Here is a 53,354-nt window from a genome sequence, read left to right as displayed (position 1 = left end):
TGTGGTCGAGTCGGGTCGGGTGGTGGCCGTCCGGCGCATCGATCAGGGGTTCGTGGTGGAGTGTGAGGACGGTGCGGTGGTGGCGGCCCAGCGTTTGCTGGTCACCACCGGGCTGGTGGACGAGCTTCCCGACATTTCGGGGCTGGCCGAGCACTGGGGCAGCGGGGTGCTGCACTGCCCCTACTGCCACGGTTGGGAGGTGCGCGACCAGCCGTTGGCGGTGGTGGCCAGCGGGCCCGTGGCCGTGCACGCGAGTTTGTTGTGGCGGCAGTGGAGTGATCAGGTGACGTTGTTCGCCCACCCCGGCACCGGGCTGGGTGAGGTGGAGCGGCAGAAGTTGGCCGCGCGCGGCATCACCGTCATCGACAGCCCGGTCCGGGCCGTGGAGTCGGGACCGGGCGGGGTGAGCGGGGTGCGCACCCAGGACGGTGCGGTGGTGGCGGTGAACGCGGTCGTGGTGCCCACGCTCATGCGTTCACGCTCTGAGCTGCTGGTCGACCTGGGTTTGGAGGTGAGCGAGCAGTGGATGGGCGAGCACCTGATGGGCACCTATGTGGAGTCCGACCCCATGGGTGCCACCGCGGTGCCGGGGGTGTGGGTGGCGGGTAACGTCACCTCGGTGAGTGAGCAGGTGATCGGTGCGGCCGCGGCGGGCAACAAGGCGGGGGCGATGATCAACGCCGACTTGGTCATGGCCGAGGCGGAGCAGGCTCTGGCCCGAGCCGGGCAGGACGAGCAGGTCGTGCAGGTCGAGCCTGTGTGGTGAAGGGGCGCGGACGCTGGGTTTGCCTTGAGGGGATTGGGCTGCGGTAGGGGCCCAATCCGTGAACGGGCGGGGAATGAGGGGGTACAGGGCGTGGGTAGCTCTGTGCCCCCTTTGGTGTTCACCGGTGGGGGCGGGGCGCCCGGGCCACCCGCACGTGGCCTGGGCGCCCCCGGGGAGAAGGTGCGGTGGAAGTTCGGTGGCTGGGGATCAGGGCGTGCCGGTCACACGGTTGTCCTGGTTGTCCTGGAGGAGGGTGGACTCGTTCATCAGAGCGCGGGAAGTCGAACGGTTCAGTGCCACGGTGGTTTTGCCGGGCGAGGTCGGGCAGCGCAGTGCCAGGGCGTGTCGGATCCGAAGGGGGCGGCGGGCCGGGGCCTGAGGGGCCGTGGGGCGGGGGGAGAGGGTCATGGGGGTCACTTCCGTGCGGGGAGGGGACGGGGGTGATGCTAACGAGTCGTGGATAACGCAGCGTGAACACCAGGGGGCGTTGTCCCTGCCAGGGGTTGATAAGCCCGCCCCTGTCGCGGGCCCGGGGTGTGGGCGATGGGAAACCCGGTGCGCCCGGTGGGGCCCGGCACTAGGGTTGGCGGTTCCCCTCCTTCCCCCTTTACCCCCCCCGGGAGTCTTTGTCATGAGCAGTGCCCGAGAGTTCGCCCAGATCCTCCCGTTGCAGGACCTGGTGGGGCGCGCCCTGCAACGGGAGGTCACCGTGAGCGGGCTGGAGCGGTTGCGCGGCGGTACCAAGAAGGGTGTGTACCGGTTGGAGCTGGAGGAGGGTTCCTCGGTGATCGCTTATGTGTGGGGTGCGGCGGAGAACTTCTGGCCCCAGGACATGTGCAGCTCCCCCGACCCCGATGGTGACCCCTTCGCCCATGCCGACGGAGTGGATCTGTTCGTGGGCGCCTCCCAGGTCCTGGAGTTGGTGGGGGTACGCAGCCCGCGGGTGTACCTGGTGGAGCGCGACCACCCTGAGCTCAACGCTGACGTGGCCGTCGTCGAGGACGTGCGCGGCCCGACCTTGGAGGAGCACATCGCTCACGGTGACCCCGCCCTGGTGGTGCGGGTGTTGGGGCGGTTGGGTGAAGCGCTCACCGCCATGGCTGTGCCGGTGCAGATGGGGGTGGGCAAGGTGTCGCGGCCTTTGCTGCACGATCGTTCGTGCGAAAGTGTGGTGCTGGATCGGGCCCTGGTTGATCTGGCGGAGGGTGCGCGGCGGCGCCCCGAGCTGGCCCGGGTCGCACCCCGGTTGGAGCGGCGGCTGGGTGAGTTCTTTGACCGGGTGGAGCCGCGCTCCGAGCACGGGGTGATCCACGGGGAGCTGGGCCCGGACCACGTGCTGGTGGACGAGGACGAGAACCCGGTGCTCATCGACATCGAAGGGTTGATGTACTTCGACGCGGAGTGGGAGCACACCTTCCTGAGGTTGCGTTTCGGTGACCTGTACGAGTGCCTGGAGCGGCCCGGCCTGGACCCGGCCCGCATGGACCTGTACATGCTGGCCCACCACCTGTCGTTGGTGGCCGCACCGCTGCGTCTGCTGGAGGGCGACTACCCCGACCGGCAGGAGATGCTCGACATCGTCGAACACCACCTGGGCCGGGCCCTGGCTCACGCCTAGGCAAGTCCTCAGAGGGTGGCTGTGGTCGGGGCGGGCCGCGACCACAGCCTTTGGCATCAGGCGGGTGGGCGCAGGCCCAGGACCGCACAGGTGTCGGTGTCCGGGCAGGTCACCCAGGACGCCCTCAGACCTGCTCGGGTGAAGGAGTCCATGGCCGGGCCCACCTGGTCGGGGTGGGCCTGGACCAGCAGGTGGGCGCCGGGCGCGAGCCAGGCGCGGGCCCGGGAGGCGATGCGGCGCACCACGTCCAGGCCGTCGGTGCCGCCGTCCAAGGACCGGTGGGGCTCGTGTTCGCGCACCTCACAGGGGAGCAGGGCGATCTGCTTGGTGGGTACGTAGGGGGCGTTGACCACCAGCACGTCCACCTGCCCCAGCAGGGCCCGGGGCAGGGGGTGGAACAGGTCGCCGTGGTGGACCTGTCCGCCCAGGTGGGTGATGTTGCGGCGGGCGCAGCGCACACTGGCCGCGTCGATGTCGGCGGCGTGCAGGCGCACCCCTTCCCGGCGGGTGGCGAGTACGGCGCCCAGGGCCGCGGTGCCACAGCACAGGTCAACGACCAGGGCGCCGGGGCGGGTGCGGGCCAGGGCCTGGAGTTCGAGAGGGGTGCCGCTGGTGCGCTGGTCCACCATGCGCGTCAGGTCCTGGGGGGTGCGTGCGCTGGTGGTGATCATGCCCGCTTCCTGTTCGGCGAACACGCATCCGGCCTGGCGCAGGCGGGTGATGAGGGTAGTGGGGCACAGCGCGGTGGTGTGTGGTGACAAGGGAGCCTATGGGCCGCGCCTTCTTCTGCGAGCGGCCCGCCGACTGGAGGCCACAGACCCTGAGCTGGCGCGTTCCTCCTTGGTGAGCGCTCTGGAGACGGCACTGGTGACCGGTCGGCCCGCCGGGGTGATGGGGCAGGTCCTCGAAGCCGCGCACACGGCCCCCTCGAACCGGGCCCCCGACCTTCTGGACGCGCTGAGCCTGCTCGCCTGCGGGCGTTACCGGGAGGGCGTGCCGATGGTTCGCCGTGTGCTCACCGGTGAGGCCGCCGCGTGGGCCCACCATCCGGGGTTGGCCAGCCTTGTCTCCGCAGACCTGTGGGACCACAGCGTGCACACCAGCATCACCGAGTGGATGACGCGCACCGCACGACAGAGCGGATCGCTGACCCTGAGCAGGCTCGCTCTCGCCCAGACGGCCATCTCCGCGGTGCTCACCGGCGACTTGCGGCGGGCTGCCGCGGCCATCACCGAGGAGGAGGCGATCGCCGACGCCCTCGCGGACGCACCGAAGATGTACCCGCGCGTTCATCTGGCCGCGATGCGCGGCCGCGGCGAGGAGGCGTTCCCACTCCTGGATGAGGTGCAGCGCCGAGGCCGGGGACAGCTCCTGGCCAACATGCACTGGGCCAGGGCTGTGCTCAACAACGGGCTCGGAGACTACTCGCGGGCGCTGGATGCGGCCGTGCGCGGGACGCAGGAGGCAGGCCTGTTCCTGCCCGGGATCATTCTCCCCGAACTGGTGGAGGCCGCGGCCCGCTGCGGGCGCGAGGGTCTGGCCGCTGACGCACTGGAGTCTCTGGCCGAGCGGACCGATCCGGTGGAGACCAGCTGGGCACAGGGTGTTCTGGCAAGCGCCCGGGCTCTGGTCACCGAGGCGGAAGCCGACCACCGCAAGGGCATCGAAGAGCTGGAACGCAGCCCCTGCGCACCTGGGCTGGCCAGGTCACACCTGCGCTACGGGGAATGGTTGCGCCGCCGCAACCGCCGCCGCGACGCACGCGAGCAACTGCGCACCGCACATCGGATGCTCTCCGATCTGGGGATGGAGGCCTTCGCCCACCGGGCGGCCAACGAGTTGCGAGCGACCGGCGAGGTGGTGGGTGAGCGCTCCGGGCGGCCCCTGGACCGTCTGACCATGCAGGAGATCCACGTGGCTCGGTGCGTGGCGGCGGGGGAGACCTCCAAAGAGGTCGCCGCACGGCTGTTCCTGAGCCCGCGGACCATCGACGCCCACCTGCGCAGGATCTTCAGCAAGCTCGACATCACCTCCCGCAGGCAGCTCAAGGACCTGCCTGGACTCGGCCAACCGCGGGAAACGGTCGATTAGGCGACGATCACCGACGCGAACGAACCCGCCCACGCAGCAGCATGTCGGTGACAGCCACCTACTACTCCTACGTGGGGGAGACCTTGACCAGCATGACCAAGTCGACGCGACGACGATGGTGGTGGGCCCTGTGGGGTCTTCTGGCCACATCCGCGGTCGGTATCGCCGTCTACTCGGCGCAGACCTATCTGGTCGGCGGCGTGGAACGCAACCAGATTCCGCTCAACGACCTGTTCGCCTCGCACTATGTGACCATCGCGGTGCACGCGGTCCCCAGCTCGCTGGCGCTGCTCATCGGCCCGTTCCAGTTCCTCACCCGGATTCGTGTCCGCTACCCGAAGGCGCACCGGGTCTCCGGGCAGATCTACATGGTCTCCGTTGTTCTGGGTTCGATCGCTGCCCTGTTCGCCGCGACCTACTCGGTCAGTGGGTTCTCGGTACAGGTGGCCTTCTACATCCTCACCGCAGCCTGGCTTTACACCCTCTACCAGGCCTACACCACCATTCGCCGCGGTGAAGTCCAACTGCACCGCATCTGGATGATCCGCAACTACGCGCTCACCTTCGCCGCGGTGAGCCTGCGGATCTATCTGATGACCGGCCTGGCACTCCAGGAGGGGTTCTTCCCCTCCCTGAGCTTCGCCGACATCTACCACGCGAGCGCTTGGGCCTCGTTCTTGGTGAACGTGCTCGTGGCGGAGTACTTCATCGTCCAGCGCACTCTGAAACCGCTGGCCAGGCGTCAGCAGGCTCAGGGACACACCAGCCGAGCGGCCTCCGGGGCTGCGGTTCGACCGGCCGGGCAGGGTGCGCTGACTGTTTGGTGAGTTGTGCGCCGACGCCGAGGGCGTCCAGGTGCGCTGCCTGCTCACCTTCTCGGTGGTCGGCGGCAACCACGTGGTCGCCGCCGACCACGGCGAGCGCGCCCGCGCCGAGGTTAGGGAACTCACCCGACGCTGGCTGTTGCGCTGACCGCACCCCGAGGCCGCGGGAAATGTCGGCGGTGAACGTTAAGCTCCCGCGCATGCGAGGCGACGATGTGCGGGCGGCGGCCGATACGGCCCTGGAGTTCCTGGAGGCCCGGCTGGGGCGTGACTGGTCGGTGGCGGTTCCCGGGATGGATTTCACCGTGGCCTCGGTGCTGGCCCACGCCTCCCAGGGCCCGTTGTGGTATTCCCTGGATCTGGTCGGCGGCACCGCAGATGGGGCCGCCTTCGAGGTCGGGGTGCGCGCGGAGGCCGAGCCCCGCGCGCTGCTGTCTTCCTTGAACAGTGCGGCACGGTTGTGCGCGATCAGTGTGGACGCCCATCCGTCGAGTGCGCGCGGGTTCCATCCGATGGGCGCGGCCGACCCCTCGGGGTTCGCGGCGATGGCGTGCGCGGAGATCTTGGTGCATACCCATGACGCGGCTACCGGTTGGGGTGAGGATTTCCAGCCGGGTCGGGAGCTGGCTCGCCGGGTGTTGGCTCGGCTCTTTCCCTGGCAGGAACCCGGCGGGGACGCGTGGCGGAGTCTGTTGTGGGTGCACGGCCGGGTGGAGTTGGCGGGGGCGAGGGGCGGGCGGGGGTGGCGTTGGCATACCGCCCCGTTGAGTGAGTGGGACGCAAGGGCGCCCTCTGCTGGGTGAAGGCGCCCGGTGGTTCTGGTGGGTGGAGCGGGTGCGTACTAGGTTTTGGTGATGGATCGAGCAACCGAGGTACATCAGACACCCCCCTCTTCGGATGCGGTACGGGTGAACGACTATGACAGCTTCGCCGAGGACTACGCGGCCCTCAACGAAAGCGGCATTCGGAACGCCTACTACGAGCGGCCCGCGATGCTGTCCTTGGCTGGAGAGGTGTTCGGGCGGCGGATCCTGGACGCGGGTTGCGGGGCGGGCCCGCTGGTGGCGGCTCTGGGCGAGCGCGGCGCCCGGGTCAGCGGTATCGACGCCAGTGCTTCGATGGTGGCGTTGGCCAGGCGGCGCCTGGGCGATGAGGCGGATCTGCGGGTGGGTGATCTGGCCGATCCCCTGCCCTTCGCCGATGGTGCGTTCGACGACGTGGTTGCTTCCCTGGTGCTGCACTACCTGCGGGACTGGGGGCCCACGCTGGCCGAGATGCGGCGGGTGCTGCGTCCAGGCGGCAGGCTGATCGCTTCGGTGAACCACCCGATCGTGGACTACGCGCTCCAGGATCCGCGGCCCGACTACTTCGCGACCACCAGCTACCGGGACGAGTTCTCCTTCGGTGGGCGGCCGATGGCGATGAAGTTCTGGCGCAGGCCCCTGCACGCGATGACCGATGCCTTCACCGCCGCGGGTTTTCAGCTGCGTGTGATCAGTGAGCCCCAGCCCGACCCGGCTGCCCGGGAGTTGTTCCCCGAGGACTTCCAGGAGTTCTCGACCAAGATCGGGTTCCTCTTCTTCGTCCTGGAGGCACCGCACACCCCGTAGTAGCGCAGGCGCGGGAGGCAGCAGGCGGGTACACCACCGGACAGTACAGCCGGGGGTGTACCCGTCTCGTTTGTGTGGGGCTCTGACCTGGTCTCAATAACGTTGGCGGGCCGCTGCGGGGGCAGAGAGGGGCTTGGGGCACCCCTGAGGGGCTGACTTCCTAGAACGTTGAGTTATCGGAAGTTAGGATTTCCGGCCCCGCGGGCATTCGTTTCGTCATGAAAACCCCGTAACGTTACTTAATAACGTAACCAACGAAACGTTATTCAGAGGGGTGCTCCGACATCCAGCCCCCTTCAGGGAGCCGACACCAGCCGGGGAAGCAGCCCCTGGTCGACATTGGCGCCCGTGATGAGCGTGGCCAGCCCCGCCGCGCCCGCCGGCTCGGGCACCACCCCCAGCGTGACCAACGCGGTGCGCATCGCCTGGAGTATCTGGGCATCGCAAACCTCCACCATCTGATCCACCAGCACCCGCATCCGCGCCACCGAAGCCGGGATCGGGTCACTGATCGCGATCCCCTCGGCGAAGGTGTGCGCGCCCTCGGTGCCCACAGGGCGCCCCAACCGCCAACTGGTGGCCATACTCGGCGCGCCCTGCGCGCACACCCCCACGATGTGCGTAGCGGGGGAGTGCTCCTTCAACCAACGCCCCACCCCCGTGATCAGCGCCCCGTCCCCCACCGGCAGCACCACCGCATCGATCGGCCCCGCCTTCAGCAGATCCACACCGATGGTGCCCGCACCCTCGGCGATCCGGGCATCCTGGCCGTCCTCGACCAAGACCGCCTCCGGGTGCGCTGCGGCGAACGCGCGGGCGGCCCCGTCCACATCCGGGCCCTGGATCTCGTGCACCCGCGCGCCCAGCGAACGCATACGCGTGAGTTTGACCTGGCTGATCCCCGCCGGAACGAACACCTCCGCCTTCAGCCCGCGGCGGGTGGCCGCATAGCCCACCGCCTGGCCGAAGTTTCCGGTGGAGGTACACACCATCCGGGTGCCCGGTGCCAGTTCCCGAGCCAACAGGTCCACGCCCCGGCCCTTGAAACTGCGCAGCGGGTTAAGGGTCTCCACCTTGACCAGCACCCGCCGCCCCAGCGCGGCGCACAGCTGCTCGTCCACATACTGCGGGGAGTTCAGGAAGACCGGGTCGATCACTTGCGCGGCCCGGGCGATCCGCTCCAGGTCCAGATCCAGTGTGTGCATGCCACAGACCTTTCGTTCACAGAAGGGGTGCGTTCTTCGCGGCGCGGGTTCGGGGCAGCGCGAGTGTGCACGACGATGCGGGGTGAGGTGGCCAGAACCCCTGGTTCAGCGAGGTGACCGCTCCTTCAACGGCAGGACGGCGGGTGGTGGTCGCGATTGAAAAATTTGCGGCCGCGGCGCAACATTGTTGCGTGCCCTTTTCTCCTGACCCCATCGACCACCACCTGCTGGGGCTGCTCCAGCAGGACGCCGGGCGTACCCTGCGCGATCTCGGCGAGCAGGTGGGGCTCTCGCCCAGCGCGGTCCAGCGCCGCATCCGCGCCTACCGCCGGGCCGGGGTGATCACCAGGCAGGTCGCGGTGGTGGACCCGGCCGCGCTGGGGGCCACCACCCTGGCCGCGGTGTTGGTGACCCTGGAGCGGGAGTCAGCCGAACACCACGCCCGGTTCCGCGCCCGGATGCTCGCCGAGCCGCGGGTACAGCAGTGCTATGACCTGGCCGGGCAGTGGGACTACCTGGTCATGCTCATCACCGAGAACCTGGGGGCCTGTCGTGCGTTGTCGGACCGGTTGTTCATGAACGACACCAACGTGCGCCGCTACGACACCCTGCCGGTACTGGACCCGGTCAAGGTCGGCTTGAGCGTCCCCCTGCCCGACCCCGAGGCTGATGTCGACACCGGCCCCGACGGCGGCTCTGGGCCCGGCCGCTGAGGCGGCTCCGCCGAAAAACCATTGGCGCGGGCGCGAGGCGCCCCTCTAGGTTGACGGGGCCGCCTACGAGAGGATTCGCGCGCACATGACGCCCCCCGCTCTTTAGATCTGACTTTTCGCGCATTGGTCGCCGACGTCGCCGTCGGCTCTGTTTCCCATGCTTTTCGTCAGTTCTTAAGAGAGTCATGTCTACGCGATCTCATTTCGTGCTGCCCTGGGCCGTGCGTCGCACGCGCCTGCCCCTGCTCGCCCTGCCGTGTGTGGACTGTCCCGAGGATCGGGCCACCACGGGTGCGGGCAGGTTCCGTGTCAACGCCAACGGCAAACTTCTCGACGTGTGGCTGCTGGTCAACTGTGTGGGTTGTGACCGCACCAGCAGACTCACCGTCCACCACCGGATCCCGGTCCGCTCCCTGCCCGCCCCTCTCCTGGACGGGTACACGAAGAACTGCGCCGACCTGGTCGCAGGCGTCCTGCTCGACCCCGCACTCGCCAGGCGCCACCGCTTCGCGCTCGACTGGCAGGGGTGCTGGGAACTCCACACTCCCGGGATCGAGGAGGACCCCTGGCCCTTGGAGGTGCGGGTGACCTTCGAGGAGCCCGTGCCGGTGCGCCCCGAACAGCTCATCGCCCACGGCCTGGGGATCAGCCGCAGTGAGGTGCTGCGCAGGGTCAAGATCGACATCCCGCTCAAGCGCAGGACGATGAGGGACTTCTCCTTCGTCGTGGTGTGATCACTCCTTGCGGGGTTCGAACCTCCCAGCGGGGTTCGGAGCCCGCAAGGGCTGTACACGGGGCGGGTTTCGTGGCATCCTCAAAATTGGGCGACTGACCAATGCATGTGCCCAGGGCAATCGCCCAAAGAATCTTGGAGGGGGACACAGATGGGAACCGAACGAAGCCGACAGGTGCGTGAGCGCCTGCTCGCGGCAGCTGGCGAGCTCATCGTCGAACGGGGCTGGTCGGCGGTGAGCACCCGGGTGCTGGCCGAGCGGGCCGGGGTGGGTGCCGGGCTGGTGCACTACCACTTTCCCTCCCTGAACGCCCTGCTCAACGAGGCCTCCCTGGGGGTGATGGCGTCCGTGGCCGAACAGACCCTGGCCCAGTTGGAAGGAACCGCACCCCAGGAGGGGTTGGACCTGGTTCTGGCGGCGCTGGACGCCTACCCGGGCGATGACCCCACCTCCACGCTGTTCGTCGAGGCCTACCTCGCGGCCGGGCGCGACGCCGAGTTGCGCCGCGGTATCACCGATGTGCTGGAGCGTTTCCGCGGCCCGCTGGCCGACTGGTTGCGCGCCGGCGGGATCGATGACCCCGAGTCCACGGCCCGGGTACTGGCTTCAGCGGTGGACGGCGTCATGTTGCACCGCACCCTGGACCCCGGCCTGGACGGGGCGGCCGTCGCCTCTGTGCTGCGGCGCCTGCTGACCCCCGCTCACCCCACCGCGAAGGAACGAGAATGAGCACCACGAACACACCCCCAGGGACCGCTCGGGCGGTCATCGTCGGGGCCGGGATCGCCGGTCTGGCCCTGGCCCAACGTCTGGACCAGCACGGATGGCAGGTTCTCGTGCTCGAGCGGGCGCCGGGACCGCGCCCGCAGGGTTACATGATCGACTTCTTCGGGCCCGGCTACGACGCCGCTGCGGCGATGGGGCTCCTGCCCCGGCTGCGTGAGCTGGGCCACCGCTTCCCCGAGGCCGCCCTGGTGGACGGGCACGGCCGCCAGCGCGCCGCGATCAAGTTCGAGGGCTATGCCCGTGCCCTGGGCGGGGAGTTGATCTCGATCATGCGCCCGGACCTGGAGCGGGCTCTGCGTGAGTCGTTGCCGGCTCGGGTGGAGGTGCGCTACTCCAGCGCCCCGGAGCAGATCACCGAACACGGGAGCGGGGTGCGGGTGCGGTTGGGCGATGGTCAGGTGGTGGAGGCCGACCTGTTGGTGGGGGCTGATGGCATCCACTCCACCGTGCGGGGAATGGTCTTCGGCGAGGAGGAGCGGTACCTGCGTCACCTGGGGTTTCACACGGGTGCGTTCACCTTCCACGACGTGCGGGTGCACGCCGCGACCCAGGGCCGTTTCCAGCTCACCGACAGCCTGGGCGCGCAGATGGGGTTGTACGCGTTGGAGGGGGATCGGGTGGCGGCCTTCGCCGTGCACCGCACTGATGACACCACGCTGCCCGAGGATCCGCGGGTGGTGTTGCGCCGGGCTTACGCCGGGCTGGGCTGGCTGGTGCCCCGGGCCTTGGAGCTGTGCCCCGAACCCGATCAGGTCTACTACGACCACGTCGCCCAGGTGGAGATGGAGCGGTGGAGCCGTGGGCGCACGGTGCTGATAGGTGACGCCTGCCAGGCGGTGTCGCTTCTGGCTGGCCAGGGCGCGTCGATGGGGATGGGCGGCGCCTACGTTCTGGGCGAGGAGTTGGCTCGTGCGGGCACCCTGGCCGAGGGGTTGGAGCGCTACGAACAGCGTTGGCGGCCGGTGGTGGAGGAGCGCCAGCGAGCGGCTCGCACCGGGACCTCCTGGTTCTTGCCCAGTACTCCGGGCCGGTTGCGGTTGCGGCGGTTGTTCCTGCGTCTGTCGGCGTTGCCGGGGGTGGAGCGGTGGATGGCGACCTCGCTGTCGGGCAAACCCTCCCGGGTGGTCAAGGACCTGTCGCCGCTGACAGGCACGAAGGACTGAGCGGGAAGGGCCGAGCTCCGCCCTCGTGGCGGAGCTCGGCGGGCCCGGGTCAGCGGTCCGTCAGGGCGAACACGCCCCAGCCCGGGTAGGGGCGTTCGTTCGATCCAGGTGGTGCCCACACAGGCAGCGAGGCAGACCGGTTCGGGTGCCAGGTAGCCGGAGGCCTCACCATGAATGAACTCCACCCGCTCGCGCAAGCCGAGTTCCTCGGCGCGGGCGCGGGCTTTGGCCACGAAGATGCTACTCAGGTCCATCCGGTGCCGGTGAGCTAGTGCTCGCGGGCCCAGGTGCACAGCATCTCTCCCTAACCGCAGGCCAGGTCCAGTGCGCGGGTGCCCGGCGCCAAGTGCAGGGCACGGCCGAGCGCGGCCAGTTTCTTCGGGCTCAGCGGGTTGTGAATGCGGTGGTCGCCCTCGCGGATGGTGAAGGGGCGCGGCAGGTCGGTGTCCATGGGCACCGTTGTATCCGACAGTGCCCGGCTGTGGTTGTGGGCGTGCGGGTTCTAGTTTCCGAAGGGGCGTTCGCTCACCGGTGGGGTGACGGGGTGCTCGCCGTTGAGCCAGGTCTGGGTGGTGGCGTTGAGGTCGTGCGGGTAGCCGGGTTCGAAGTCGGCCAGGGCGTCGATGTGTTCGATGGCTTGGGGTGGCAGGGTCACCTGGAGTGCGCCCAGGTTGTCCTGGAGTTGTTCGGTGCGGCTGGCGCCGAGGATGGGGTGGATGCGCGGGGAGCGGTGCAGGGCCCAGGCGATCGCGACCTGCGCGGGGGTGGCGTTCACTTCCTGGGCGATGTGGGTGAGGGTGCGGGCGGCGCGGTGTTGGTGTTCGGTCAGGGTGGTGGGGTCCACGCGCCCGGTTGTGGTGGGGGTGGTGGTGTCGGTGTAGCGGCCGGAGAGGATCCCTGCGGCCAAGCCGTTGTAGGTGGTCAGGCTCAGCCCCAGGGTGCGGGCCATGGGTAGGAGTTCGCGTTCGATGTCGCGTTGGAGCGGGTTGTAGGGCACCTGGAGGGCGATGAAGGGGGTCCAGCCGTGCTGGTGGGCCAGGGTGTTGGCTTGGGCGATGACCCAGGCGGGCAGGTTGGAGGCGCCCAGGTAGAGGACCTTGCCGGAGCGGACGGCGTCGTCCAGGGCGCGCATGGTTTCTTCGATGGGGGTGTACTCGTCCCAGGTGTGCACCCACAGAAGGTCGATGCGGTCGGTGCGTAGGCGGCGCAGGCTCTGTTCGAGGGTGTGGGTGAGGTTGCGGCGGTGGCTGCCTCCGGAGTTGGCATCGTTCGCATCACTGGGCAGGGTGAACTTGGTGGAGAGCACGAAGCGGTCGCGGCGGCCTTTGAGGAGTTCGCCCAGGACTTCTTCGCTGTCTCCGTAGGCGGAGGCGGTGTCGATGAGGTTGCCGCCCGCGTCCTGGTAGAGGTCGACCATGCGGCGGGCCTGGTCGGGGTTGGCGAAGGTCATGGCGCCCAGGAGGAGTTGGGAGACGCGGAGGCCGGAGGGGCCCAGGAGTTGGTGGCGCATCAGTGTTTTCCCTTCGGAGTGTGGGTGTGTGGCATGGGGTTCAGTGTGTGTCCGGGGGGTGGTGGGGAGGAAGGCCGCGGTGAGGCTGGCCCTGACAGGGCCAGGATCGGGTGGGGGCCCGGCTCGTAGACTCGGGGTCATGGATCAGAGCGGAATGGGTGCGTTCCTGCGTGAGTGCCGTGAGTCGACTCCGCCTGGGCGGGTGGGGTTGCCGGTGGGGACGCGCCGTCGCACCCCGGGGTTGCGTCGGGCGGAGCTGGCCACGCTGTCGGGTGTGAGCGTGGACTACCTGACCCGGTTGGAGCAGGGGCGTGATCGCAACCCGTCTCCGCAGGTGTTGGTGGCGTTGGCCGACGCGTTGGGGTTGTCGGTGGGTGAGCGGGTGCGGTTGCGCAACCTGTCCAAGGTGGCGTCGGGTGCGGGTGCGCTGTGCCCGGGCGGGTTGCCTCCTGAGCGGGAGGTGCGGGCCGCCACACGGGCTCTGTTGGAGCGGTTGGAGCCCGCTCCGGCGGCGCTGTTCAACCGGTTGGGTGAGACGCTCGCGCACACGAAGGGCTATGAGCGTCTGATGGGGCCGTTGGGGTTGTTGGATGTGGAGGATGACCAGCCTGCGAACCGGGTGTGGTTCGTTTTCGCTGATGAGCGGGCCCGGTCGGTCTATCCGGACTGGGAGGGGGTGGCCGATGCGCGGTTGGCGGAGCTGCGTGCGGAGGCGGCCCCGCAGGACCCGCACCTGGCGCACCTGGTGGAGGAGTTGGCGATCGTGGGCGGTGCGCCCTTCACCGAGCGGATGGCGGGCCCGGAGTCGGCGCCGCCGGTGAGCGGGGTGGAGCGGCTGGCCCACCCTGAGGTGGGTGAGTTGCGTCTTTCCTATGAGCGGTGGGACACCCAGGGCCAGTACCTGGTGGTGTACCTGCCCGCGGACCAGGCGTCGGAGGTGGCGTTGGGCCGGCTGACCCGCACTGGGTTGCGTGCGGTGGGCGGTGAGCACTGACCCAGGGGTGCGCACAGGTGTGTCCGGCCGGTGTGGGGTGACCTGAAAGTCGTTGGGGTGGGCTGTCTAGGCTGGGGCCCGTGGAATCGCGTCCAGGAGGAGGGTGGCCATGGCCGCCGTCGTGGAGTCGGTCAGCAGCAGTGGTGAGCACACGTTCAGCAAACCCGTCCGAGGCAGTATCCGCCTGTTGGCCGGATTGGGGGTGGAAGGGGACGCGCACCTGGGCACGACGGTCAAGCACCGCTCCCGGGTGGCTGTGGACCCGACCCAGCCGAACCTGCGCCAGGTGCATCTGATGCACGCCGAACTCCTGGAGGAGGTGGCCCTGGCCGGGTTCGCGGTCGCGCCGGGGCAGATGGGGGAGAACATCACCACCCGTGGGGTTGATCTGTTGGGGCTCTCCCGGGGCACGGTGCTCGGTTTTGGGCAGGCGCGGGTGGAGATCACCGGGCTGCGCAACCCGTGCGCGCAGATCGACGGGTTCTCCCAGGGGCTGCTCAAGCAGATGGTGTACCGGGACGAGCAGGGTGAGCTGGTGCGCCGGGCCGGGGTGATGGGTGTGGTGTTGGCGGGCGGGGTGGTCGAGCCGGGGATGGCAGTGACGGTGGCCGAGCCGACGGGGGCGCACGTATCCCTGGAACGGGTCTGACCAGCCCGCCTTGTGTCGCCGAGGCTGTTGCGCCCCCGGCTCTAACCGGCTCTGTTTCGAGCCCGGACCCGTTCTGGGCCCGGGCTCGTTTCAGGTGCAGGCCTGCTCCGAACCGGAGCGGGGGTGGGTGTCCCGTTCAGGGGCGGGGGGCCTTGGCGCCGTGGGTGGTGGTGTACTCCTTGGCCAGCCAGGGCGCCAGGTCTTCGACGAGTTCGTGCAGGTGGTCGGGGTCGGTGGTGGGGTGCTGGGCGGTGCGGGCCGCCGTGCGCATCTGGTCGTGGCGGTCGGGGTAATAGTGGCCGAAGACGTCCGCGGCCAGGTCCAGGTCGCTGGTCCATCCGCCCCAGGAGGGCATGACCAGGGTGAAGCCGGTGCGTACTAGGCGGCGCGAAACGCCGCGGCTCAGGGTGCGGTGGTCGGTGTCGGTGGTGGCCTGGGCGATGCGGGTGCGCCAGCGGGGCAGGGTCAGGTGCAGGTCGCCGTTGGTCTCGCGGGCCAACAGGGTGGTGGGCCGGTAGTTGGGGAGCTGCTGGGCCAGGTCGGGGCCGATGAGCGGGGTGCACAGGCAGGCGAGGAAGAACCCGGCGTCGTGCAGTTCCAGGTCGCTGGTCAGGTTGGGTACCGAGTCCAGGAGGATGCCGCCGCCCTCGACCTGGTCGAAGGCGGTGTCGATCTCTTCTTGGAGGGTGCGAGCCCGGGCGTGGTCGTGTTCGTCTGGGGTGGTGTGCAGGACCACCAGTGCGTCCAGGTCCGAGACACCGGGGGTGGCGGTGCCGCGGGGGATGCTGCCGTACAGGTAGGCGCTGTGCATGCGCTCTTCGAAGGTCTCGCCCAGGCGGGTGCGCAGGGCGTCGACCATGGGGGTGAAGGCGGTGGGGACCAGGGTCAATGAGCCTTCGCGGGTGATGGTGCCGTCGGGGTAGAGGCCCTGGGTTGGGGGCAGGGGCGGTGTCGACGGTCTCATGGGGGTGGCTCCGGTTCGCAATGGGGTCGGGGCGTTGGGGCTCAGGTGATCGGGTGCCGGGCCCACAGGTTGGGTTCGACCTGGTGTGCCTGGTCGGCGACTGTTTGGCGCAGGGCCCGGGCCATGCGGGTGCTGATTCCGGTGCCCTGGTGGTGGGCGGAGGCCGCGGTGTACAGGGCCGAGGTGATGGCGTCGTCGCCGTTCAGCAGGGCGAGCTGGTAGTCGCCGAACTCCTCGGCTGGCTCGTCCCCGTGTTTCTCGGCGATGGCGTCGTGGAACATCAGCTCGGGGCCGGGGTTGAGTTCGGGGCGCTCTAGGACCTCGGTCAGGTCTGGGCGCTGGGTCAGGGTCACGATCTGCATGGGGGCATGCTCGCAGGGTCCCGAAGCGGTGGGCAAGCGGATTTGTGCTGTTCAGGGCGTTTGCTCGGGTGTGCGGTAGTGCTGGCACCACTGCTGGTGGTGGGTGGGAGTGGACCTGCAAGAGGGTGTCTGCGTCATCGTGGCAGGGGCGGTGGCGTCTCTAGCGTGGAATTCATCAGAAAGCCTGTTGTCTGCGCAGCTTCGGGGAGAGTCATGGTCACGGCGGGCCCATCCACCAACTCGGTCACTGATCCGCTCCGCTACGGGCGCGCTCTGGGGTACGGCGTTCGTCTGCTGGCCTGTGACGGGACCGAGGACGGTCGGATCGTGGAGGAGTTGGGGGACGCGGCCACCGCGGATCACATCGTGGTGCTGGTGCCGGGTAACGACAACTACCTGGGTAACTACTTCAACCAGAAGCGGGCCACGCGGCCGCGCGCCAACGCCCAGACGCTGTTGGAGACGATGGGTGAGGTGGCGCCGGGTGAGCGGGTGGCGGTGGTGGTGTGGGTGGGGTATCGGACCCCGCGCGGGTTCGGTGAGGCGGTCTCGCGCCGTCCGGCGTTGGAGGGGGCCCAGGATCTGGTCCGGCTGACCCGGTTCCTGCCCGGTTCGGCGCGGGTGACGTTGGTGGGGCACAGCTACGGCACGGTGGTGTGTGGTCTGGCCCTGGGGCGGGGGCGGGTCAGTGACTGTGTGGCGTTGGGCAGCCCTGGCATGGGGGCGCGTTCGCGCCAGGAGTTGGGGTTTTCGGGGAATCTGTGGGCGGCGCTGGGGCCCAAGGACTGGATCCGGTTCTTTCCGCGGGGGCATGTGGGCGAGATCGGGCACGGGCCTTCGCCGATGCGTCCCGGGTACGGGGCGCGGGTCTTCGAGACCGGTGACATTCCGGGGCACTGCTCCTATTACCGGCAGGGCAGTGAGTCGGTGCGCAACATCGCGCGGATCGCGTTGGGGCGTTATGAGGAGGTCACACCGGTGGTTGTTCCGGCTCCGCGGCGGCCGAGCGGTGAGTTCACCAGGGAGGCGGTGGTCTCGTGAGCGGCGAACCTGTGATCGTGGCCGAGGGGTTGCGCAAGCTCTATCCGGGCGGCAAGGTCGCCTTGGACGGGGTGGATCTGCTGGTGGAGCCGGGGACGGTGCACGGGTTGCTGGGCCCCAACGGGGCGGGCAAGACCACCTCGGTGCGGGTGCTGGCCACCCTGTTGGGGTTCGACGGGGGGCGGGCCCGGGTGGCGGGGGCGGATGTGGCCACCCAGGCACGGTTGGTGCGGTCCCGGATCGGGTTCGTGGGCCAGTACGCGGCGGTGGACGAGATCCTGAGCGGGCGGCGCAACCTGGAGATGTTCGGTCGCCTGTACCACCTGGGGCGGCGCCGCTCCAGGGAGCGGGCCGTGGAGTTGCTGGAGCGTTTCGACCTGACGGGGGCCGCTGACCGGTCGGTGCGCACCTACTCGGGTGGGATGCGCCGCCGGTTGGATCTGGCGGCCGGGTTGGTGCTGGATCCGCGGGTGTTGTTCCTGGACGAGCCCACCACCGGGTTGGATCCGCGCAGCCGCGCCGAGGTGTGGCGGGCGGTGCGTGAGCTGGTGGCGGCGGGCACCACGGTGTTGTTGACCACCCAGTACCTGGAGGAGGCCGATCGGTTGGCAGACCGGGTCTCGGTGGTGGATGCGGGGCGGGTGATCGCCGAGGGAAGCCCGGAGGAGTTGAAGGAGCGGGTGGGCGGTGGCCTGGTGGAGGTCGTGGTTGCCCGGGCCGAGGAGCTGTCGGTGGCCGCGGGGGTGCTGGGCCGGGTGTCGGGGGCGCGGCCGGAGGTGGATGTGGACGCGTTGGGTGTGCGGGTGTCGATGGGTGGGCGCGGTGCGGCGCTGACCAGGGTGGTGCGGGCTCTGGACGAGGCGGGTCTGGACGTGGAGGACATTGCGTTGCGGCGTCCCACTCTTGATGATGTGTTCCTGAGCCTGACCGGTGAGCAGGACGCGGGTCGGGAGGGCAGCGGGCAGGCGGGGCCGGTGCTGGGGGTGCCCGGTCAACGGGCTGGTGAGCAGCCGGTTGCCGTTCAGGCGGGCCAGGGGAGTTCGCCCCCAGTGGACGAAGAGGCAGGGCTGCGGGGTTGGGATTACCGGGGTGCGAAACGTCGCGGGGCGCGGGGGGAGCGGTCATGACCATCACACCGACCAAACCGGTGCCGGGCGGGCAGGAGATACCCGAGCTGGCTGTCTTTGAACGCGAGCCCCGGGGGCTGCGTGCCTGGGTGCACCGTGCGGGGTGGGCGGTGGCCGATTCGGGGGTGGTGGCGCGCCGTTACCTGGCGCATCTGGTGTACAAGCCTGATGAGGTCATCGGCACGCTGATGATCCCGGTGCTGGCGGTGCTGCTGTTCGGGTTCGTCTTCGGGGAGGCGATGGGCGCGGCCATGGGGGTGGGTGGTGAGGACTACCGTGACTTCCTGATGCCGGGGCTGTTTGCGCTGACGATGGCGTTCGGGATCGGGAACACGACGATTGCGGTGGTCACGGATGTGGGCCGCGGTGTGGTGGACCGGTTCCGGACGCTGCCGATGGCGCCCTCGGCGCTGTTGGTGGGACGCAGTATGGCTGATGTGGTCTCGGCCGTGGTGGACCTGGTGGTCCTGGTGGGGATGGGGTTGCTGATCGGGTGGCAGTGGCACAACGGGCCGTTGGCGGCGTTGGCCGCGCTGGGGTTGCTGTTGCTGTTGAGGTTGGCGTTCACCTGGGTCGGGATCTACCTGGGGTTGCTGGTGCGCAGCCCTGAGGCGGCGATGAAGCTCTTCTCGCTGGTGTTCCCGCTGGCGATGGTGGCTGAGACGTTCGTGCCCACCGAGGTGATCCCGGGCTGGTTGGCGCCGGTAGCCGAGTGGAACCCGCTGTCGGCGACGGTGTTGGCCTGCCGTGATTTGTTTGGTAACACCACGGTGGTGGGTGAGTCGTGGGTGGCGCAGAACGCGTTGTTGATGGCGGTGGTGTGGCCGCTGGTGTTGTTGGCGGTGTTTATTCCGCTGGCGCTGCGCCGCTACCGCAAGCTGAGCAGCTGAGCAGCTGGGCTGGCGCTCTTCCCGGCGGGCCAGGCGTGTTTCGGTCTCGGTGACGGTCCGGGCCAGTTCGGCGCGGTGCGAGCACAACAGGCCGGTGGGGTCGTCGTGGCGCAGCATGCGCACCGGGACTCCGGCGTGTTTGGCGAACGCTGCGATGGTCGACATGGTGCTGTCCGGTACAGGGGCTGACACGGTGTCCGGGGGCCGGACCGCTGGGTGTGTCATCGGGTGCGGGCCAGGTACTGGGCGAAGGTGGTGCGGCCCACGGCCTGGTCGGGGGTCAGGTGGGCGCCGGAGCGGTAGGCGGCGAAGACGGCACCAGGCAGGCGCAGCGGGAGCAGGCGACGCGAGGTGCGGGTGGTGTCCAGGTAGGTGCGGGCCAGGTCATGGAAAGACTCCACCTGGGGTCCGCCCAGGTCGGGGACGCGTCCGGCGGGTTCTTCCAGGGCCAGGCGGACCAGGCGCAGAGCGACCTCGGTGGGGTCGATGGGCTGGATGTCGATGTCGGGGTAGGGCATCACGGGCAGGCGGGCGGCCCGGGTACAGATGTCCTCGATGAGGGGGTGGAACTGGGTGGTGCGCAGGACGGTCACGCCCAGGCCGGAGGCGAGCAGGGCTTCCTCGACGGTGTGTTTGGTGCGGTAGTAGCCCAGGGGGATCCGGTCGCAGCCCACGATGGAGATGTAGACCAGGTGGGTGAGGCCGGTGGTGCGGGCGGCGCGGATGAGGTGGGTGGCGGCCTGGATGTCGCCGCCGGTGGGGCTGGTGGCGCAGTGCACGACGGTGTGGACGCCGGTCAGTGCCTGGGTGAGTCCTTGCCCGGTGCGCAGGTCGACGGCGTGGGCGGTGTCGGCCAGGGTTGCGGGGTGGCGGCTCAGGGTGTGGACCGGGTGGTCGGTGCGGCGTAGTTGTTCCACGACGGGGATGCCCAGGGTTCCGGTGGCTCCGGTGACCAGGATCGTGTTCACGTCCCCCACCTCCGCGGCCGCGGTTGACGCTGGCCGTTGCTGGCGTTTGTCGGGCTTTGGTGGTCCAAGCTAGCACCGCCACCGGGTGGTTTTGGGGACTTTTAGTGGGGTTTCGTGGTGTGTCATCGCAGAGTGGTGGGGTGTGGGGCCCGGGCGGGGGTCCAGCTTCCGGGGCTCCTGGGGCGGTGCGGCGTGGTGGTACCCGGAAGGTGTGGGGTGATGGGGCGACTTGCCCGGTTAGAGTGCTGGGCAGCGTCAGCGCAGTGAGCGCCGACACAGAGGTACCGCGAAACACAGGGGTACCGAAACACAGTGGTGAGGAGCGTGCCCATGTCCGGGGTCGTCGAGGAGCTGTTGGCCGCGATCGGGACGCAACAGGTGGTCACCGATCCCGCGGTGGTACAGGGCTACTCCCATGACGAGGCCGAGTGGGCACCCTACGGGGCTCCGGCCGCGGTGGTGCGCCCCCGCCACACCGCCGACGTCGCCGCGGTGGTGCGGATCTGCGCCGAGCTCGGGGTCGCGGTGGTCGGGCGCGGGGCCGGGACGGGCCTGTCGGGTGCGGCCAACGCCGGTCAGGGCTGGGTGGTGGTCTCCTTCGAACGGATGAACCGGGTGCTGGAGGTGGACACCGTCCAGCAGACCGTCACCGTCCAGCCGGGCGTAGTCAACAACGACCTGCGCGAGAGGGTCGCCCAGGACGGCCTGTGGTACCCGCCCGACCCCGCTTCGGCGCCGTGGTCGACGATCGGCGGGAACGTGGCCACCAACGCCGGCGGGCTGTGCTGCGTCAAGTACGGCGTCACCCGGAACTACGTGCTGGGCATGGAGGCCGTGGTGGGCACCGGTGAGGTCGTGCGGCTGGGAAAGACCACTGCCAAGGGGGTGACCGGGTACGACCTGGCCGGGCTGATGGTGGGCTCGGAGGGCACGTTGGGTCTGGTCACCGAGGTGACGTTGCGCCTGGTGCCGCTGCGCCGGGGTGTGGAACACACCGTGGTGGGCTACTTCGACTCCCTGGCCGACGCCGGGCATGCGGTCGCCGCGGTCTCGGCGGCGGGCATCGTGCCCTCGGCACTGGAACTCATCGACCGGTTCTGCCTGCAGGCCGTGGACGAGTGGAAGAACATGGGCCTGTCCGCCGAGGGCGAGGTACTTCTGCTGGCCCGCAGTGACCTGCCCGGGGCGTCGGGGCAGGAGGAGGCCGACCGCATCCTGGAGTGCTTCGAGCAGGAGAAGGCGGTCTATGCTGTGCGCTCCACCGACGCAGAGGAGGCCGAGGCGCTCTTCCAGGCGCGACGGCTGGCCTATCCGGCGCTGGAGCGGTTGGGGCCGCTGCTGACCGAGGACGTGTGCGTGCCCAAGGCGCAGGTGCCGCACATGCTGGAGGCGATCGAGGCGGCCGCAGAGCGCTTCGACACCAAGATCGGCAACATCGCCCATGCGGGCGACGGCAACCTGCATCCCCTGTTCATCGTCCCGGCCGGGGACGAGGAGGCCAAGAACCGGGCCAAGCAGGCGTTCGAGGTGATCGTGGACCAGGCCCTGGCGGTGGGCGGGACGGTCACCGGCGAGCACGGGGTCGGGCTGTTGAAGATGCGCGGTGCCGCTGACGAACTGGGGCCGCAGGTATTGGCGATGCACCGGGCGGTCAAGGGCGCACTGGACCCCAGGGGCATCTTCAACCCGGGCAAGGTCTTCGCCTTGGAGGAGAGCCAGCCGGGTTAGCGGGTGTACTCGGCGTACTCGTTCAGGCGGGCGGCGGCGGTGAGCATGGCCCGTGAGCGCCGGGTGAGTTCGGCGCCGCGCTGGGCCAGAGCGGCGCGCAGGGCCTCGCTGCCGCCGCTGCGTCGGAGTTCGTGGATGACCGGAGGGATGTCGGGGAGCGGGTAGCGGACCTGGCGCAGCAGGTGCACCATCCGGGCCTCGCGCAGGTCGGCCGGGGTGTACAGGCGGTATCCGGTGGGGTGTTCGCGCTTGGGGTCGAGCAGCCCGGCCTCCTCCCACACCCGCAGGGTGGAGGTACGCACCCCCAGGTGGTCGGCGACCTCACCGATACGCAGATCCCCGGTGGGCGCGGCCGATACCTGGGGGGACTGTTCGGCGACCGCCGCCAGGGCCTGGCCGGTGGTGTGCAGGGCGGTGCGCTCCTCGTGCAGGGTGTGGTGGGCGGCGTCGATCAGTGCCAGAGCCTGGGGCAGGTCGCCCGCGTGTACGGCGGCCATGATCTGGCGGGCGGTGGCACCGCCCAACCCCGCGCTCAGAGCCCGGAAGGTGAGCAGGGCCCGGCGGTGGCGTTCGGTGAAGACCCGGTATCCGGCGGGGGTGCGTGCGGTCGGGGGCAGGACGCCCTCATCGGCGTGGTTGCGCACCTGCTGGGTGGAGATCCCGGCGGCCCGGGCCAGGTCGATGGGGCGCAGCCGATCGCGGGGCTCGTCCAACGTGTGTTCCTCCCGGGAGTGTGTCGTGGCCAGGATAGGGCGAACCGGCGCGGGGGCGGTGGTGCGCGCCGGGGTTGGCCGGGTGCGGGTTCAGTCAAGGCCCGCCTCGTAGGCCAGCAGCCCGGCCTGGGTGCGGTTGTCGCAGCCCAGTTTCTCCAGCAAGCGGGAGACGTGGCCCTTGACGGTGGCCTCGCTCAGGAGGAGCCTCCCTGCGATCTGGCCGTTGGTCATCCCCTCACCCAGGCAGGCCAGGACCTCGGTTTCGCGTTCGGTCAGGGAGGCCACCAGGGTGGCCCGGTCCAGGCGGTGGCTCTGGGTCGTGTGGGCGCTGGTGAGTAGGCGGCGGGTGGCTTCGGGGGACATCACGGTGTGCCCCTGGGCGGTGACGCGGATCAGCGCGGCCAGGTCCTCGGGCGGGGTGGATTTGAGCAGGAAGCCCGAGGCACCGGCGTGCAGGGCGCGCAGGACGTATTCGTCGGCGTCGAAGGTGGTCAGGGCGACCACGACCGGGGATGTGGGCTGGGCGGTGATCTCCTGGGTGGCGCTGATGCCGTCGCGGACGGGCATGCGCAGGTCCATCAGGACGAGGTCGGGAGTGTGCTGGCGGACGGCTTCGATGGCGGCCTGGCCGTCGTGGGCCTGGTCGACGACGGTGATGTGGGGGTCCACGCCCAGGATGGTACGCAGGTGCGCGCAGACCAGGGGGTCGTCGTCCACGATCAGGACGCGGAGCCGGGAGCTGGGTTCGTGGGGCACCGGTAGGTTCTTTCGTTGGTCGGGTTCGGCGTGGGCGGGGCTGTGGTGCGGATGCGCTCACGGCGAGGGCTGGTGGATGTGGGCGTTGAGGGGGACGTGGGCGGGGAGTCGGGCGCTGACGTCGAACCCGCCTTCGGGGGTGGGGGCCGCGCTGAGCAGCCCGCCCAGGAGTTCCACGCGCCGGCGCAGCCCGGCCAGTCCGCGGCCTGAGCCGGAGGAGACGAGTGCGGGGTCGGGGGTGCGGGTGGGGGCGGTGTTGGTGACGCTGACCCGTACGGCAGTGGGGGCGTAGTGCGTGCGCACCTGCACTCGTGCGCCTGGGGCGTGTTTGTGCACGTTGGTCAGGGATTCCTGGACGAGGCGGTGCAGGGTCGCGGCGACCAGTGGTGAGGCGAGGGCGGGGTCGCCCTGGGTGTGCAGGTCCACGGTGGTGCCGGTGCGGCGGGTGTCCTGGACCAGCTGGTGGGGGTCGGGGTCGCTCAGGCCCGGGGCGGGAAGGTCGCTCATTCCGCTCGGGTCGTGTCCTTGGGAGAGCACGCCGGTGAGGTCGCGCAGCTCGCTCAGGGCGCGGTGGCCGGTGACGCGCAGTTCCTCGGCGGCGTTACGCACGGTTTCGTCGTGCGCGCTCACACGCAGGGCTCCGGCTTGGAGCACGATGAGGCTGACCCGGTGGGTGACGATGTCGTGCATCTCGGTGGCCAGGCGGGCGCGTTCGTCGGCGCGGGCCTGTTGGGCGAGCAGATGTTGTTCGTTCTCGGCGCGTTGTGCGCGCTCGCGTAGCGCTTGGACCAGGCGTCGGTGGGTGGACAGGTACAGGGCGACGGCGGCGGCCAGGTCCACGAAGAGTACGGTGCGCACTCCGGTGCCGCTGATGCTGGTGGGGTCGGTGGCCAGCAGGCAGACCCCGACCAGGGCGGCGAAGGGGAGCCAGAACCTGCGGTCGGGTGGGGTGTGCAGGGCCGCGGAGTAGGCGGCGAAGGGTGCGGTGGGTGGGAACCAGGCCAGCGTGGAGGCGGTGTCGGCGCTGAAAAGGGGGCCGGTGGCCAGTGCGGTGGCGATGGCGGCCGCTCCGGTGGCGGTGGCGGCCCACAGTACGGCCAGGGGGTGGGTGCGTCGCCACAGCAGGGTCGCGGAGAGGAGCAGGCAGACGGCCAGGACCGCTGGGGCGGGGACGGGGGAGTCCGCGGAGACGGTGCGGGCCAGGGCCGCGCCCATCAGGGCGCTGATCCCGACGGCGGCCAGGTCCATCAGGGTGTGCCGGTCGAGTGTGGGCAGGCCGAATCGCATGGGGCCAGCGTAGGGCGGCAGAGGTGGGGGAGGGGGAGGTGTGGTGGTGCCGCTGGTGGCTTTGCCTCAGACCTGGCGGGTGGTTCTTGGGGCTCTGGGTCTGTTCGGCTCTTGGGGAGAACGCGTGCACGTGCGGGTCTGGCCCAGAAGGCGGAGCGGAAAAGGAGGGAACCGGATACTGAGTGAGGGGCGTCTCAGTCCGTGGAGAGCCGCACTGAGAGGAAGTGCCCATGTCTGGTGGTGCCATCGCGCTCATGGTCATCGCGGTCATCGTCATCATCGCGGTCGCGGTGGTGGCTTCGGCTGCTGAACGGGAGCGGATGGAGGCCCTGGTGGCCTGGGCCCGTGAGCGGGGCTGGACTTACGACAAGGAGCGCCCCGAACTGGTCGACCGGTTCAGCGGTACGCCCTTCCAGTCGGGTCGCTCCAACGCCAAGGCCAAGCACGTGCTGTGCGCGGACCACCGTGGTCACCGTGTGCTGGCCTATGAGTACACCTACACCACGACCAGCCATAACGGTCAGACCTCGACCACCACCGCGCACCACTACGGCATCGTCGTGGTGGGTACTCCGCTCACCCCGGTCCTGGAGGTCAGGACCGAGCACTTCGGTCACATCCTGCTCGGCCTGCTGGGGGTCCACGACCTCCAGGTGGGCGAGCAGACCTTCGATGACACCTTTCGGATCGCGACCGAGGACGACGCGTTCGCCTTGACGGTGCTGGGTCCCGAGCTTCAGGCCTGGCTGTTGGAGCGGGTCGAGGAACGGGGGCCGTTCCGCTTTAGCGGTCAGCACCTGCTGTCCTGGACCAGCGGCAAACTGGACCCCGACGCCGTGGTGGCCAGGGCTGACACCCTCATCGACCTGCTTGAGCGGGTCCCCGCCCAGGTGTGGGAGGGGACCCCGGGCTGAGTCAGGGGCGCAGGTGGGGTGGGAAGCCCGTCCAGCGCAGTCCGGGCGGCAGGTGGTCCAGGTCGTTGAGGGTGACCAGCGACGAAGGGCTCCGGGGTGTGTAGCGGATGATCGTCAGCCCTGCGTTGGCCGCGCCCACGCTCACCCACCGCCAGGGTGGGGAGTCCAGGGCGGCGGTCACCAACCATCCCACCAGGTAGGCGTGAGTGATGACTACTTCCCGGCGTTCTTGTGAGCCCTGCGCGGGGCCGGTGAGGAGTTTCAGTGCCCGTTGGCCCAGTTCCGGGGAGCGTTCGGCGGCCGGGATCCGGGCCAGGAAGTCCAGGACCCCGTCGGCGTGGGCGTCGGGGATCTCGTGGCGTTGGGGCAGGTAAGGGGCGTAGTCGCCGGCTTCGGGGAGTTCGACCGGTCTGATGCCGTCCAGGTGGTCGGCGACCAGGTGTGCGGTCTGGGTGGCCCGGGGCAGGGCGCCGTGCCACAGGGCCTGGGGGGCGAATTCGCGTAGCCGGGCTCCGAGGAGTTCGGCCTGGCGGCGGCCGGTGTCGGTGAGTTTCCCGGTGGCCGGGTCGGCTTGGGCGTGGCGGGCCAGGTACAGGTGGCGGGTCGCGGGCATGCAGGCCCTTTCCGGTCGTGGAGGTGTCGCTGGGGGTTGGTTCTTGGGTGCGATCCGCCGTGGCGGTGGGTGGTTCGCGGTCGAATGCGCATCGTGCTCCGCGATGACTTCGAGGTGTTCTGGGGGGCGAAGGTGGACATCACGGGGGATGTGCGGGGTTTGCCCAGGCGAGCTGAGCCTGGCTGTGCGGGCCGGAGCTGCACAGTCGGGGTGCAAGGTGTGAGTGATCGGCCTCGGGTGGGTAGGGCCGCACGTGGTAGCGGACTCATCCGGGTTCGCGTATGCGCGTAGTACCGAGCAGTACACAAGGGGGCACCATGGCTGACGCACTCACCGGACGCCGGGTGGCGATTTTGGCCGCTGACGGGGTCGAGCAGGTGGAGCTGGTTCAACCACGGCAGGCGCTGGCTGATGCCGGGGCCCGGGTGGATCTGGTCTCGCTGCACGGCGGTCGGATCCAGGCGATGAACGGCGACATCGAACCGGCCGACCGGTTCGATGTGGACCAGGAGGTGTCCAAGATCGGGGTCGATGACTACGACGCGCTGGTCATCCCCGGTGGCACGATCAATCCGGACAATCTGAGGTCGGACGCCGACGCGGTGGGGTTCGTGCGTGACTTCGTCGCCCAGGGCAAACCGGTCGCGGCCATCTGTCACGGCCCCTGGGTTCTGGTGGAGGCCGACGTGGTGCGCGGGCGCACCGTGACCTCCTATCCCAGTATCCGCACTGACATCCGCAACGCCGGGGGCGTGGTGGTGGAGGAGGAGGTGGTCACCGACCACGGGGTCACCACCAGCCGCAACCCCGATGACCTGCCTGCGTTCTGTGCGCGGATCGTGCGGGAGTTCGCCGTCTGAGTCGTCCCTGGCCCGGGCCCGACTCCATCCGGGCCAGGGGCCCACGCAGCGACGGGGACCGGGCGGGCCGCATGGGGAGAGAGCCGATGTCCGGGCTGTCGTCCTGCGTTGATCGGGGGAACGTTCGAGGGGCCGTGGACCGCACTGTGCGGTCCACGGCCCCTCGAACGTTGCGGTTCAGTTCGGGTTCTGCTCCGACTCGGGCTCGTCGGGGTGGCGGCGCAGGTGCAGCACGGCTGCGGCCAGGCCGCCCCAGAGGACGATCATCGAGATGACCATCATGACGATGGCGCTGGTGGACATCAGTGGCCCTTCCCTTCCTCGTCGTTGTCGCTTGTGCGCGGTGCCGCGATCTTGTCGGGTTCGTCCAGCTGGGCGGGGGCTTCACCGTCGGGCTGGGCGGCGACGCGCTCGGCGTCATGGCGGGCGATGGTGTCGGCGCGCTTCCAGGGGACGCAGGCGACGACGATGCCGAAGACGATGGCGCCGATGGCGACTCCCCAACCGGCGACCAGGAGGAAGCCCTCCGGGTAGTCCTCGTATGAGGAGGTCAGTTCGGCGCGCAGGCTGTCCCACATCATGAAGCCCAACAGGACGGGGGTGATACCGCCTAGGGCGATCTTCCACCACCAGTCGAGGCGGACGGAGGAGATGGCGTTGGCGTGTTTCTCGAACAGGGGGAGCCTGCGCAGGATCCAGCCGAACACGAGCACCATCACGAGACCGGCCAGCGCGATGCCGTACTGGTTGATGAAGTGGTCGAAGGTGTCGAGGAAGTACAGGCCCTGGGGTGTGGGGAAGAGTAGGACCGAGGCGAGCGCCGTGGCTCCGCCGACCAGCAGTACGGTCTGAACGCGACCCAGGCCCGTGCGGTCCTGCACCGCGGAGACGATCACCTGGACGATGCTGATCAACGAGGACAGACCGGCGATGACCAGGCAGCCGAAGAACAGCACCCCGAAGAGCGCCCCGCCCAGCGGCAGGGTGGAGATGATCTGCGGAAAGGCGACGAAGGCCAGTCCGATCCCGGCGGTGGCGACCTCGTCAACGGCTGTTCCCGCGGTGGCGGCCATGAAGCCCAGGGCCGCGAAGACGCCGATACCCGCCAGGAGCTCGAAAGAGCTGTTGGCGAAGCCCGCGACCATGGCCGACCCGGTCAGGTTGACCTTGCGGCGCAGGTAGGAGGCGTAGGTGACCATGATGGCGAAACCGATGGACAGGGAGAAGAAGATCTGCCCGTAGGCGGCGATCCATACCCCGCCGTCGAGCATGGCACCCCAGTTGGGGGTGAATAGAGCGTTCAGGCCTGCGGTGGCCCCGTCCAGGGTGAGTGCCTGGATGACGAGCAGGACGAAGAGCACCACCAGCAGGGGGATGAAGATCTTGTTGGCCTTTTCGATGCCCTTGCGTACGCCCAGGGCCAGCACGGCCAGGACGAGGGCCCAGACGGCTACCAGGGGCCAGGCCACCCCGCTGACGAATCCGGAGACCATCCCGGGGCCGTCGCTGACCTGGAGGAAGTCGTTGAAGAAGAATCCGTCGGGGTCATCGCCCCACTGCTGTCCGACGGCGAACCAGGTGTAGCGCACGGCCCAGGCCACGATGACGGCGTAGTAGATGGCGATGACGAAGCAGATTGCTACCTGCCACCAGCCGATGGCCTCGGCCGGGCGGGAGATGCGCCGGTAGGCGAGCGGAGCCGAGGAACGGTACCGGTGTCCGATGCTGTATTCGAGGATGAGCAGCGGGATGCCCGCCGTCAACAGGGCGATGAGGTAGGGGAGGAGGAATGCCCCGCCCCCGTTGTCGTAGGCGATGTAGGGGAATCGCCAGATGTTGCCCAGTCCGACGGCCGATCCGATCGCGGCCATCAGGAATCCCGCGCGCGTCCCCCACTGCTCGCGAGGCTGTTGCCCCATGTTCAGGTCTCCTAAATCATCCCGTAGTTCGCGATCCGCACGGTAGCAGGATTTGGCCTTTTGGGCATTGTTAAGGCTGTTCTGTGCGCTTTATGTCGTTTGGATTCGGGGTTTTGGTGCTGGTTTATCTAGAGTCTGCAGAGTGGAGGGTGGGGTTCAAGGCGTCAAGGCGGTCTTACCGGACACCTTCAGGTCGGCTCACCCGGGGCGCGTGGTGTGGAGGCGATCGGCTCTCGTGATACCGACCGGGGTGGTGGTGTGGGGTTCTCGATGGCGCTCACCTGGCCGACGCTAGTCCAGGGGGACCCTGTGTGCACGCAGCCCCGCAGCAGTGGAGCCGAAGGTTCACCGGGACATCCAGTGCTTGGGGAGCCCGGGGGCGCCGAACGAGCTGGTGGCCGGTGGGTCGCGGAGCGCTAGAAGGGGTGTACGGGGGTAGAAGTGAAAGGTGGGGTCCATCGCCGTGTGCTCACCCGTGACCCACCGGGAGGAAACATGACCCATGTGCCTGTGGAGGTCGCCCCTGGTGTGCACCGGATCGGCGACGAGCTCGTGAACTTCTACCTGGTGGAGACCGCTGAAGGGTTGGTCATGGTGGATGCCGGACTGCCCGCGCACAGCGGCCGGTTCCTGGACGCGGTCGCCTGGGTGGGGGGACGGCTGCGCGCGGTGGTGCTCACCCACGCCCACCCCGACCACACCGGGCTGGCTGAGCGCGCCCGGGACAAGGGCGGGGCCCGGGTGTGGGTGCACGAGGCGGACGCGCCCATCCTCAAGGACGGTCCGACCAGCTCGGTGATCCACGCCCCTCCCGAGCGTCGGTTGCTGCCCTACCTGGCGCGCTACCCCTCCTCGACCCGGTCGCTGATGCAGTTGGGGTATGCCGGAGCGTTCAGCTCGGACCGGGTGCGCGAGTACTCGGTCTTCGCTGACGACGAGGTGTTGACGGAGGTTCCGGGGCAGCCCAGGGTGCTGTCCGCGCCGGGGCACACCCCGGGCAGTGTTCTGGTGTCCTTCGCGGACCGAGGGGTGGTGTTCACCGGTGACACCCTGGTCACCGAGGACCCCAGCGTCGGCTGTTCGGGGCCGCGGGTGGTGAGCCGGATGTCCACGCACAACAGTGCCCAGGCCTTGGAGTCGTTGGATCGGTTGGTTGACCTGCCCGAGGAGACGGTGCTGTTGCCCGGGCACGGTGAGCCCTTCACCGACGGGCCCCGCGCGGCGGTGATCCGGGCCCGGGCCACGGGCGTGCGCTGAACCGCCGCGCGCCCCGCTGCCCCTTTCAAATGCGGTCGGGGGTGACCGCGGCGGCCGCGTGAACCCGGTCTGCGCCCGCTGGGTGCACGTCCGGGTGGGGAACGCGGGGGCGCCGATCCAGCGGTGGGACAATGCGCACCATGTCCGTACGCGAACTCGTGGTCCTGGGGACCTCCAGCGCCGTGCCCACCCGGCGGCGCAACCACAACGGCTACTTCCTGCGTTGGGGCGACCAGGGTGTGCTGTTCGACCCGGGCGAGGGCACCCAGCGGCAGATGCGCCTGGCGGGGCTGGCCGCGAGTGACATCACCCGGATCTGTGTGACGCACTTCCACGGCGACCACAGCCTGGGGTTGCCCGGCACCATCCAGCGCATCGCCCGCGACCAGGTGCCACACCCCGTGCGGGTGGCCTATCCCGGGGCTGGTGAGGAGTACTGGCGCCGTCTGCGCCACGCTACGTCCTTTCGCGACACCGACGTGATCGTGCCCCAGCCCGTGGGCGGGTCGGGCGGCTGCCCGGTGGGGGAGGACGAACCCTTCACGGTCACGGCGCTGCCGCTGCGCCACTCGGTGCCCGCCTACGGGTACCGGCTCAAGGAACCGGACGGGTGGCGGATGCTGCCCGAGCGCCTGCGGCACTTCGGGGTGCGTGGCCCAGATGTCTCCCGGCTCCAGCGCGAGGGGGCGCTGGAACTGGCGGAGGGGCGTGTGGTGGAGCTGGCCGATTGTGCGGTACCCCGGCCCGGGCAGGTGTTCGCCTTCGTCATGGACACCGGTGAGTGCGAGCAGGCGGTGGAGCTGGCTCAGGGGGCGGACATGCTGGTCATCGAGTCCACCTACCTGGATTCGGAGGAGCATCTGGCTCGGGGGTACGGGCATCTGACCGCGCGCCAGGCCGGGCGGATCGCCGCGCGGGCGGGGGTGCGCCTGCTGGTGCTGACTCACCTGTCCGAGCGCTATGAGGAGTCCGAGGAGCCGAACTTCGTGTCCCAGGCCGGTGCGGAGTTCGACGGGCCGGTGGTGTTGGCCGCTGACCTGGACCGGATTTCGGTTCCCGGGCGGCGCTGACCTGGACTGTTGGGGCATTCTGAGAAACGAGGATCCCAGAAGAACCATTTGTGGGTTGGCGGTATCCAACGCAGTGTTGCATTTGTGCGCTGTGGAAGGCTCTCGATGACCCCCCGACCTGTCTCCACCCCTGCCCCGGTTTCCCCTGGGCTGCGGCTACGTGCCGGAGCGGCCCTGGCCGGGCTGCTCCTGGTGACCACCGGCTGCGGCCTGTCCGGCGGATCCGCCCCCGGGGACTCCGGCGGTGATGGCGCCGACGAATCCGCCGAGGTGGCTGCCGAGCAGCCCTCCGTCGACTACCCCGAGGGGCCCTACACCCGTCGGGGCATCAGTGGCAGCGGCAACGGTTACGACTCCGCCCTGCGCGTGAACGAGATCCTCGGCCACTTCGACCGCACCGTCCTGCGCCTGACCGTCTCACCCCAGGGGCAGGAGGGTGAGTCCGTCATCGCCATCAACGCTTTCGGCGGCGGCGTAGTGGGCGCGCACACCACCAGCCCGTTGGGTCTGTGGATCATCGACCCGGTGGGCCAGCGCCTCTATCCCCCGGCCTACAGCGACACGGAGTTCGTGGGCTCGCAGATCTCCGCCTTCACGGTGGTCGGCGCGGACTACGAGATCGAGGCGCACTTTGCGCCCCTGCCCGCCGGAACCCGCCGGATCAGTCTGGCCACCCCCGGCACCCAGGGGATCTTCACCGGGGTGCGGGTGAACAACCACTTCGACCAACCCTGGAATCCTGGGTCGGCCCCCACTGAAGAGGCGCCCAGCCGCTGGGATCACGAGCCCGGGCAGACCATCACGATGCCGGTCAGCGACGGCCCCGTCCCCGAAGAGGGCATCGACCTGTACAGCATCGTGGAGGCTGGTGAGCAGGAGGCCACCGCGGGTCAGGCGCGCGGCGGTGACATCGCGCCGCCCGCACCCTATGCCGAGCCCGCCCAGGAGGCGGTGGCGATCGGGAACGCGGAGTTCACCGGGGAACGCTCCTATGATTTCGTGCTGTTCTCCCTGCGCCGTGACGGCGCGTTCGTGGTCGCCGAGTTCGACCTGACCAACAACGGCCCGGGTACCGTCAACCATCTTTACGGCGCGAACTTCGGGCAGGACGGGGTCCATGGCGGCCGGTTCGGGTCGTTCGGGATCCAGGACCCGGGCAGCGGGGACGTGTACCGGTCGCTGCGGATCGGGCCCGAGGGGACGACACCCGCTACATGGAGCCGTTCGGCTATCCCTACCTGGGTGAGTCGGGTACGACCAACCGGGTCCAGCTGCACTTCCCGGCCCCGCCACTGGAGGTGGACACCGTGACGTTCACGGCGGGTCCCTTCGGTGACTTCGAGGATGTGCCCCTGGAGTGAGTCCTCTGGGTAGGAGGGGCAGGGGCCCTCAACTCCGTTCCAGAGCCGGTTGGTCCCCGTTCGGGGCGGGTTGTTCGGTGGCGGGGGCCACTGCGGTTTCTGGGGTGCTCGGCACGGCGGTCTGGGCGATGAAGGCACCGGTCACGATGACCACCGCGCCCAGGACCTGCACGGGGGTGAGCGCCTCGCCGAGCAGGACCCAGGCCAGCACGATCGCGGTCACCACCTCCAGGTAGGCCACACCTCCCGCGACCTGTGGGGAGAGCCTCTTGATCGCCGAGACCCCGGTGAAGTAGGCGATGGCGGTGCACACCAGGCCCAGCCACAGCGCGATCATCCAGCCGGGCAGGGCGAGGGCGCCCAACGGAAGCGGGGCTGCGAGCAGACCCCAGGGCAGTGTCCAGGGCTGGGCGAGCACCCCCAGCAGGACGGTGGCGATCAGCGCGCCGAAAGCGATCACCGCCAGGGGGTCGGTGTCCTCTCCCATGGCGTCACCGAGCAGGAAGAAGGCGGCCTGGGCGGCGGCCGCGCCCAGCGCCAGGCCGACCCCGATCGCGTCCAGGCGCATCCCCGCCCAGACCTCCAGCAGCAGGCCGAGCCCGGCCACGGCCAGGACCACGCCCATCACGGCGGCGGGGGAGACCCGGTTGCGGCGCACCACCCGTACCCACAGAAGGACCAGTACCGGGCCGAGGAACTCCAGCAGCAGCGCGATCCCCACCGGGATACGGGCGATGGCGGCGAAGTACAGGGCTTGGACACCGGCCATGGGGAACACCCCGTAGGCCAGGACCAGAAGGGGTTTTCGCTGGGCGACGCGCCAGTGCCGCATGGCCACGGGCAGCAGGATCAGCGCGGCCCCGGCCAGGCGCAGCCAGGTCACGTGCAGGGAGTCCATCCCTGCGTCCAGTAGGGGGCGGGCGAGGACCCCCGAACCACCGAAGGCCAGGGCGGAGGCGAGCGCGAAGGCCAGCCCGGAGGGGCGGTGGCGAGCGGTGGGTGCGGACACGAGCGGCGCTCCAAGGGAAGAGGTGGGGCGATGGGACCCCGTCGAGGATAGGCCTGTCGGCTTCGGGGGTGGGTAGCGCCGTCTGATGGGCAGACGAGTGGCGGGTGCTCGGGTTCTAGTGTGCCGGGGTCAGGTCCAGCTGGGCCCAGGCCACGTCGTGCCAGGCCCCGTGCTTGTGTCCCACCCGGCGCATGACGCCCACGTCCTCGAAGCCCATGGCTCGGTGCAGGCCCAGGCTGGCGTCGTTGGGCAGGGTCATGCAGGCGATGGCGGTGCGCATGCCCCGCTTCGCCAGGCGTGGCAGCAGTTCGGAGTACAGGGCCCGGCCCGCGCCCCGGCGGTGTCCTCCCTGTTTGAGGTAGACGCTGACCTCGCAGGTCCACTGGTAGGCGGCCCGGGCACGGAAGGTTCCCCCGTAGGCGTAGCCGAGCACCCCCTGTTCGTCCTCCATGAGGATCCACGCGTGCTGGAGCTGGGCCGCGGTGATGCGTTCGGCCATCTGCCCGGCCGAGGGCGGGGTCAGCTCGAAGGTGATGGAGGTGTCGGTGACGTAGGGCGCGTAGATCTGGGCGCACGCCGCGGCGTCGGCGGTTGTGGCGTCACGGATGCGGGCGTGGGGCAGCAGGGAACTCATGTTGAAGATAGTAAGCGACTGTGTCCACTATGGTGAACGCATGAGTGACCAACTGGGCCCCGCCCTCGCCGTGACCCTCCAGGCCCTGCGCCGTGACCGCGGCCTGAGCGGCGCCGCCCTGGCCGAACTCTCCGGGGTCTCGCGCGCCATGATCAGCCGGATCGAGAACGGCGACGCCCAGCCCACCGCCTCCCTGCTGGGCCGCCTGTCCGGTGCCCTGGGCATCACCCTGTCCGAACTCATCGCCCAGGCCGAGCAGGGCGATCGCCGTCTGGCCCGACTGGACCAACAGCCCGTGTGGACCGACCCCGAGACCGGTTACCGCAGGCGCGCGGTCTCACCCACCTCCGGCGGGGCGCTGGAGCTGGTCGAGGTCGAGCTCCCGCCGGGTGCGCGGGTGGCCTACCCCCGGGAGGTCTACACCTTCACCCGCCACCAGATCTGGGTACTGGAGGGCACGCTCGCCTTCCGTGAGGGATCGCTCGAGCACGTCCTGGAGCGGGGGGACTGCCTCCAGCTCGGCGCACCCGCACCCTGCGAGTACCGCAACCCGACCGAGGATCCCTGCCGCTACCTGGTGGCCATCACCCGCCGGGGTTAGGGGCGCAGCCTCGGGGCGGACGGCCTTCAGCTGCCGGCCGGATCCTGATCTTGGTGTGCGCTCTGGGCGTTCACCACGGCGGGGAGCAGGCCGGGGAAGCGCTCTTGTAGCTCCTCCTCGCGCAGTCGGCTCATGCGGGAGGTTCCCTCGTAGTACTGGCGGATGACCCCGGCCTCGCGCAGCACCCGGAAGTGGTGGGTCGAGGTGGACTTGCTCACCGGGAGATCGAAGGCGATACAGGCCATGTCGTCGTGGCCCAGGGAGAGCGCGTGCACGATGCGCAGCCGGATCGGATCGGCGAGTGCGCTCAGCACCGCCTCGAGCTGGATCTGGCTGGGCTCGGGGTGCTCCAGCTGTCGACCCTGGGTGGTGCGTGCGCTCCTGGACATGCTGTGACCTCCGTAGGCGCGGGCTTTCCGACAATGTACGAGAGGCGCAGTAGTTTGACAATCATCGTAGTACGACATGTACCGTACAAGCGGTGGTTGGCTCCCTCGCCAGCCCACGTGCCCGACCCGCTATGCGAAGGACGCCGACTGTGAGCACCCTGTTCACCCCGCTGAAGCTGCGGTCACTGGAGATCCCCAACCGCGCCTGGATGGCTCCGATGTGCATGTACTCCGCACCCGACCAGGGACCGGACACCGCAGCGCCCACGGACTTCCACCTGACCCACCTGGCCTCCCGTGCCGCAGGCGGCGCCGGACTGGTCATGGCCGAGGCCACCGGGGTGCGCCCCGACGGCCGCATCAGCCCCTGGGACCTGGGCTTGTGGAACGACACCCAGCAGGCCGCCTTCACCCGCGTGACCGCCGCCATCCGCGCCCACGGCTCGGTCCCGGCCATCCAGCTCGCCCACGCCGGACGCAAGGCCGCCACCGACAAGCCCTGGCTCGGAGGCCGCGGGCTGGGCGCCGATGAAGGCGGCTGGACCACGGTTTCCGCCAGCGCCGAACCCTTCGAGGGGCTGCCCACCCCATACGAACTCACCCAGGAGGAGATCGCCCAGCTGGTGGGCGACTTCGCAGCCTCCGCCGAACGCGCCCTGGCCGCCGGGTTCCAGGTCGCCGAGGTCCACGGCGCCCACGGCTACCTGATCAACTCCTTCCTCTCCCCGCTGGCCAACTACCGCACCGATGCCTACGGTGGTGATCTCCAGGGCCGCATGCGTCTGGCCCTGGAGATCGTGGAGGCCGTACGAGAGGTGTGGCCCGAACACCTGCCGGTGCTCTTTCGTACATCGGCCACCGACTGGCTCAGCGAGGACCCTGCGGACACACGCCGGGGGTGGACGGTCCAGGACACCGTTCAGCTGGCCAAGGAGCTCGCCGCCCGGGGCGTGGACCTGCTCGACGTCTCCACTGGCGGCATGACCCACGATGCCCGCATCCCCGCCGAGCCCGGCTACCAGGTGCCCTTCGCTGAACGCGTGCGTGCCGAGGCAGGCATCCCCACCGCTGCCGTGGGACTTATCCTCGAACCCGACCAGGCCGAGGAGATCGTGGCTACCGGACGGGCCGACGCCACCATGCTCGGCCGCCAGCTGCTGCGCGAGCCCTACTGGCCCCACCGCGCTCGCGCCGAACTCGGGGACAGCCCTTCCTGGCCCGAGCAGTACGGCTACGCCGTGGCACGACCCAGGAAGGGTTGAGCGTTCGGTGCGGGAGCGGGGGTGAGTGCGGTGGGAGCGGCGGGAGTCAGGCGGCCAAGGCCTTGAGGAAGGCGGGGCGCTGGTCCCGCAGCCAGGCGCTGCGGCGGTCCTTGACGCGTTCCCACGCGGGCCAGCCGCCCGCCTGCTCCACGATATCGACGAAGAGCGGGTTGCCTTGGTCGAGCATGCTCTTGACGAAGGTGCGGGAGACCTCGTTGTACTGCTCGATGGTCTCCGGCAACGCCCGGCGGTCCTCGGCGGACATGCCGTAGCCCTCGGCGAGCAGGCTCAGCCGGTGCAGGACGTCGGCCCGGGCGAACTTCGATTCCGTGAGGACCTCCGGGGGCAGGGTGGGGCCCATGTAGAAGGCCAGCGCGGCCAGGTCCCACACCGGGCGGCCCGGGGCGGCCAGGTCGAAGTCGATCAGGGCGTGGCCCGCGCCGTCACGGAAGACCAGGTTTTCCAGGCAGGGGTCGTTGTGGCACAGCAGCGTGCCGCCCTCGGGGTCGCTCAGGGCGGTGGGCCAGGCCGCACCGGGGTCGAAGGGCACGTGCTGGGCGGCGTCGTGGTAGCGGCGCAGCAGCCGGGCCGAGGCGCTCACCACCCAATCCTCAGTAGCCCAGATGGGGAAGGGCGGGACCGCCACGTCCCCCTCGACGAAGGTGAGCTCTTCGGTGCCGTCCTCGTACAGGGCCAGCGGCCGGGGAGCCCCCTCGAACCCGCTCGCGGTCAGGGCGGTCAGGTACTCCTGCAGGGCGGGGGCATGGGGCGGGGCGGTGCGCACGACCCGGGCACCGCGGCGCAAGACGGTGTTCATCATGCCGCCGCTGAGCGGCTGGTCCTGTTCCCGGTCCTGTTTTCGCCCTTGGGGGCCGACGGCCATAGCCGGTGTCCCTTCCCTCGCGAAGTCCGCGGCGCCAGGAAAACCCGTGGTGCGCCAAGGCTGAACAATCTACTGTTCTGGCTGACCCCGGACCAGGGATTTTCGTGTCAAGAAGAACCGTGCCGCGCCGCCGTTCGCCCCAGGAGAAAAACTCCTCAGTTACGAGAAGGATCGCCGCAACAACTACGGCGAGAACGACAAGAGCTCGCGCAGGAACATCGCGCGTAACAAGCGCCACCGAGGCACTGGCCGCGCTCCGGAGTGGAGCCGATCCGGACTCGTGCGTGCGGGCCCAGGAACGGGTTGAGGGCCGCAGACCCACCGAACGCCATGTGTGCTCCAAGTGGCCTGATGAAACCCTCGCTCAGAACGTGCTGTGGAAACTCCAGGCGCGGGTGCGGGCCGAGGGGGAGGACGGGGCCAACGCCCGGCGCCTGGAACGGATCCGACGTGTTCACGCCCGTGTGCGCCGCCAGGACCCGACTGTCTGAGCGAGCCCCGCGCCCGTTGGTACGGGGCTCAGACGGGTCAGCCCAGCTCGTAGTCGAGGCTGTAGGGGAATGCCGTCTGCCCGTTGCGGTAGACGAAGCTTCCCGTGCCGGTGAGGCCGGTCAGTTCTCCGGTTCCGGTGCCGGCGACGACCTCGATCTGGCCGTGCACCGTCCCGTCCTCGCTGAAGGACCCCCGTTCGGCCAGTACGAAAGTGCCCGCACGCCCGTCCAGGGTTCCGGTCACCAGCTCCAGGCCGGTGAAGGTGCCGTTGGCCTCGTCCACGTAGACCACGGTGTACTCGCAGTTGGTGGCGGCCGCCTCGATACCACCGGAGAAGCTGTTGGTGACCGAGGCGCGGGCCAGCCTCGGATACGTCCCGGCCGGACCGACCTCCTCCTTCCATCCCTGGTAGGTGATGTCTCCGGCGAGCTGAGCGGACATGGCGGTATCCCTTCCTCGGTCCGCGCGCACGGTGCGCGCTGTCAAAAACAGCCTGGTCGCGGTACCTGACATGCTCTGTCAGGTATGTGAGACCATGCGCTCATGCGCGCTGACCGACTCCTGTCCCTGCTGCTGCTTTTGCAGAACCGGGGGCGGATGAGTGCGCCCGAGATCGCCGCTGAGCTGGAGGTGTCGGTGCGCACCGTCTACCGGGACGTGGAGGCGTTGGGCACCTCGGGGATCCCGGTCTACGCCGATCGCGGCCCCCGGGGCGGGTTCGCGCTGGTGGACGGCTACCGCACCCGCCTGACCGGGCTCAGCGGGACCGAGGCCCACGCGCTGTTCCTGGCCGGAACCCCCGCGGCCGCCGAGGACCTGGGATTGGGGGCGGTGCTGGCGACCGCCCAGCTCAAACTTCGTGCCGCCCTGCCCGCAGCCCTGGCCGAACGCACCCGGGCGGTGGCCGAACGGTTCCACCTGGACGCGCCCGCCTGGTTTCGCGAGGCCGATGAGGTGCCGCACTTGGCCGCGGTCGCCGGGGCCGTGTGGGATCAAAGGGTGGTGCGCGTGCACTACCGGCGCTGGCGCGGTGAGGTACGCAGGGAGCTGTGCCCGCTGGGGGTCGTGCTCAAGGGCGGGCTCTGGTACCTGGTGGCTCAGGCGGAGAGCGCAGCGGGGAACACGGAAAGGGCGCAGAGACCGGTACGAACCTACCGGGTCTCACGGTTCCTGGAGGTGGAGGTCACCGAGGAGCTCTTCGAGCGGCCCGCCGGATTTGACCTGGCCGCGTCCTGGGAGGAGTCCTCTCGCCGTCTGGAGGGGGCCGTGCGCCAGGGCATCGCGAGAGTGCGGCTCTCGCCCCGGGCCCGCGCACTTTTGCCGATGAAGTTCGGTGCCGCGGGCACCCGCGCATTGGAAGGTGCGGGGCCGCCGGACACCCAGGGGTGGGTGGAGGCGGATCTGGAGGTGGAGGCCTCGACCATCGCGGTTGGTGACCTGCTCAGCCTGGGCGCGGAAGCCGAGGTCCTGGGACCGGCAGAGATCCGGCAGGCCCTGGCCCGGGAGGTCGCGGCTCTGGCCACGCTCTACCCGGACTCGCTCTGAAGGCTCGGGGCCCGGCGGGTTCTGCGCTTGTGTCCACAAACGTCGGAGCCAGATGGTGGGATGTTCGGCATGAGCCGAACCTCCACTGAGCCCCTGGCCCCGCTGATCCGCCGTTGGCAGCGCGGGTGGGGGCTGGCCTCCGCTCTGGCGCCCGCCGAGGAATCCGACGGTGCCCTGCACGTGGACCTGGGACGGCCGGGCCGAAAGTCGGAGCGGATCGTGCTCGACGCCGACCAGTACCCGGAGCGGCTTCGGGCCCTGGCCGCCCGGGTCGCTGCCGCAGCGGAACCGGACTGGTTGACGGTACCCACCAACGACCCGGAACGGACGGTCCGGTTGGTAAGAGACGCCGGGCTGATGGTGGACCCCGGCCACGAGACGTTCATGAGCGCGGACCTGACCGCGCACCCCGCCCCCGGCGCTTGGGCGCCCTACACTGCCCGGCTGAGTGAGGAACACGTGGTTGCGGGGCGTGCGGCGGTGTTCAGAGCCCACCTGGCCGCACCCGGTGTCACGAGAGCGGCCAGCGGGATCGGGGCGTTGGTGGACACCGACCTGGTGGTCCACGCCATCAGGACCGAACCGGACCATCGCCGCCGCGGACTGGGTTCGGCGGTGATGGGGGCTCTGACCGAACGGGCCCGGGAGCACGGGGCCAAGGAGGGCCTGCTGGTCTCCACAGCACAGGGGCGCGAAATGTACACGCGGCTGGGGTGGCGGGTGCGGGCGAGTGTGGTGGTCGCACGCCGCGCACCCTGAGGAAAAGCGGGCGGAAAATGCGAGACTCGCCTTTGGGCCGGACCCGAAAAATATGTTTACATCATAGCAATACACTGGCAACACAAGGGGTGTCAGCCGCCGGTATGAGCCCTGAGCGGCGGCGCCTCCGCCTGCTTTTTTCGACGATCGCGGCTCCCGGCACAACGGAGTGTGGGGTGCCCGTTCCAGCAGTGAGAAGGGAACGCACTCGTATGCCGTTTTCCCATGGCGCCCGAGAGGACCATCACCCGGGTGTTCGCAGCGCCTACGAGCACGTGGCGCGTCGCAACCCTGACGAGCCGGAGTTCCAGCAGGCCGTACTCGAAGTACTGGACAGCCTCTCGCCCGCTCTGTCCCGCCACCCGGAGTACGCCGACGAGCGTGTCCTGGAGCGCCTGTGCGAGCCCGAACGGCAGATCATCTTTCGTGTGCCGTGGCGCGACGACCAGGGAAAGGTCCACGTCAACCGTGGTTTCCGAGTGGAGTTCAACAGCGCCCTGGGCCCCTACAAGGGCGGCCTGCGCTTCCACCCCAGTGTGAACCTGGGCGTGATCAAGTTCCTGGGGTTCGAGCAGATCTTCAAGAACGCCCTCACTGGCATGGGTATCGGCGGCGGCAAGGGCGGCAGCGACTTCGACCCCAAGGGGCGCTCGGCCACCGAGATCGAGCGTTTTTGCCAGTCCTTCATGACCGAACTCCACCGCCACCTGGGCGAGTACACCGACATCCCCGCGGGTGACATCGGTGTGGGCACCCGCGAGATCGGCTACATGTTCGGGCAGTACCGGCGGCTGAGCAACCGCTGGGAGGCCGGGGTCATCACCGGCAAGGGCCTGGACTGGGGAGGTTCGGCGGTCCGTACCGAGGCCACGGGGTACGGAACGGTGATGTTCACCGAGCGGATGCTGGAGCGCAACGGCCGCGACCTGAGCGACATGCGTGTGGTGGTGTCGGGTTCGGGCAACGTGGCGATCTACGCGGTGGACAAGGCCCAGCAGCTGGGCGCCACCGTGGTCGCTTGCTCTGATTCCAGCGGCTACGTGGTCGATGAGAAGGGCATCGACCTGGACCTGCTCAGGCAGGTCAAGGAGGTCGAGCGCGAGCGGATCAGCGCCTACGCCGAACGCCGCTCCGGAGCCGAGTTCGTCGAGGGCGGCAGCGTGTGGGACGTGCCGTGTGAGGTGGCGCTGCCCTCGGCCACCCAGAACGAACTCGACACCGACGCCGCCAAGACCCTGGTGGGCAACGGTGTGGTGGCGGTGGCCGAGGGCGCGAACATGCCCACTACCCCCGAGGCGGTCAAGGTGTTCCGCGAGGCCGGGGTGCTGTTCGCCCCGGGCAAGGCGGCCAACGCCGGTGGTGTGGCCACCAGTGTGTTGGAGATGCGCCAGAACGCGCGGCGTACCTCGTGGTCCTTCGACCACGCCGAGGCGGAACTGGCCCAGACCATGGCCGGGATCCACGACCGCTGCGAGGAGGCGGCCGAGCGGCACGGCGCCAAGGGCGACTACGTGCTGGGCGCCAACGTCGCCGGCTTCGAGATGGTCGCCGACGCCATGCTGGCCCAGGGGCTCATCTAGTCCTGAACCTGTTGTTCCCGTTGTTCCACAGGCCCTCTGGGAACCCGTTCCTCGGGTTCCCAGAGGGCCTGTGCCGTGGAACCGAACCGGGGCCTCGCAGGGCACCGGCCGGGAGGGTGACGGGTCAGGTCACCACAGGTGGTGGACCTGGGGGCGGATGAGGGCGTCGTAGACCTCGCGGACCTGCTGGTGGGTCTTGGCGTCCAGCGGCGGCAGCTGCGCGGCGGCGGCGTTGCCGCGGGCTTGGTCGCCGTTGCGGGCTCCGGGGATGACCACGCTGAGCCCGTCCTGGTCCAGGATCCAGCGCAGCGCGAACTGGGCCAGGGTGGCGCCCTCGGGAACCAGGGGGCGCAGGCGTTCGACGGCTTCCAGCCCGGTCTCGTAGTCGACACCGGAGAAGGTCTCGCCCTTGTCGAAGGCCTCGCCCTGGCGGTTGAAGTTGCGGTGGTCGTCCTGGCCGAAGCTGCTCGCGGCGGTGAACTTGCCCGAGAGCAGGCCGCTGGCCAGGGGCACCCGGGCGATGACGCCGACTCCAGCTGCCTTGGCGGCGGGCAGGACGCGCTCCAGGGGCTTGTGGCGGAAGGCGTTAAGGATGATCTGCACGCTGGCCACGTTGGGGCGGGCGATGGCGGCCAGGGCCTGGTCGCAGGTCTCCACCGAGACCCCGTAGGCGCGCATGCGGCCCTCGTCGACCATGGCGTCCAGGTCGTCGAAGACGGCGTCGCTGTCGATGACGGCCGAGGGCGGGCAGTGCAGCTGGACGAGGTCGATGGTGTCCACGCCCAGGTTGCGGCGCGAGTCGTCGTTCCAGGCGCGGAAGTTGCCCGAGTTGTAGTGGGCGGGCTCCTGGGCCATGCGGCGGCCCATCTTGGTGGCCACGGTCAGGTGGGGGTGGTCCTTGAGGAGTTGGCCGACCAGGCGCTCGCTGCGCCCGTCGCCGTAGACGTCGGCGGTGTCGACGAAGGTGACGCCTTCGGCCACGGCCGTGTTCAGGGCGTTCATGGCGTCGGTCTCGCTGACCTCGCCCCAGGCGGAGCCGATCTGCCAGGCGCCGAAACCGATGACGCCGACATCGGCGACGGTACCGAGTTCACGTTTGTCCATGAAGGTGATCCTAAGCCCTGTGGGATCGCTCCCAGCCAGGGCTTTCGACCCTGGTCGGGTCCGGGGCGGGTGGCGCGGGTGGGCTGCGGCTGGCGCCAGGGGTCGCGCAACTCGGCCTTCCGGCTGGTCCCGGGGCGGGCCCTGGTCAAGTCGGCCGTTGGAGCGGCCCTGTGGGCCCCGCCCGAGCCTTTGACCCCGGCCTGAGCGGCTTCGCACTGCCTCGGGGTGGACACCGCCTCGGTGGAGGAGGCGTTCGCGCTGTGGCGGTCCGAGATCGAGCACGTCCGGCAGATCTCGGCGGAACTGGAACTGGACGCGGTCGGCAAGACCCAGCGCCACGGCCAGGACTGCTCACACCGCTGGATCCTGGTGCACATGATCGAGGAGTACGCCCGCCACAACGGCCACGCGGACCTGATCCGTGAACGCATCGACGGGGTCACCGGAGAGTAGCCCGGCGCGACCCCACTCTGTTCGGGGACCTCAGCCTCTGAGGACTTCCCGGGCGATCGAGGCGAGGTCAGCGGGTGTACCGCCCATGATGAGGGCGGCGTGTTCGGTGACGGCCTCGATCGGCCAGTCCCACCACCGGGCCTGCCGGAGCAGCGCCACGTCCTGCTCCGAGAAACGGGTCCGGATCTGGCGGGCGGGGTTACCGCCGACCAGAGCGTAGGGCTCCACGTCCTTGGTCACGACGCTGTGCGCGGCCACGATCGCGCCGTCGCCGATGCTCACCCCCGGCATGATCGTGGCGCCGCGGCCAATCCACACGTCGTTGCCGATTCGGGTGTCCGGCGGCGCGGGGAGGGACAGGTAGGTGTCCAGGGTGCGTTCGGCCCACTCCCCACCGAACATGGTGAAGGGGTAGGTCGAGGGGCCGATGGTGGGGTGGTTGCCCGCAGGCATGAGGATCGTGGCACCGGGGGCGATGGCGCTGAAGCGGCCGATCACCAGGCGTTGAGGTCCGTAGTTGTACAGCACGCACGCCTGCTCGAACGGCACCCCGCTGCCCTCGTCGTCGTAGTAGGTGTACTCGCCGACCTCGATCAGCTCGGAGGTGACCTGGGCCCTGAGGAAGACCACGTTGGTCAGGTCCGGGCGGGTGGTGGGGTGCAGACGGTTCGGGTCAGGGGCGGGGCACGGGTCTCCTTCTGCGCTGGACTTCTTCTGCACTGGGTCTTCCCGCAAGGGTTCGGGAAGCGGTTCGAGGTTAGCGACTCGGTGACCGGGCAGGTCAATCGGTTTTCGCCGCGAGTTCGTTCGCGGTTCCAGATCCAGGGTTTTGATGGCACAGCCAGGGCACGGAGAGAGGGCCCCAGCTCCTGCTGGGGCCCGAGAAAACATTGCCATCTACCGGCGGCTGCCGGTCTTCCGCTTTCCTGGGTCAAGCTGGGACGGGAAAGCGGGGATCGCGGTTTGGGTGACCGTGGATCACCTTCCTCCGAACCGAGGCCTGCGGCACCGGGGCGGGGTAGTGCGCGCACCCGGAGGTTCTGATGGCAGCGCTCCTCTCCGGCTCGCTTCAAAGCTTCGTACCACTACCGTGCTCCCGGCTCGGGCGGGTGACAACCATGCGTTGGTCAAACCTTTCTTGGTCTTCTCGGCTTTGGCCCCGCAGAGCCGAGTGCCAGGATGGCGAGGTCACAGCCGCTCAAGTCGTGGTGGGGAGGAGCCGTCGATGGGGCCCAAGCAGAGCGGAGTCGAGGAGGTCGCCGCATCGGTACGGGCCGTGAGCGCGCAGATCATCGACCAGGACACCCGTTTGGGCGCCCGTGACGTGGTCGGCACAGCGGTGCGGGCCGCTGCCCGAGCACACCGCACCGCCACGACCAGGTTCGGCGGCGACCGGGATGTCCTGGCAGCCGCCGCCGAGGCGCACCAGATCTCCGGATGGGTCGCCTTCGACTCCGAGCTCCAGGACCTGTCCCGGTACATGAGCGTGCGCGCCCTGCACCTGGCCAGGGCTGCCGGGGACCGGCCCATGGAGTACTTCGTGCTCAGCCAAATGGCCCTGCAGGACGTCCACCTGCGCCAACCGGTCGAGGCCGCGCAGATCTGCGAGAGCGCCCTGACCAAGGCCCGGGGGAGCGTGGCCACCCTGTTCACCCTGCGTGCCGCCCGCGCCGCGGCGCAGACAGGCGAACACCGCCGAGCCCGGCGCCTGATCCGCGAGACCCGCGAGCGCCGCCTGGATGGCCCCCGTCCGGGCGACCCTGCCTGGACCTGGTGGCTGACCGAAGCGGAGATCAGCTGGCACCACGGCATGATGCACGCCGATACCGGTGCCTGGGGTCAGGCCGCCGAACACTTCGCCGAAGCCTGCCGGCGCACGCCACAGCAGGGCCGCTCGGCCGCCGTCTACCGGGCGAGCCTGCTATGCGCACTGGCCAGGGCGTGCTCCTGGACGGAGGCCGAGAAGGTGCTGGTGCACGACGTTCTGCCTCACCAGGACACGGTGGCTTCGGTACGCACCCAGCGCATACTGAACCGCGCCGCCCACCTCCTGGACGCGGCCCGGAAAAGACCCTCCCTACGCGAGACAGCCCGTCAGCTCCACCGGCATCCCTGATCGGGGCGCCGATCGTTGCCCAGCTTGGCTCAGGGCAGGGACTTGGACAGGTCCTTGACCACGGTGCGTTCGGGGGTGAAGCGGACCAGACGGGCGTCGTCGGCGTAGTACTGGAAGTCCGGGTGCCAGGCGCTCTCGTCATCGCCCAGGTAGCGCCGGAGTTTGCGTCTGCTCAGCACCGGGTCGAAGGGCACCACTTCGGCTCTGCCGCGCATGATCACCTGCAGGAACTCCATTCGCTCCAGGTCGCAGGTGTCCACCACCACGGCCGCGCGCGGATCGCGTTCCAGGTGCTTGGCCATGACCGCGTACTCCCCGGTGATCCACCAGAGAACTCCCTCCTCCCACAGGAACCAGACCGGTCTGACCGTCGGTGACCCGGAGGCGTTGGTCGTGGCCACCCGGGCGACCAGGGGTCGGGCGAGGAAGGAGTCGACGTCGAAGGGAGGTGTCTGCTGGGTAGTGCTCGCGGAATCGGTCACTTTTCCACAGTAGGGAGGGCATGACAGGGAGAGAAGGGGGATCTTCAAGCCTGTGGATAACCTCCGTTCCCGGGAATGGAATCGCCGGCCGCCGGGTTTGCGGGGCGCTCTCCGATGTCGTAGGCCGTCGATACTGTTCCCGCATGAGTTTCGCGCTGATGACCTACGTGGTCGACCTCGATGTCCTGCATGCCTCCGTCGGCTCCCAGGACGACAAACTTCGTCGGATGATCGGTGGCCGGTTCAAGCAGCACCTGGACTTCTACGACTCCCAGTTCGACCACGTCACCGACGAAGGCGGGCCCAGCATCCGCGATGCGATCCGCGCGGTCATCGAGGGTGGGCCCTTCGATGAGCAGTACGGCTTCATGTACGGCTACGCCTACAAGTGGATCTGCGAGTTCCACGGGCGGTTCCTGGACAACAGCGACTTCTCCCCGATGAGGGCCGGTTGGCTGGAAACCGTCGACGAGGGCCTGAAGGGGCTGGGGGTGAGCGCGGTCAGCGTCACTGGACTCAGTTACGGAGGCCCTCCCGCGCCGATTCCTTCGTCTGGCATGGAGTCTGGGTGCGGTGAGTGGAGCCTCGAGGAGTGCCAGAAGGCTCTCGAGCAGTGGGAGGCCGTCACGGACGAGGCCAAGTCCGACCTTGACCCCTACGTGTTGGAGGCCGCGCAGTCCGCCATGGAGTGGTGCCGTACCGCTGCCACTGTCGGGCGGGGCGTCGCCGGTTTCTTCAGCTGATGCCTCCGCGGGGCCGAGGGGAGCAGGTTGGAGCACCTCGGTCAGCTGCGTCCGTCCGCTCCCGCTCAGCAGTGCGTGCTCAGTAGTGACCGATCAGGCCACTGGTGTGGCTGACCTGCACGGTGTGGGTCACCCAGCCCCGGCTGGTGCGCTGGTGCAGGAGGAAGCCGGTGGGTTCGTGCACGTAACCCACCGGGGCCCTTGCGCTCCTGACCAGCCCGCTCTGCCGGTAGGTGCTGGGCCCGGTCGTCAGCAGGCTTGCGCCGAAGGCGCTGGTGGTCGGCCGGTGCACGTGGCCCGCCAGGACCCGCACGACGTTCGGGTGACGGGCGACCACCTCCTCCAGGGCTGGGCCGTCGTCGAGGCCCATACCGTCCAGGAAGGGGATGCCGACGGGGGCGGGCGGGTGGTGCACACACACGAAGGTCGGAACGTCGGGGCGCCGTGCCAGTGCTGAGTCCAGCCAGGCCAGCTGCTCGGCCCCCAGTTGCCCGTTGGGGGAGCCGGGGATGAGGGAGTCCAGGACGATGACGGTGACCTCGGCGTGCTCCACGAGGTAGCGGGTGTCGCCGTGTTCGCCCAGGTGCGGGCTGTCCTCGAAAGCCGAGGTCAGGGCTTCGCGGTCGTCGTGGTTGCCGGTGGCCAGGTGCAGGGGGAGCGGGAAGTCACCGATGACCTCATGCAGGGCGGTGTATTCGTCGGGGCGGCCGTGGTCGGTGAGGTCCCCGGTGATGACCACGCAGGTGGGTCGGGGGTCCAGGGCCAGGACCCGGCTGAGTACTCGGTGCAGTCCGGCAGCGGGTTCGGCGCCGAGCACGCCGGTGGTCAGGTGCGGATCGCTGAGGTGTGCGACGGCGGGTGCGGATGAGGGGGTCATGATGGCCACGGTGCCCCCGAACCGGGTTCGTCGGCAACCGGTTTCCCCGAGGGTGCAAGGCTCGGCCGCCGGGGACAGGTACCTGGAGGGCGGGGTCCCGCAGGCCGGGCCTGGCCGTTCCCTGACACCGGCTTTCACCGCTGTTTCCCTGCTCGGTTGGAGGATGCAAGTATCAGCAACCGCCAGAGGTGAGAACCATGTTCGCGCAGTTCATCGCAGCCAAGGTGTCGGACCAGGCGGCCTACACCGAGCACATGCGGCACTGGCACCAGGAGCAGTCCGAGCGCGCCGACGGATGGCTCATGGGCATCGGGGGTGTGACGGCCGAGGGCAAGAGCGTCATGATGGTGCTGTTCGAATCCGAGGAGCAGGCGCGCCGCAACAGCGACCGTCCCGAACAGAGCGACTGGTGGAGGGCGCTGCTGACCTGTCTGGAGGGGACCCCCGAGGTCATCGACAGCGCCATGGTGGACCGCTTCGGCTCCGGGAACCTGATGCAGGCGGGGTTCGTGCAGTTCATGCGGGGCCAGGTCCAGGACCAGGGGCGGGCACGGCACCTGGTCCAGCAGATGAGCGATGACTTCATGCCGATGCGCCCCGACATCATCGGTTCCGTCTGCGTGTGGTACCCGGGTGGATTCGTCGACGCCGTCTGCTTCACCTCCGAGGCCGAGGCCCGGCGGGGCGAGAGCCAGCCGTTCCCCGACGAGCTCGCCGAGGCCTGGGGGCAGATGGAGGCGATGATGTCCGACCTCTCCTACTACGACCTGACCGAGCCGGTGCTGATGAGCCGGGAGCACGCCCCGGCCTGAGCGGTCGGCCGCGACGGTCCCTCCCCGGGCGGCGCCCGCTCACTGCTGGGGCAGGGCGGCGCGCCACTGGTCGACGGCCGGGTTCAGGTACTCGGCCAGGACCGGCAGCTTGGGGACGAGTTCGAGGGTGGCGATCACGCGCAGCATCCCTACGGCGTTCACGAAGGCCAGCACGTCCTCGTCGAGCTCACGCTGACCGTTGCGGCGCGCGCCTCGGTTGTAGGCGGCCTCCAGCTCCGGGCCCAGCGCGGCCAGGTCCCACTCCACCGGGCCGTAGGAGACCAGCTCGAAGTCGGCGTAGCGGTCCCCGTCCGTGGCGGCGAAGATGTTCGCGGGCGGGGAGTCACCGTGGATGGGTTGCAGGTCGATGCCGGGGAACGCCTTCTGGAACTGCTCTTGTGAGCTGAAGATCGGCTCCAGAGCCTCCCACTCGCGGCGGGCGCGTGCCAGGTCACCGGGGGAGATGAGGCCGGGCTGCTTCTCCAGCTGTGCGAGGGCGGCTGAGAGCGAGCGCGGCTCGGCCGCGCCCAGGAAGTTCAGCTGGCCGGGGTAGTCGCGTAGGGCGGTGTGCAGGGTGGCGGTGCTCTCGGCGTTGGCCGCGTAGTCGGGTTCCTTGTCGCGGTTCTCCGGAACGTACTGCCAGAAGGTGATGGAGAAGCCGTCGCGCTGGACGGGTTCGCGGGGAACGAGCGGGCTGGGCGGGAGCACGGGGACGCCCTGGTTGGCCAGCCACCGGGTCACGTCCAGTTCCGAGCGCTGGCGTCGGGAGACGGAGTCCAGGCTCACCGAGTCGGGCAGGACGGTGGGGATGCGGGCCACCACGGGTTCGGGTTCGAGGTGGACGACCACGGAGAACAGGTCGTGCAGCAGGCGGGGCTCGGTCACCATGAGCCCGAGCTCGCGTCCGGCCGCGACAGCGGCGTCCACTGCCGCGGAGGTTCGGCTGGCGAGCTGTTCTTGGGTGAGGAATGCGGTCATCAGGTGATCATTCCACGCCCAGGAGCTGGGCGGATGCCACCTGGTGTGCTGTGTCGGCCCGGTCGAGCCAGTCGCGGAGGAGCGCCCCGACTACCTCTGGCTGCTCGAGATGCACGTTGTGCCCGGCGGCGTCCAGCACGACGAAGCTCCCGCGGGTGTAGTGGTCTCGCAGCGCTGGCCCGTCCTCGAACCCGACCACCTGATCCTGGCGGCCGAAGACGTGCAACGACGGCGCTTCGAAGGGTTCCTCGGCTTCGGCCTCCGGCGCAGGGGCTTCCGTGTAGCGCGCACGGAGGCGTTCGAGGACTTCCTGATTCGCGCCGCGCAGGCCGGGGAGCGCGAATCGCTGGAAGCGTTCCAGAGCCTCGGAAGTGTGCACGACGGCGATCCCGGCGAAGTCCTCCCGAGCATCGCCAGCACGCTCAAGGACATCGGCGTCGTGGAGGGTGATCTGGGGCTCCGGGAGCTGCCGCAGTGCGTGGTTCGCTTGGAAGACGCCCGCGAGCGTTGCGAGACCGAGGCACTGAGAACGAAGTGCGTGCGCGACATGCCGGGCGATCATCGCGCCGAACGAATTACCCACGATCGCGAAGTCGCCTTCGCCGACGATCTCCCGAATTTCGCTGACGATGGCGTCAGCGAGCTCGCGCGGAGACTGCTCCACGGTGTCGTCAGCGCCTTCCGCCCACGGAAGATCCAGGTAGATCCGCTGCCAGGCCCGCCCCTGGATCATGTCTTCGAGCGGGAGCAGGATCCGGTGGTCGACACCGAACCCGTGGACAACGATGAGCGGTGTGCCTTCTCCATGAACCTGAGCGATCATCGGTCGAATCTATCGGCTGCTGCTCGGTGGTGGGCCGGGGGATCGACCCACCACCGAGCAGCACTCAGGGTCAGGAGCGAGGTACTTCGGCAGCGACCAGCCGCGCGAAGGTAGCCCACTCACTGGCCCCGACAGGGAGGAATCCCAGGTGGGGGTACTTGGAGTCACGGATAGCGGCTCCGGTGGGTAGGTCCGCGACCTCTACACAGTTCTCTCCGCCAGAGGAATAGGAGGACTTCCGGAACTCCAGCAACATGTTCAGGCTCGCTTGTCGTGCTCGGCGGCGATGGAACCGATGAGGTCGAGTGACCTCTGCGGGTCCAGTGCCAGGTTCTGGACGGCGTCAAAGATCAGTGCGTGCTTGTCGACGTAATCTTCGTCCTCAACGTACAACGCCTCCACCACAGTGGGGATTGAGACTATGCCCGGCTCTGGACGAGGGAAATCGAACAGGGTGAAAGCACCGTCGACCGCAGGGTGAGCCCCGGATTCATCAGCGATCACTAGCAGTGTCACCTTGTAGTGCGCTGCCATCCCGATCAAGAAGCGCAGCTGTTCTGCCATGATGCTGTGCGAGCCCACAACCTTGCGTAGCGCAGGCTCATCAATGACTGCCGTCAGCTGTGGCCCTTGCGGTAGGTCCAGTACCGCTCTACGAGCCATCCGTGATTCCACTTTGCGGTCGATCTGTTCGGGCGGAACAACTTGGCTGGCCAAGGAGACAGCAGCGGCATAATCCGGCGTTTGCAGCAAGCCGGGGATGAGAACAACCTCGTAGGTCCGAATTCGGACTGCTTCCGCTTCCAGGTCAGGCAGTGCCCCTGGAAAAAGGTCAGCGTATTTGTGCCAATCGCTGCGCCCGCGAGCCTCCTCGGCCAGACTGAGAAGATGCGCGCGGTCGTCGCCCTCCACCCCGTAGAGGTCAAGCAGAGCCTCGATCTCGTCGCGCTTGGGGAACTTCCACTCATTGCGTTCGATGCGGGTGAGCCGAGCTCCCGAGGTCCATCCCATGCTCTTCGCCACCTCTGTGGCCGTGAGCTCTCGCGTCTCGCGCAATCTCCGGAGCGCTGCCGACAATCGACGCCGACGCACGCCTGGCGACTGGCTCGCAGTCACGTGGACCCCCGCTCTCTTTGCTGTCTGGGTGTTTCGATCGTAGACCCAGCTTGGTCTAGAAAAAATCTTTGCACACAAGCAAAACTAGCTTGAAACCTTTGCGCGCAAGAACAATACTGAAGTTAGACGCGCACCTCTACCTGGTGCCAACTCCTCTCTGCAAGGAGCTGACTTCATGGCGTCATCTACCGCTGCCTGCATCTTGAGCGAGGCCTACACCGAGGTCGTCCAGGTCATCCAGGGTGGTGAGCCCGACGAGGACGGCATGCCGCTGGCCGGTCTGATCTCCCCGTTCGCCTCGACCCTGCGGAACCAGCGCTGCGCCTGCACCTGCGCCCCGCTGCCCTACGGGTTCTGGGAGATGCTGGACCGCCTCAACCCCTACGGCTACAAGAGCGACATCTGGCTGCGTGTCCTCATCGCCAACGAGAAGGCGCCTCCGCTGCCCGAGGGAGCCACGCTCATCGACACCAGGCGGGTGACGTACCAGATCGCATGAGACCCAACGACCGTGTGAGTCGGCGGCATCACCACGTACGGTGGTGCCGCCCGTTCGCATGGCCGCACCAAAGTACGGGGGGCGGAGTGAAAACCCTTTGGTCGCAGGGGATCGGGGAACCACAATGACCCCATGGTCGATCGACACTTCTCCCACCCGGACCTGGCTGAGCTGTACGACTACTTCAGTCACTGGCAGGTCTCCCCGCAGGATGACTTCTACCTCGACCTGGTGATGAACGCCCGCTCCGTTCTGGACGTGGGGTGCGGTACCGGCAAGATCCTTCGGGTGGCGCGCAAGCGCGGGCACACCGGGCGGCTGGTGGGACTGGACCCGGCCAACGCGATGCTGGACGTGGCCAAGGAGGACCGGGACGACATCGAATGGACCCTGGGCGACCTGGTCGCGGGCTCCTACGGCGGGGAAGCCGAACCGCTGCAGGAAGGCGGGTTCGATCTGGTCTTCATGTCTGGGCACGCCTTCCAGGTGTTCCTCACCGACGACGATGTGCGCGCCAACCTGACCGCGGTGCGGCGGTTGCTGGCCGAGGACGGCCGGTTCGTGTTCGAGACGCGTAACCCCGCCGCACGTGGTTGGGAGGCCTGGAGTCCCGAGCGGGTGCGCACCGTGGACGGTCCCGACGGGTTCAAGGCGACCTGCGTGCACCGCCTACGCGAGGTGGCGGGCGACCTGGTCACCTTCACCTCCGACTACAGCGTCGAGGGCTGGGCCGAACCCGAGGTCGTCCACAGCACCCTGCGCTTCCTGGACGCCGAACGCCTGAACACCTTCCTCGCCGAGGCCGGACTGAAGGTGAGCGCCCAGTACGGCTACTGGGACCGCAGCCCACTCACCGACACCAGCCCGGAGATCATCACCTTCACCCGCCTCGCCTGAGCGTCACCCCGAAGAACGGCCGGAACCCATCGGCAGAGAATGGGGCCTCCCTCACCTGGGCGGGTGCCGGTCTTCCCTGGTTCGTGGCGACGGGACGGCGGAGGTCACGCGCTGCCCCTAGCCATTGACGGCGTACAGGCGGGCGCCTTCGCAGGGCAGGCCGGGGGAGGCGTTCTCCGGGCTGGACTCGCCGACTCCGTCGGGGATGCAGGCGACCAGGACGGTGATGCGCAGCCCTTGCCAGTCCTGATCTTCCTGAGGCCTCCCCTCTCCGGGGATGGAGGCCACGTGGACGGTGCCCAGGCCGGGCGGTCCCCAGTGGGGTTCGGACACGAACGCGTTGAAGGGACCACCGTCCACGAAACGCACGTGATGGTGGGGGTGGTTGTCGAGACTGCTGGTGAGCAGCGTCTCGGTGAGTTCCTCTTCGAAGGCTCGCCGGTGGCTGGTGGTTCGCTCACCGGTGTCGAGTCGGAAGATGCTGGACGCGTTCCCGTCGCAGTTGCCGAAGACGACCTCCTCCGCGGAGGCGTGCTTCAGCTCTCCCTGGCAGGCGGGCAGTGTGAAGTGGCTCAGGTACTCGCCGTCCTGGGTCAGCCGGAGGAGGCCTTCTCGGAAGTGGAGGAGCAGGTGCTGGTCGGTGGCGTTGACCGAACGCAGCTCGGTCTCGAGGAAATCGACCTCAGCGGTACCGTCCTCCTCGCGCAGGTCCTTGTTCCACGACAGCTCACCGGTAGCGGGGTCCACCATGTACAGCTGGGGGTTCTCGGCGTACAGGACTCCTTCGGGGGTGCCCGCCGCGAGGGA

At 69.2% G+C, this 53,354-nt stretch carries 59 protein-coding genes and 2 pseudogenes (2 of these 61 cut by a window edge); 33 read left to right on the top strand and 28 right to left on the bottom strand.

The annotated features are described in order from the left end of the window. Positions 1-766, top strand: the 3' portion of a protein-coding gene (locus tag D457_RS0109155; RefSeq protein WP_017580356.1) for an NAD(P)/FAD-dependent oxidoreductase. The gene continues 227 nt to the left of window position 1, outside the view; the window shows 766 of its 993 coding nt (coding positions 228-993); the start codon falls outside the window, past its left edge; its stop codon occupies positions 764-766. A 207-nt stretch (positions 767-973) separates the two neighbouring features. On the opposite strand, the gene D457_RS0109150 is transcribed toward D457_RS0109155, so the two are convergent. Continuing rightward, positions 974-1,174, bottom strand: coding sequence for a hypothetical protein (locus D457_RS0109150; protein ID WP_017580355.1), 201 nt, complete (start codon positions 1,172-1,174; stop codon positions 974-976). A 223-nt stretch (positions 1,175-1,397) separates the two neighbouring features. Here D457_RS0109150 and D457_RS0109145 point away from each other — a divergent pair, with 223 nt between their 5' ends. Next, positions 1,398-2,384 carry a phosphotransferase family protein gene (locus D457_RS0109145; protein WP_017580354.1) on the top strand — a complete coding sequence of 329 codons (987 nt, stop codon included), beginning with the start codon at positions 1,398-1,400 and terminating at the stop codon, positions 2,382-2,384. A 56-nt stretch (positions 2,385-2,440) separates the two neighbouring features. Here the strand turns inward: D457_RS0109145 and D457_RS0109140 are convergent, their stop codons facing one another. Beyond that, positions 2,441-3,145 carry a methyltransferase gene (locus tag D457_RS0109140; RefSeq protein ID WP_017580353.1) on the bottom strand — a complete coding sequence of 235 codons (705 nt, stop codon included), beginning with the start codon at positions 3,143-3,145 and terminating at the stop codon, positions 2,441-2,443. Positions 3,146-3,227: 82 nt separating this feature from the next. On the opposite strand from D457_RS0109140, the gene D457_RS0109135 reads away from it, so the two are divergent. The 5 genes from D457_RS0109135 to D457_RS0109115 are packed head-to-tail and all read left to right on the top strand — an operon-like array spanning position 3,228 to position 6,909. Continuing rightward, positions 3,228-4,475: a LuxR family transcriptional regulator gene (locus tag D457_RS0109135; protein ID WP_017580352.1), complete on the top strand. Its 1,248-nt coding sequence runs from the start codon at positions 3,228-3,230 to the stop codon at positions 4,473-4,475. Positions 4,476-4,516: 41 nt separating this feature from the next. After that, positions 4,517-5,302: a DUF2306 domain-containing protein gene (locus tag D457_RS0109130; protein ID WP_017580351.1), complete on the top strand. Its 786-nt coding sequence runs from the start codon at positions 4,517-4,519 to the stop codon at positions 5,300-5,302. 1 nt (position 5,303) lies between these two features. Continuing rightward, positions 5,304-5,447: a hypothetical protein gene (locus D457_RS36125; RefSeq protein ID WP_017580350.1), complete on the top strand. Its 144-nt coding sequence runs from the start codon at positions 5,304-5,306 to the stop codon at positions 5,445-5,447. Positions 5,448-5,499: 52 nt separating this feature from the next. Further along, complete coding sequence (locus D457_RS35320; RefSeq protein WP_026116483.1) at positions 5,500-6,102, top strand: maleylpyruvate isomerase N-terminal domain-containing protein; 603 nt, start codon at positions 5,500-5,502, stop codon at positions 6,100-6,102. A 51-nt stretch (positions 6,103-6,153) separates the two neighbouring features. After that, positions 6,154-6,909: a class I SAM-dependent methyltransferase gene (locus tag D457_RS0109115; protein WP_026116482.1), complete on the top strand. Its 756-nt coding sequence runs from the start codon at positions 6,154-6,156 to the stop codon at positions 6,907-6,909. A 296-nt stretch (positions 6,910-7,205) separates the two neighbouring features. Here the strand turns inward: D457_RS0109115 and D457_RS0109110 are convergent, their stop codons facing one another. Further along, on the bottom strand, positions 7,206-8,114 hold the full coding sequence (locus D457_RS0109110; protein WP_017580347.1) for a threonine ammonia-lyase: 909 nt from the start codon (positions 8,112-8,114) through the stop codon (positions 7,206-7,208). 191 nt (positions 8,115-8,305) lie between these two features. Here D457_RS0109110 and D457_RS0109105 point away from each other — a divergent pair, with 191 nt between their 5' ends. From D457_RS0109105 to D457_RS0109090, 4 genes are all read left to right on the top strand, one after another. After that, on the top strand, positions 8,306-8,827 hold the full coding sequence (locus tag D457_RS0109105; protein WP_017580346.1) for an Lrp/AsnC family transcriptional regulator: 522 nt from the start codon (positions 8,306-8,308) through the stop codon (positions 8,825-8,827). A gap of 185 nt (positions 8,828-9,012) precedes the next feature. Further along, positions 9,013-9,561, top strand: a complete 549-nt coding sequence (locus D457_RS0109100; RefSeq protein WP_039831098.1) for a DUF1062 domain-containing protein — start codon at positions 9,013-9,015, stop codon at positions 9,559-9,561. Between the two features lie 150 nt (positions 9,562-9,711). After that, positions 9,712-10,290, top strand: coding sequence for a TetR/AcrR family transcriptional regulator (locus D457_RS0109095; protein ID WP_017580344.1), 579 nt, complete (start codon positions 9,712-9,714; stop codon positions 10,288-10,290). Further along, positions 10,287-11,510 carry an FAD-dependent oxidoreductase gene (locus tag D457_RS0109090; protein WP_017580343.1) on the top strand — a complete coding sequence of 408 codons (1,224 nt, stop codon included), beginning with the start codon at positions 10,287-10,289 and terminating at the stop codon, positions 11,508-11,510. The genes D457_RS0109095 and D457_RS0109090 overlap by 4 nt, the downstream gene beginning before the upstream one ends. A gap of 304 nt (positions 11,511-11,814) precedes the next feature. Here the strand turns inward: D457_RS0109090 and D457_RS36730 are convergent, their stop codons facing one another. Then, a complete protein-coding gene (locus D457_RS36730) occupies positions 11,815-11,961 on the bottom strand; it encodes a hypothetical protein (protein WP_017580342.1) in 147 nt (48 codons plus the stop codon). A 51-nt stretch (positions 11,962-12,012) separates the two neighbouring features. Then, complete coding sequence (locus D457_RS0109080) at positions 12,013-13,020, bottom strand: aldo/keto reductase (protein ID WP_017580341.1); 1,008 nt, start codon at positions 13,018-13,020, stop codon at positions 12,013-12,015. A gap of 139 nt (positions 13,021-13,159) precedes the next feature. On the opposite strand from D457_RS0109080, the gene D457_RS0109075 reads away from it, so the two are divergent. After that, positions 13,160-14,014 carry a helix-turn-helix domain-containing protein gene (locus D457_RS0109075; protein WP_017580340.1) on the top strand — a complete coding sequence of 285 codons (855 nt, stop codon included), beginning with the start codon at positions 13,160-13,162 and terminating at the stop codon, positions 14,012-14,014. Between the two features lie 109 nt (positions 14,015-14,123). Continuing rightward, complete coding sequence (locus D457_RS0109070) at positions 14,124-14,663, top strand: MOSC domain-containing protein (protein ID WP_017580339.1); 540 nt, start codon at positions 14,124-14,126, stop codon at positions 14,661-14,663. A 136-nt stretch (positions 14,664-14,799) separates the two neighbouring features. Here D457_RS0109070 and D457_RS0109065 read toward each other — a convergent pair whose 3' ends face one another. Together D457_RS0109065 and D457_RS32175 are read right to left on the bottom strand one after the other, a co-directional pair. Further along, positions 14,800-15,627 (bottom strand): nucleotidyltransferase domain-containing protein, encoded by an 828-nt coding sequence (locus D457_RS0109065; protein WP_026116481.1) that lies wholly within the window; start codon positions 15,625-15,627, stop codon positions 14,800-14,802. A 41-nt stretch (positions 15,628-15,668) separates the two neighbouring features. Then, a complete protein-coding gene (locus tag D457_RS32175; protein WP_017580337.1) occupies positions 15,669-15,989 on the bottom strand; it encodes a hypothetical protein in 321 nt (106 codons plus the stop codon). Positions 15,990-16,202: 213 nt separating this feature from the next. On the opposite strand from D457_RS32175, the gene D457_RS0109055 reads away from it, so the two are divergent. The 3 genes and pseudogenes from D457_RS0109055 (at position 16,203) to D457_RS0109045 (ending at position 19,047) form a co-directional block, all read left to right on the top strand. Next, positions 16,203-17,030: an alpha/beta hydrolase gene (locus D457_RS0109055; RefSeq protein WP_017580336.1), complete on the top strand. Its 828-nt coding sequence runs from the start codon at positions 16,203-16,205 to the stop codon at positions 17,028-17,030. Beyond that, a pseudogene (locus D457_RS0109050) lies at positions 17,027-17,983 on the top strand (ATP-binding cassette domain-containing protein); the annotation flags it as partial. The gene D457_RS0109055 and the pseudogene D457_RS0109050, both read left to right, overlap by 4 nt. Positions 17,984-18,153: 170 nt before the next feature. Continuing rightward, positions 18,154-19,047 (top strand): ABC transporter permease, encoded by an 894-nt coding sequence (locus D457_RS0109045; protein WP_017580334.1) that lies wholly within the window; start codon positions 18,154-18,156, stop codon positions 19,045-19,047. Between the two features lie 221 nt (positions 19,048-19,268). On the opposite strand, the gene D457_RS0109040 is transcribed toward D457_RS0109045, so the two are convergent. Beyond that, entirely contained in the window at positions 19,269-20,015 is a 747-nt protein-coding gene (locus D457_RS0109040; RefSeq protein WP_017580333.1) for an SDR family oxidoreductase, read from the bottom strand. Positions 20,016-20,345: 330 nt separating this feature from the next. On the opposite strand from D457_RS0109040, the gene D457_RS0109035 reads away from it, so the two are divergent. Further along, complete coding sequence (locus D457_RS0109035) at positions 20,346-21,743, top strand: FAD-binding oxidoreductase (RefSeq protein ID WP_017580332.1); 1,398 nt, start codon at positions 20,346-20,348, stop codon at positions 21,741-21,743. Here the strand turns inward: D457_RS0109035 and D457_RS0109030 are convergent. From D457_RS0109030 to D457_RS37450, 3 genes are all read right to left on the bottom strand, one after another. Further along, complete coding sequence (locus tag D457_RS0109030) at positions 21,740-22,456, bottom strand: MerR family transcriptional regulator (RefSeq protein ID WP_017580331.1); 717 nt, start codon at positions 22,454-22,456, stop codon at positions 21,740-21,742. The genes D457_RS0109035 and D457_RS0109030 overlap by 4 nt on opposite strands. A gap of 90 nt (positions 22,457-22,546) precedes the next feature. Next, entirely contained in the window at positions 22,547-23,212 is a 666-nt protein-coding gene (locus D457_RS0109025; protein WP_017580330.1) for a response regulator, read from the bottom strand. A 57-nt stretch (positions 23,213-23,269) separates the two neighbouring features. Beyond that, complete coding sequence (locus tag D457_RS37450) at positions 23,270-24,499, bottom strand: sensor histidine kinase (protein WP_017580329.1); 1,230 nt, start codon at positions 24,497-24,499, stop codon at positions 23,270-23,272. 230 nt (positions 24,500-24,729) lie between these two features. Between D457_RS37450 and D457_RS0109015 the strand changes: the two genes are divergently transcribed. Continuing rightward, the gene (locus D457_RS0109015; RefSeq protein ID WP_017580328.1) at positions 24,730-25,413 is read left to right on the top strand and encodes a type III secretion system chaperone family protein; all 684 of its coding nucleotides are present in this window, start codon (positions 24,730-24,732) and stop codon (positions 25,411-25,413) included. Position 25,414: 1 nt separating this feature from the next. Here D457_RS0109015 and D457_RS0109010 read toward each other — a convergent pair whose 3' ends face one another. Beyond that, positions 25,415-26,026 (bottom strand): histidine phosphatase family protein, encoded by a 612-nt coding sequence (locus tag D457_RS0109010; RefSeq protein ID WP_017580327.1) that lies wholly within the window; start codon positions 26,024-26,026, stop codon positions 25,415-25,417. Between the two features lie 317 nt (positions 26,027-26,343). Between D457_RS0109010 and D457_RS0109005 the strand changes: the two genes are divergently transcribed. Then, positions 26,344-26,886 (top strand): type 1 glutamine amidotransferase domain-containing protein, encoded by a 543-nt coding sequence (locus D457_RS0109005; protein ID WP_017580326.1) that lies wholly within the window; start codon positions 26,344-26,346, stop codon positions 26,884-26,886. Positions 26,887-27,063: 177 nt separating this feature from the next. Here D457_RS0109005 and D457_RS34585 read toward each other — a convergent pair whose 3' ends face one another. Next, entirely contained in the window at positions 27,064-27,189 is a 126-nt protein-coding gene (locus tag D457_RS34585; RefSeq protein ID WP_017580325.1) for a methionine/alanine import family NSS transporter small subunit, read from the bottom strand. Continuing rightward, positions 27,189-28,805, bottom strand: a complete 1,617-nt coding sequence (locus tag D457_RS0108995; RefSeq protein WP_026116480.1) for a sodium-dependent transporter — start codon at positions 28,803-28,805, stop codon at positions 27,189-27,191. The genes D457_RS34585 and D457_RS0108995 overlap by 1 nt, the downstream gene beginning before the upstream one ends. 495 nt (positions 28,806-29,300) lie before the next feature. Between D457_RS0108995 and D457_RS0108990 the strand changes: the two genes are divergently transcribed. The 3 genes from D457_RS0108990 to D457_RS0108980 all read left to right on the top strand — a co-directional run bounded on the left by D457_RS0108990 (position 29,301) and on the right by D457_RS0108980 (position 32,443). After that, entirely contained in the window at positions 29,301-30,062 is a 762-nt protein-coding gene (locus D457_RS0108990) for an MBL fold metallo-hydrolase (RefSeq protein ID WP_017580323.1), read from the top strand. A 140-nt stretch (positions 30,063-30,202) separates the two neighbouring features. Then, positions 30,203-31,132: a ribonuclease Z gene (locus D457_RS0108985; protein ID WP_026116479.1), complete on the top strand. Its 930-nt coding sequence runs from the start codon at positions 30,203-30,205 to the stop codon at positions 31,130-31,132. A gap of 105 nt (positions 31,133-31,237) precedes the next feature. Further along, positions 31,238-32,443, top strand: coding sequence for a hypothetical protein (locus D457_RS0108980; RefSeq protein ID WP_017580321.1), 1,206 nt, complete (start codon positions 31,238-31,240; stop codon positions 32,441-32,443). 78 nt (positions 32,444-32,521) lie between these two features. On the opposite strand, the gene D457_RS0108975 is transcribed toward D457_RS0108980, so the two are convergent. Next, positions 32,522-33,502 carry an EamA family transporter gene (locus D457_RS0108975; protein WP_017580320.1) on the bottom strand — a complete coding sequence of 327 codons (981 nt, stop codon included), beginning with the start codon at positions 33,500-33,502 and terminating at the stop codon, positions 32,522-32,524. A 115-nt stretch (positions 33,503-33,617) separates the two neighbouring features. Next, positions 33,618-34,136 carry a GNAT family N-acetyltransferase gene (locus tag D457_RS0108970; RefSeq protein ID WP_017580319.1) on the bottom strand — a complete coding sequence of 173 codons (519 nt, stop codon included), beginning with the start codon at positions 34,134-34,136 and terminating at the stop codon, positions 33,618-33,620. Positions 34,137-34,176: 40 nt separating this feature from the next. On the opposite strand from D457_RS0108970, the gene D457_RS0108965 reads away from it, so the two are divergent. Beyond that, complete coding sequence (locus D457_RS0108965; protein WP_017580318.1) at positions 34,177-34,737, top strand: helix-turn-helix domain-containing protein; 561 nt, start codon at positions 34,177-34,179, stop codon at positions 34,735-34,737. A gap of 26 nt (positions 34,738-34,763) precedes the next feature. Here D457_RS0108965 and D457_RS0108960 read toward each other — a convergent pair whose 3' ends face one another. Next, positions 34,764-35,126 (bottom strand): ArsR/SmtB family transcription factor, encoded by a 363-nt coding sequence (locus D457_RS0108960; RefSeq protein WP_017580317.1) that lies wholly within the window; start codon positions 35,124-35,126, stop codon positions 34,764-34,766. Between the two features lie 149 nt (positions 35,127-35,275). Here D457_RS0108960 and D457_RS0108955 point away from each other — a divergent pair, with 149 nt between their 5' ends. After that, positions 35,276-36,388 carry an NADH:flavin oxidoreductase/NADH oxidase gene (locus D457_RS0108955; RefSeq protein ID WP_017580316.1) on the top strand — a complete coding sequence of 371 codons (1,113 nt, stop codon included), beginning with the start codon at positions 35,276-35,278 and terminating at the stop codon, positions 36,386-36,388. Positions 36,389-36,434: 46 nt separating this feature from the next. Here D457_RS0108955 and D457_RS0108950 read toward each other — a convergent pair whose 3' ends face one another. Both D457_RS0108950 and D457_RS0108940 read right to left on the bottom strand, forming a co-directional pair. Next, positions 36,435-37,271 carry an aminoglycoside phosphotransferase family protein gene (locus D457_RS0108950; protein WP_017580315.1) on the bottom strand — a complete coding sequence of 279 codons (837 nt, stop codon included), beginning with the start codon at positions 37,269-37,271 and terminating at the stop codon, positions 36,435-36,437. Positions 37,272-37,799: 528 nt separating this feature from the next. Then, entirely contained in the window at positions 37,800-38,204 is a 405-nt protein-coding gene (locus D457_RS0108940; RefSeq protein ID WP_017580313.1) for a DUF3224 domain-containing protein, read from the bottom strand. Between the two features lie 102 nt (positions 38,205-38,306). Here D457_RS0108940 and D457_RS0108935 point away from each other — a divergent pair, with 102 nt between their 5' ends. The 3 genes from D457_RS0108935 (at position 38,307) to gdhA (ending at position 41,647) form a co-directional block, all read left to right on the top strand. Further along, a complete protein-coding gene (locus D457_RS0108935) occupies positions 38,307-39,308 on the top strand; it encodes a helix-turn-helix transcriptional regulator (RefSeq protein WP_017580312.1) in 1,002 nt (333 codons plus the stop codon). Between the two features lie 69 nt (positions 39,309-39,377). After that, on the top strand, positions 39,378-40,067 hold the full coding sequence (locus D457_RS0108930) for a GNAT family N-acetyltransferase (RefSeq protein WP_026116478.1): 690 nt from the start codon (positions 39,378-39,380) through the stop codon (positions 40,065-40,067). Between the two features lie 212 nt (positions 40,068-40,279). Then, positions 40,280-41,647 carry an NADP-specific glutamate dehydrogenase gene (gene gdhA, locus D457_RS0108925; RefSeq protein ID WP_017580310.1) on the top strand — a complete coding sequence of 456 codons (1,368 nt, stop codon included), beginning with the start codon at positions 40,280-40,282 and terminating at the stop codon, positions 41,645-41,647. A gap of 129 nt (positions 41,648-41,776) precedes the next feature. On the opposite strand, the gene D457_RS0108920 is transcribed toward gdhA, so the two are convergent. Continuing rightward, a complete protein-coding gene (locus D457_RS0108920; RefSeq protein WP_017580309.1) occupies positions 41,777-42,751 on the bottom strand; it encodes an aldo/keto reductase in 975 nt (324 codons plus the stop codon). 225 nt (positions 42,752-42,976) lie between these two features. On the opposite strand from D457_RS0108920, the pseudogene D457_RS32170 reads away from it, so the two are divergent. Next, a pseudogene (locus D457_RS32170) lies at positions 42,977-43,204 on the top strand (mycothiol transferase); the annotation flags it as partial. A gap of 30 nt (positions 43,205-43,234) precedes the next feature. Here D457_RS32170 and D457_RS37445 read toward each other — a convergent pair. After that, positions 43,235-43,924 (bottom strand): CatB-related O-acetyltransferase, encoded by a 690-nt coding sequence (locus D457_RS37445; protein WP_017580307.1) that lies wholly within the window; start codon positions 43,922-43,924, stop codon positions 43,235-43,237. A gap of 505 nt (positions 43,925-44,429) precedes the next feature. On the opposite strand from D457_RS37445, the gene D457_RS0108905 reads away from it, so the two are divergent. Next, entirely contained in the window at positions 44,430-45,320 is an 891-nt protein-coding gene (locus tag D457_RS0108905) for a hypothetical protein (protein WP_017580306.1), read from the top strand. Between the two features lie 29 nt (positions 45,321-45,349). On the opposite strand, the gene D457_RS0108900 is transcribed toward D457_RS0108905, so the two are convergent. Then, positions 45,350-45,802 (bottom strand): pyridoxamine 5'-phosphate oxidase family protein, encoded by a 453-nt coding sequence (locus tag D457_RS0108900; protein WP_017580305.1) that lies wholly within the window; start codon positions 45,800-45,802, stop codon positions 45,350-45,352. A gap of 143 nt (positions 45,803-45,945) precedes the next feature. On the opposite strand from D457_RS0108900, the gene D457_RS0108895 reads away from it, so the two are divergent. Next, positions 45,946-46,545: a DUF7691 family protein gene (locus D457_RS0108895; RefSeq protein ID WP_017580304.1), complete on the top strand. Its 600-nt coding sequence runs from the start codon at positions 45,946-45,948 to the stop codon at positions 46,543-46,545. Positions 46,546-46,624: 79 nt separating this feature from the next. Here D457_RS0108895 and D457_RS0108890 read toward each other — a convergent pair whose 3' ends face one another. After that, a complete protein-coding gene (locus tag D457_RS0108890) occupies positions 46,625-47,422 on the bottom strand; it encodes a phosphodiesterase (RefSeq protein WP_039831126.1) in 798 nt (265 codons plus the stop codon). 197 nt (positions 47,423-47,619) lie between these two features. Between D457_RS0108890 and D457_RS0108885 the strand changes: the two genes are divergently transcribed. Beyond that, entirely contained in the window at positions 47,620-48,234 is a 615-nt protein-coding gene (locus tag D457_RS0108885; protein WP_017580302.1) for a hypothetical protein, read from the top strand. 39 nt (positions 48,235-48,273) lie between these two features. Here the strand turns inward: D457_RS0108885 and D457_RS0108880 are convergent, their stop codons facing one another. The 4 genes from D457_RS0108880 to D457_RS0108870 all read right to left on the bottom strand — a co-directional run bounded on the left by D457_RS0108880 (position 48,274) and on the right by D457_RS0108870 (position 51,151). Then, positions 48,274-49,212 carry a phosphotransferase gene (locus D457_RS0108880; RefSeq protein WP_017580301.1) on the bottom strand — a complete coding sequence of 313 codons (939 nt, stop codon included), beginning with the start codon at positions 49,210-49,212 and terminating at the stop codon, positions 48,274-48,276. Between the two features lie 7 nt (positions 49,213-49,219). Beyond that, complete coding sequence (locus tag D457_RS32165) at positions 49,220-50,035, bottom strand: alpha/beta fold hydrolase (protein ID WP_017580300.1); 816 nt, start codon at positions 50,033-50,035, stop codon at positions 49,220-49,222. Positions 50,036-50,105: 70 nt separating this feature from the next. After that, positions 50,106-50,291 carry a DUF397 domain-containing protein gene (locus D457_RS34580; protein WP_083926699.1) on the bottom strand — a complete coding sequence of 62 codons (186 nt, stop codon included), beginning with the start codon at positions 50,289-50,291 and terminating at the stop codon, positions 50,106-50,108. Positions 50,292-50,293: 2 nt separating this feature from the next. Further along, complete coding sequence (locus D457_RS0108870) at positions 50,294-51,151, bottom strand: helix-turn-helix domain-containing protein (protein WP_083926698.1); 858 nt, start codon at positions 51,149-51,151, stop codon at positions 50,294-50,296. Between the two features lie 175 nt (positions 51,152-51,326). Between D457_RS0108870 and D457_RS0108865 the strand changes: the two genes are divergently transcribed. Next, positions 51,327-51,650, top strand: a complete 324-nt coding sequence (locus D457_RS0108865) for a hypothetical protein (protein ID WP_026116476.1) — start codon at positions 51,327-51,329, stop codon at positions 51,648-51,650. 132 nt (positions 51,651-51,782) lie between these two features. Continuing rightward, positions 51,783-52,547 (top strand): class I SAM-dependent DNA methyltransferase, encoded by a 765-nt coding sequence (locus D457_RS0108860; RefSeq protein ID WP_017580297.1) that lies wholly within the window; start codon positions 51,783-51,785, stop codon positions 52,545-52,547. A gap of 117 nt (positions 52,548-52,664) precedes the next feature. On the opposite strand, the gene D457_RS0108855 is transcribed toward D457_RS0108860, so the two are convergent. Then, positions 52,665-53,354, bottom strand: partial view of a hypothetical protein gene (locus tag D457_RS0108855; protein WP_017580296.1) — the 3' portion only. Its footprint extends 348 nt past the window's final position; the window shows 690 of its 1,038 coding nt (coding positions 349-1,038); its start codon lies off the right edge, out of view; it ends in the stop codon at positions 52,665-52,667.

The sequence above is a fragment of the Nocardiopsis valliformis DSM 45023 genome (assembly GCF_000340985.1).
GTDB classification, from domain to species: Bacteria; Actinomycetota; Actinomycetes; order Streptosporangiales; family Streptosporangiaceae; genus Nocardiopsis; species Nocardiopsis exhalans.
The sequence above is the reverse complement of the archived record's forward strand: the minus strand, read 5'-3'. Positions and strand labels throughout refer to the sequence as shown.

What these genes read in the sequence shown, in the direction of transcription:
- D457_RS0109150 (WP_017580355.1), bottom strand. Translation starts at nt 1,174, where the DNA reads ATGACCCTCTCCCCCCGCCCCACGGCCCCTCAGGCCCCGGCCCGCCGC.
- D457_RS0108860 (WP_017580297.1), top strand. Translation starts at nt 51,783, where the DNA reads ATGGTCGATCGACACTTCTCCCACCCGGACCTGGCTGAGCTGTACGAC.
- D457_RS34585 (WP_017580325.1), bottom strand. Translation starts at nt 27,189, where the DNA reads ATGTCCACCAGCGCCATCGTCATGATGGTCATCTCGATGATCGTCCTC.
- D457_RS0108930 (WP_026116478.1), top strand. Translation starts at nt 39,378, where the DNA reads ATGAGCCGAACCTCCACTGAGCCCCTGGCCCCGCTGATCCGCCGTTGG.
- D457_RS0108935 (WP_017580312.1), top strand. Translation starts at nt 38,307, where the DNA reads ATGCGCGCTGACCGACTCCTGTCCCTGCTGCTGCTTTTGCAGAACCGG.
- D457_RS0109090 (WP_017580343.1), top strand. Translation starts at nt 10,287, where the DNA reads ATGAGCACCACGAACACACCCCCAGGGACCGCTCGGGCGGTCATCGTC.
- D457_RS34580 (WP_083926699.1), bottom strand. Translation starts at nt 50,291, where the DNA reads ATGTTGCTGGAGTTCCGGAAGTCCTCCTATTCCTCTGGCGGAGAGAAC.
- D457_RS0109070 (WP_017580339.1), top strand. Translation starts at nt 14,124, where the DNA reads ATGGCCGCCGTCGTGGAGTCGGTCAGCAGCAGTGGTGAGCACACGTTC.
- D457_RS0108990 (WP_017580323.1), top strand. Translation starts at nt 29,301, where the DNA reads ATGACCCATGTGCCTGTGGAGGTCGCCCCTGGTGTGCACCGGATCGGC.
- D457_RS32165 (WP_017580300.1), bottom strand. Translation starts at nt 50,035, where the DNA reads ATGATCGCTCAGGTTCATGGAGAAGGCACACCGCTCATCGTTGTCCAC.
- D457_RS0109110 (WP_017580347.1), bottom strand. Translation starts at nt 8,114, where the DNA reads ATGCACACACTGGATCTGGACCTGGAGCGGATCGCCCGGGCCGCGCAA.
- D457_RS0109100 (WP_039831098.1), top strand. Translation starts at nt 9,013, where the DNA reads ATGTCTACGCGATCTCATTTCGTGCTGCCCTGGGCCGTGCGTCGCACG.
- D457_RS0108985 (WP_026116479.1), top strand. Translation starts at nt 30,203, where the DNA reads ATGTCCGTACGCGAACTCGTGGTCCTGGGGACCTCCAGCGCCGTGCCC.
- D457_RS0109145 (WP_017580354.1), top strand. Translation starts at nt 1,398, where the DNA reads ATGAGCAGTGCCCGAGAGTTCGCCCAGATCCTCCCGTTGCAGGACCTG.
- D457_RS0109130 (WP_017580351.1), top strand. Translation starts at nt 4,517, where the DNA reads ATGTCGGTGACAGCCACCTACTACTCCTACGTGGGGGAGACCTTGACC.
- D457_RS0108865 (WP_026116476.1), top strand. Translation starts at nt 51,327, where the DNA reads ATGGCGTCATCTACCGCTGCCTGCATCTTGAGCGAGGCCTACACCGAG.
- D457_RS0108970 (WP_017580319.1), bottom strand. Translation starts at nt 34,136, where the DNA reads ATGAGTTCCCTGCTGCCCCACGCCCGCATCCGTGACGCCACAACCGCC.
- D457_RS0108905 (WP_017580306.1), top strand. Translation starts at nt 44,430, where the DNA reads ATGGGGCCCAAGCAGAGCGGAGTCGAGGAGGTCGCCGCATCGGTACGG.
- D457_RS0109065 (WP_026116481.1), bottom strand. Translation starts at nt 15,627, where the DNA reads ATGAGACCGTCGACACCGCCCCTGCCCCCAACCCAGGGCCTCTACCCC.
- D457_RS0109005 (WP_017580326.1), top strand. Translation starts at nt 26,344, where the DNA reads ATGGCTGACGCACTCACCGGACGCCGGGTGGCGATTTTGGCCGCTGAC.
- D457_RS0108895 (WP_017580304.1), top strand. Translation starts at nt 45,946, where the DNA reads ATGAGTTTCGCGCTGATGACCTACGTGGTCGACCTCGATGTCCTGCAT.
- D457_RS0109015 (WP_017580328.1), top strand. Translation starts at nt 24,730, where the DNA reads ATGTCTGGTGGTGCCATCGCGCTCATGGTCATCGCGGTCATCGTCATC.
- D457_RS0109035 (WP_017580332.1), top strand. Translation starts at nt 20,346, where the DNA reads ATGTCCGGGGTCGTCGAGGAGCTGTTGGCCGCGATCGGGACGCAACAG.
- D457_RS32175 (WP_017580337.1), bottom strand. Translation starts at nt 15,989, where the DNA reads ATGCAGATCGTGACCCTGACCCAGCGCCCAGACCTGACCGAGGTCCTA.
- D457_RS0109010 (WP_017580327.1), bottom strand. Translation starts at nt 26,026, where the DNA reads ATGCCCGCGACCCGCCACCTGTACCTGGCCCGCCACGCCCAAGCCGAC.
- D457_RS35320 (WP_026116483.1), top strand. Translation starts at nt 5,500, where the DNA reads ATGCGAGGCGACGATGTGCGGGCGGCGGCCGATACGGCCCTGGAGTTC.
- D457_RS0108940 (WP_017580313.1), bottom strand. Translation starts at nt 38,204, where the DNA reads ATGTCCGCTCAGCTCGCCGGAGACATCACCTACCAGGGATGGAAGGAG.
- D457_RS0108890 (WP_039831126.1), bottom strand. Translation starts at nt 47,422, where the DNA reads ATGACCCCCTCATCCGCACCCGCCGTCGCACACCTCAGCGATCCGCAC.
- D457_RS37450 (WP_017580329.1), bottom strand. Translation starts at nt 24,499, where the DNA reads ATGCGATTCGGCCTGCCCACACTCGACCGGCACACCCTGATGGACCTG.
- D457_RS0108885 (WP_017580302.1), top strand. Translation starts at nt 47,620, where the DNA reads ATGTTCGCGCAGTTCATCGCAGCCAAGGTGTCGGACCAGGCGGCCTAC.
- D457_RS36730 (WP_017580342.1), bottom strand. Translation starts at nt 11,961, where the DNA reads ATGGACACCGACCTGCCGCGCCCCTTCACCATCCGCGAGGGCGACCAC.
- D457_RS0109080 (WP_017580341.1), bottom strand. Translation starts at nt 13,020, where the DNA reads ATGCGCCACCAACTCCTGGGCCCCTCCGGCCTCCGCGTCTCCCAACTC.
- D457_RS0109095 (WP_017580344.1), top strand. Translation starts at nt 9,712, where the DNA reads ATGGGAACCGAACGAAGCCGACAGGTGCGTGAGCGCCTGCTCGCGGCA.
- D457_RS0109115 (WP_026116482.1), top strand. Translation starts at nt 6,154, where the DNA reads ATGGATCGAGCAACCGAGGTACATCAGACACCCCCCTCTTCGGATGCG.
- D457_RS0108965 (WP_017580318.1), top strand. Translation starts at nt 34,177, where the DNA reads ATGAGTGACCAACTGGGCCCCGCCCTCGCCGTGACCCTCCAGGCCCTG.
- D457_RS0108950 (WP_017580315.1), bottom strand. Translation starts at nt 37,271, where the DNA reads ATGGCCGTCGGCCCCCAAGGGCGAAAACAGGACCGGGAACAGGACCAG.
- D457_RS0108995 (WP_026116480.1), bottom strand. Translation starts at nt 28,805, where the DNA reads ATGGGGCAACAGCCTCGCGAGCAGTGGGGGACGCGCGCGGGATTCCTG.
- D457_RS0109055 (WP_017580336.1), top strand. Translation starts at nt 16,203, where the DNA reads ATGGTCACGGCGGGCCCATCCACCAACTCGGTCACTGATCCGCTCCGC.
- D457_RS0108920 (WP_017580309.1), bottom strand. Translation starts at nt 42,751, where the DNA reads ATGGACAAACGTGAACTCGGTACCGTCGCCGATGTCGGCGTCATCGGT.
- D457_RS0109045 (WP_017580334.1), top strand. Translation starts at nt 18,154, where the DNA reads ATGACCATCACACCGACCAAACCGGTGCCGGGCGGGCAGGAGATACCC.
- D457_RS0108980 (WP_017580321.1), top strand. Translation starts at nt 31,238, where the DNA reads ATGACCCCCCGACCTGTCTCCACCCCTGCCCCGGTTTCCCCTGGGCTG.
- gdhA (WP_017580310.1), top strand. Translation starts at nt 40,280, where the DNA reads ATGCCGTTTTCCCATGGCGCCCGAGAGGACCATCACCCGGGTGTTCGC.
- D457_RS0109075 (WP_017580340.1), top strand. Translation starts at nt 13,160, where the DNA reads ATGGATCAGAGCGGAATGGGTGCGTTCCTGCGTGAGTGCCGTGAGTCG.
- D457_RS0108880 (WP_017580301.1), bottom strand. Translation starts at nt 49,212, where the DNA reads ATGACCGCATTCCTCACCCAAGAACAGCTCGCCAGCCGAACCTCCGCG.
- D457_RS0108960 (WP_017580317.1), bottom strand. Translation starts at nt 35,126, where the DNA reads ATGTCCAGGAGCGCACGCACCACCCAGGGTCGACAGCTGGAGCACCCC.